The 56036-nt window shown below is 63.5% G+C and carries 54 protein-coding genes, 2 pseudogenes and 1 riboswitch (2 of these 57 cut by a window edge); of the genes and pseudogenes, 26 read left to right on the top strand and 30 right to left on the bottom strand.

All coding sequences use genetic code 11. The features are described 5' to 3' along the window. On the top strand, positions 1 to 364 hold the final stretch of the coding sequence (locus tag QME24_RS05585) for a helix-turn-helix domain-containing protein (protein WP_054905260.1). The gene continues 836 nt to the left of window position 1, outside the view; only the last 364 of its 1200 coding nucleotides appear in the window; its start codon lies beyond the left edge, outside the window; its stop codon occupies positions 362 to 364. Between the two features lie 46 nt (positions 365 to 410). On the opposite strand, the gene QME24_RS05580 is transcribed toward QME24_RS05585, so the two are convergent. Then, positions 411 to 788 (bottom strand): hypothetical protein, encoded by a 378-nt coding sequence (locus tag QME24_RS05580; RefSeq protein WP_281690792.1) that lies wholly within the window; start codon positions 786 to 788, stop codon positions 411 to 413. Between the two features lie 295 nt (positions 789 to 1083). Between QME24_RS05580 and QME24_RS05575 the strand changes: the two genes are divergently transcribed. Genes QME24_RS05575 through QME24_RS05565 form a run of 3 tightly spaced genes read left to right on the top strand, consistent with a single transcriptional unit; the run spans position 1084 to position 6761 of the window. After that, positions 1084 to 2217 carry a MexC family multidrug efflux RND transporter periplasmic adaptor subunit gene (locus tag QME24_RS05575; protein ID WP_054905258.1) on the top strand — a complete coding sequence of 378 codons (1134 nt, stop codon included), beginning with the start codon at positions 1084 to 1086 and terminating at the stop codon, positions 2215 to 2217. Between the two features lie 15 nt (positions 2218 to 2232). Beyond that, complete coding sequence (locus QME24_RS05570; RefSeq protein ID WP_192440029.1) at positions 2233 to 5358, top strand: efflux RND transporter permease subunit; 3126 nt, start codon at positions 2233 to 2235, stop codon at positions 5356 to 5358. Beyond that, on the top strand, positions 5358 to 6761 hold the full coding sequence (locus tag QME24_RS05565; protein ID WP_054905256.1) for an efflux transporter outer membrane subunit: 1404 nt from the start codon (positions 5358 to 5360) through the stop codon (positions 6759 to 6761). Before QME24_RS05570 ends, QME24_RS05565 begins: the two co-directional genes overlap by 1 nt. Before the next feature lie 85 nt (positions 6762 to 6846). Here the strand turns inward: QME24_RS05565 and QME24_RS05560 are convergent, their stop codons facing one another. The 5 genes and pseudogenes from QME24_RS05560 to QME24_RS05540 all read right to left on the bottom strand — a co-directional run bounded on the left by QME24_RS05560 (position 6847) and on the right by QME24_RS05540 (position 10087). After that, entirely contained in the window at positions 6847 to 7404 is a 558-nt protein-coding gene (locus QME24_RS05560; RefSeq protein ID WP_054905255.1) for a TetR/AcrR family transcriptional regulator, read from the bottom strand. Positions 7405 to 7687: 283 nt separating this feature from the next. Beyond that, positions 7688 to 7840: pseudogene (locus QME24_RS05555) on the bottom strand (TetR/AcrR family transcriptional regulator); the annotation flags it as partial. A gap of 274 nt (positions 7841 to 8114) precedes the next feature. Further along, entirely contained in the window at positions 8115 to 8405 is a 291-nt protein-coding gene (locus QME24_RS05550; protein ID WP_177331335.1) for a hypothetical protein, read from the bottom strand. Next, the gene (locus QME24_RS05545) at positions 8398 to 9180 is read right to left on the bottom strand and encodes a hypothetical protein (protein ID WP_280091173.1); all 783 of its coding nucleotides are present in this window, start codon (positions 9178 to 9180) and stop codon (positions 8398 to 8400) included. Before QME24_RS05545 ends, QME24_RS05550 begins: the two co-directional genes overlap by 8 nt. A gap of 364 nt (positions 9181 to 9544) precedes the next feature. Continuing rightward, on the bottom strand, positions 9545 to 10087 hold the full coding sequence (locus QME24_RS05540) for a hypothetical protein (protein WP_054904685.1): 543 nt from the start codon (positions 10085 to 10087) through the stop codon (positions 9545 to 9547). Between the two features lie 493 nt (positions 10088 to 10580). Here QME24_RS05540 and QME24_RS05535 point away from each other — a divergent pair, with 493 nt between their 5' ends. Genes QME24_RS05535 through QME24_RS05525 form a run of 3 tightly spaced genes read left to right on the top strand, consistent with a single transcriptional unit; the run spans position 10581 to position 14301 of the window. Then, entirely contained in the window at positions 10581 to 11108 is a 528-nt protein-coding gene (locus tag QME24_RS05535) for a (2Fe-2S)-binding protein (RefSeq protein ID WP_054904686.1), read from the top strand. Next, positions 11105 to 12100: a xanthine dehydrogenase family protein subunit M gene (locus tag QME24_RS05530; protein ID WP_054904687.1), complete on the top strand. Its 996-nt coding sequence runs from the start codon at positions 11105 to 11107 to the stop codon at positions 12098 to 12100. The genes QME24_RS05535 and QME24_RS05530 overlap by 4 nt, the downstream gene beginning before the upstream one ends. Positions 12101 to 12102: 2 nt before the next feature. Further along, the gene (locus QME24_RS05525) at positions 12103 to 14301 is read left to right on the top strand and encodes a xanthine dehydrogenase family protein molybdopterin-binding subunit (RefSeq protein ID WP_280091182.1); all 2199 of its coding nucleotides are present in this window, start codon (positions 12103 to 12105) and stop codon (positions 14299 to 14301) included. A 127-nt stretch (positions 14302 to 14428) separates the two neighbouring features. Here the strand turns inward: QME24_RS05525 and QME24_RS05520 are convergent, their stop codons facing one another. Both QME24_RS05520 and QME24_RS05515 read right to left on the bottom strand, forming a co-directional pair. After that, positions 14429 to 14698 (bottom strand): DUF6555 family protein, encoded by a 270-nt coding sequence (locus QME24_RS05520; protein WP_029886814.1) that lies wholly within the window; start codon positions 14696 to 14698, stop codon positions 14429 to 14431. A 141-nt stretch (positions 14699 to 14839) separates the two neighbouring features. Next, complete coding sequence (locus QME24_RS05515) at positions 14840 to 15046, bottom strand: general stress protein (protein ID WP_054904688.1); 207 nt, start codon at positions 15044 to 15046, stop codon at positions 14840 to 14842. 308 nt (positions 15047 to 15354) lie between these two features. On the opposite strand from QME24_RS05515, the gene QME24_RS05510 reads away from it, so the two are divergent. Continuing rightward, the gene (locus tag QME24_RS05510) at positions 15355 to 19134 is read left to right on the top strand and encodes a CheR family methyltransferase (protein WP_275000306.1); all 3780 of its coding nucleotides are present in this window, start codon (positions 15355 to 15357) and stop codon (positions 19132 to 19134) included. A 19-nt stretch (positions 19135 to 19153) separates the two neighbouring features. Here the strand turns inward: QME24_RS05510 and QME24_RS05505 are convergent, their stop codons facing one another. Continuing rightward, entirely contained in the window at positions 19154 to 19705 is a 552-nt protein-coding gene (locus QME24_RS05505) for an ATP-dependent Clp protease proteolytic subunit (RefSeq protein ID WP_280091172.1), read from the bottom strand. 195 nt (positions 19706 to 19900) lie between these two features. Between QME24_RS05505 and QME24_RS05500 the strand changes: the two genes are divergently transcribed. The 4 genes from QME24_RS05500 to QME24_RS05485 are packed head-to-tail and all read left to right on the top strand — an operon-like array spanning position 19901 to position 23755. Then, complete coding sequence (locus QME24_RS05500) at positions 19901 to 20818, top strand: DUF72 domain-containing protein (protein WP_054904691.1); 918 nt, start codon at positions 19901 to 19903, stop codon at positions 20816 to 20818. 8 nt (positions 20819 to 20826) lie between these two features. Next, a complete protein-coding gene (locus QME24_RS05495) occupies positions 20827 to 21600 on the top strand; it encodes an endonuclease/exonuclease/phosphatase family protein (protein WP_033691360.1) in 774 nt (257 codons plus the stop codon). Beyond that, positions 21597 to 22802 (top strand): cardiolipin synthase ClsB, encoded by a 1206-nt coding sequence (gene clsB, locus QME24_RS05490; RefSeq protein WP_235767710.1) that lies wholly within the window; start codon positions 21597 to 21599, stop codon positions 22800 to 22802. Before QME24_RS05495 ends, clsB begins: the two co-directional genes overlap by 4 nt. Further along, positions 22802 to 23755, top strand: coding sequence for a lysylphosphatidylglycerol synthase domain-containing protein (locus QME24_RS05485; RefSeq protein ID WP_197879207.1), 954 nt, complete (start codon positions 22802 to 22804; stop codon positions 23753 to 23755). The genes clsB and QME24_RS05485 overlap by 1 nt, the downstream gene beginning before the upstream one ends. Before the next feature lie 60 nt (positions 23756 to 23815). Here QME24_RS05485 and QME24_RS05480 read toward each other — a convergent pair whose 3' ends face one another. Both QME24_RS05480 and QME24_RS05475 read right to left on the bottom strand, forming a co-directional pair. Beyond that, positions 23816 to 24040: a metallothionein gene (locus QME24_RS05480; RefSeq protein ID WP_280091171.1), complete on the bottom strand. Its 225-nt coding sequence runs from the start codon at positions 24038 to 24040 to the stop codon at positions 23816 to 23818. Then, positions 24037 to 24501, bottom strand: coding sequence for a phosphotransferase system, HPr-related protein (locus QME24_RS05475; RefSeq protein WP_192440071.1), 465 nt, complete (start codon positions 24499 to 24501; stop codon positions 24037 to 24039). Before QME24_RS05475 ends, QME24_RS05480 begins: the two co-directional genes overlap by 4 nt. A 128-nt stretch (positions 24502 to 24629) precedes the next feature. Here QME24_RS05475 and ligD point away from each other — a divergent pair, with 128 nt between their 5' ends. From ligD to QME24_RS05450, 5 genes are read left to right on the top strand one after another with little or no spacing between them, the layout of a single operon-like run. Continuing rightward, positions 24630 to 27131 (top strand): DNA ligase D, encoded by a 2502-nt coding sequence (gene ligD / locus QME24_RS05470; protein ID WP_280091170.1) that lies wholly within the window; start codon positions 24630 to 24632, stop codon positions 27129 to 27131. A gap of 25 nt (positions 27132 to 27156) precedes the next feature. Then, positions 27157 to 28200 carry an acyl-CoA dehydrogenase family protein gene (locus QME24_RS05465; RefSeq protein ID WP_280091169.1) on the top strand — a complete coding sequence of 348 codons (1044 nt, stop codon included), beginning with the start codon at positions 27157 to 27159 and terminating at the stop codon, positions 28198 to 28200. Further along, positions 28197 to 28952 carry a PIG-L family deacetylase gene (locus tag QME24_RS05460; RefSeq protein WP_280091168.1) on the top strand — a complete coding sequence of 252 codons (756 nt, stop codon included), beginning with the start codon at positions 28197 to 28199 and terminating at the stop codon, positions 28950 to 28952. Before QME24_RS05465 ends, QME24_RS05460 begins: the two co-directional genes overlap by 4 nt. 11 nt (positions 28953 to 28963) lie before the next feature. Further along, a complete protein-coding gene (locus QME24_RS05455; protein ID WP_029886191.1) occupies positions 28964 to 29563 on the top strand; it encodes a class I SAM-dependent methyltransferase in 600 nt (199 codons plus the stop codon). Beyond that, on the top strand, positions 29560 to 30219 hold the full coding sequence (locus QME24_RS05450; RefSeq protein WP_280091167.1) for a glycosyltransferase: 660 nt from the start codon (positions 29560 to 29562) through the stop codon (positions 30217 to 30219). The genes QME24_RS05455 and QME24_RS05450 overlap by 4 nt, the downstream gene beginning before the upstream one ends. A gap of 23 nt (positions 30220 to 30242) precedes the next feature. On the opposite strand, the gene QME24_RS05445 is transcribed toward QME24_RS05450, so the two are convergent. The 9 genes from QME24_RS05445 to QME24_RS05405 all read right to left on the bottom strand — a co-directional run bounded on the left by QME24_RS05445 (position 30243) and on the right by QME24_RS05405 (position 37863). Next, positions 30243 to 31064 carry a Ku protein gene (locus QME24_RS05445; protein ID WP_009686897.1) on the bottom strand — a complete coding sequence of 274 codons (822 nt, stop codon included), beginning with the start codon at positions 31062 to 31064 and terminating at the stop codon, positions 30243 to 30245. 95 nt (positions 31065 to 31159) lie between these two features. Next, positions 31160 to 31747: a nucleosidase gene (locus QME24_RS05440; RefSeq protein WP_182365478.1), complete on the bottom strand. Its 588-nt coding sequence runs from the start codon at positions 31745 to 31747 to the stop codon at positions 31160 to 31162. A gap of 80 nt (positions 31748 to 31827) precedes the next feature. Then, on the bottom strand, positions 31828 to 32781 hold the full coding sequence (locus tag QME24_RS05435; RefSeq protein WP_280091166.1) for a class I SAM-dependent methyltransferase: 954 nt from the start codon (positions 32779 to 32781) through the stop codon (positions 31828 to 31830). Continuing rightward, positions 32781 to 34112 (bottom strand): iron-containing redox enzyme family protein, encoded by a 1332-nt coding sequence (locus QME24_RS05430; protein WP_192440074.1) that lies wholly within the window; start codon positions 34110 to 34112, stop codon positions 32781 to 32783. Before QME24_RS05430 ends, QME24_RS05435 begins: the two co-directional genes overlap by 1 nt. A 20-nt stretch (positions 34113 to 34132) precedes the next feature. Beyond that, positions 34133 to 34333: a hypothetical protein gene (locus QME24_RS05425; protein WP_009686901.1), complete on the bottom strand. Its 201-nt coding sequence runs from the start codon at positions 34331 to 34333 to the stop codon at positions 34133 to 34135. Positions 34334 to 34391: 58 nt separating this feature from the next. Next, positions 34392 to 34568: a KGG domain-containing protein gene (locus QME24_RS05420; protein WP_009686902.1), complete on the bottom strand. Its 177-nt coding sequence runs from the start codon at positions 34566 to 34568 to the stop codon at positions 34392 to 34394. 147 nt (positions 34569 to 34715) lie between these two features. Beyond that, positions 34716 to 35999, bottom strand: a complete 1284-nt coding sequence (locus tag QME24_RS05415) for an MFS transporter (protein ID WP_280091165.1) — start codon at positions 35997 to 35999, stop codon at positions 34716 to 34718. Between the two features lie 4 nt (positions 36000 to 36003). Next, positions 36004 to 36912, bottom strand: a complete 909-nt coding sequence (locus QME24_RS05410; protein WP_192440076.1) for an aldo/keto reductase — start codon at positions 36910 to 36912, stop codon at positions 36004 to 36006. 84 nt (positions 36913 to 36996) lie between these two features. After that, positions 36997 to 37863, bottom strand: a complete 867-nt coding sequence (locus QME24_RS05405) for a Dyp-type peroxidase (RefSeq protein WP_054904704.1) — start codon at positions 37861 to 37863, stop codon at positions 36997 to 36999. Between the two features lie 183 nt (positions 37864 to 38046). Here QME24_RS05405 and QME24_RS05400 point away from each other — a divergent pair, with 183 nt between their 5' ends. Beyond that, positions 38047 to 38940, top strand: coding sequence for a bile acid:sodium symporter family protein (locus QME24_RS05400; protein WP_154211342.1), 894 nt, complete (start codon positions 38047 to 38049; stop codon positions 38938 to 38940). Positions 38941 to 38951: 11 nt separating this feature from the next. Here QME24_RS05400 and QME24_RS05395 read toward each other — a convergent pair whose 3' ends face one another. After that, entirely contained in the window at positions 38952 to 39419 is a 468-nt protein-coding gene (locus QME24_RS05395; protein WP_009686908.1) for a sterol desaturase family protein, read from the bottom strand. 396 nt (positions 39420 to 39815) lie between these two features. Between QME24_RS05395 and QME24_RS05390 the strand changes: the two genes are divergently transcribed. The 3 genes from QME24_RS05390 to QME24_RS05380 all read left to right on the top strand — a co-directional run bounded on the left by QME24_RS05390 (position 39816) and on the right by QME24_RS05380 (position 41403). After that, on the top strand, positions 39816 to 40529 hold the full coding sequence (locus QME24_RS05390; protein ID WP_009686909.1) for an MgtC/SapB family protein: 714 nt from the start codon (positions 39816 to 39818) through the stop codon (positions 40527 to 40529). A gap of 107 nt (positions 40530 to 40636) precedes the next feature. Further along, positions 40637 to 41137 carry a DUF4142 domain-containing protein gene (locus tag QME24_RS05385; protein WP_280091164.1) on the top strand — a complete coding sequence of 167 codons (501 nt, stop codon included), beginning with the start codon at positions 40637 to 40639 and terminating at the stop codon, positions 41135 to 41137. Positions 41138 to 41151: 14 nt separating this feature from the next. Beyond that, entirely contained in the window at positions 41152 to 41403 is a 252-nt protein-coding gene (locus tag QME24_RS05380; RefSeq protein ID WP_280091163.1) for a hypothetical protein, read from the top strand. A gap of 98 nt (positions 41404 to 41501) precedes the next feature. Here the strand turns inward: QME24_RS05380 and QME24_RS05375 are convergent, their stop codons facing one another. Next, positions 41502 to 41663 carry a DUF6021 family protein gene (locus QME24_RS05375; RefSeq protein ID WP_167524213.1) on the bottom strand — a complete coding sequence of 54 codons (162 nt, stop codon included), beginning with the start codon at positions 41661 to 41663 and terminating at the stop codon, positions 41502 to 41504. Positions 41664 to 41718: 55 nt separating this feature from the next. Further along, positions 41719 to 42705 (bottom strand): DNA-binding protein, encoded by a 987-nt coding sequence (locus QME24_RS05370; RefSeq protein WP_212623928.1) that lies wholly within the window; start codon positions 42703 to 42705, stop codon positions 41719 to 41721. Between the two features lie 252 nt (positions 42706 to 42957). On the opposite strand from QME24_RS05370, the gene QME24_RS05365 reads away from it, so the two are divergent. Together QME24_RS05365 and QME24_RS05360 are read left to right on the top strand one after the other, a co-directional pair. After that, positions 42958 to 43566: a PAS domain-containing protein gene (locus QME24_RS05365; protein WP_192440080.1), complete on the top strand. Its 609-nt coding sequence runs from the start codon at positions 42958 to 42960 to the stop codon at positions 43564 to 43566. 117 nt (positions 43567 to 43683) lie between these two features. Continuing rightward, entirely contained in the window at positions 43684 to 44685 is a 1002-nt protein-coding gene (locus tag QME24_RS05360) for a threonine/serine dehydratase (RefSeq protein ID WP_235767718.1), read from the top strand. A 48-nt stretch (positions 44686 to 44733) separates the two neighbouring features. Here the strand turns inward: QME24_RS05360 and codA are convergent, their stop codons facing one another. The 5 genes from codA to QME24_RS05335 form a co-directional block, all read right to left on the bottom strand. Beyond that, positions 44734 to 45972: a cytosine deaminase gene (codA, locus tag QME24_RS05355; protein ID WP_280091162.1), complete on the bottom strand. Its 1239-nt coding sequence runs from the start codon at positions 45970 to 45972 to the stop codon at positions 44734 to 44736. A gap of 4 nt (positions 45973 to 45976) precedes the next feature. Further along, the gene (locus QME24_RS05350) at positions 45977 to 47194 is read right to left on the bottom strand and encodes a PucR family transcriptional regulator (protein WP_054904711.1); all 1218 of its coding nucleotides are present in this window, start codon (positions 47192 to 47194) and stop codon (positions 45977 to 45979) included. Continuing rightward, entirely contained in the window at positions 47191 to 48453 is a 1263-nt protein-coding gene (gene codB / locus QME24_RS05345; RefSeq protein WP_154211343.1) for a cytosine permease, read from the bottom strand. The genes QME24_RS05350 and codB overlap by 4 nt, the downstream gene beginning before the upstream one ends. A gap of 236 nt (positions 48454 to 48689) precedes the next feature. After that, on the bottom strand, positions 48690 to 49349 hold the full coding sequence (gene tenA, locus QME24_RS05340) for a thiaminase II (RefSeq protein WP_054904713.1): 660 nt from the start codon (positions 49347 to 49349) through the stop codon (positions 48690 to 48692). A gap of 2 nt (positions 49350 to 49351) precedes the next feature. After that, complete coding sequence (locus tag QME24_RS05335) at positions 49352 to 49999, bottom strand: TenA family protein (RefSeq protein WP_054904729.1); 648 nt, start codon at positions 49997 to 49999, stop codon at positions 49352 to 49354. An 89-nt stretch (positions 50000 to 50088) separates the two neighbouring features. Next, positions 50089 to 50203, bottom strand: a riboswitch (TPP riboswitch). Between the two features lie 106 nt (positions 50204 to 50309). On the opposite strand from QME24_RS05335, the gene QME24_RS05330 reads away from it, so the two are divergent. Continuing rightward, the gene (locus QME24_RS05330; RefSeq protein ID WP_280091699.1) at positions 50310 to 51260 is read left to right on the top strand and encodes a site-specific integrase; all 951 of its coding nucleotides are present in this window, start codon (positions 50310 to 50312) and stop codon (positions 51258 to 51260) included. Here QME24_RS05330 and QME24_RS05325 read toward each other — a convergent pair. Beyond that, positions 51250 to 52392, bottom strand: coding sequence for a glycerate kinase (locus QME24_RS05325; RefSeq protein ID WP_054904715.1), 1143 nt, complete (start codon positions 52390 to 52392; stop codon positions 51250 to 51252). The two genes, QME24_RS05330 and QME24_RS05325, sit on opposite strands and share 11 nt — an antisense overlap. Before the next feature lie 217 nt (positions 52393 to 52609). After that, the gene (locus tag QME24_RS05320) at positions 52610 to 53707 is read right to left on the bottom strand and encodes a sugar diacid recognition domain-containing protein (protein ID WP_054904716.1); all 1098 of its coding nucleotides are present in this window, start codon (positions 53705 to 53707) and stop codon (positions 52610 to 52612) included. A 163-nt stretch (positions 53708 to 53870) separates the two neighbouring features. Here QME24_RS05320 and QME24_RS05315 point away from each other — a divergent pair, with 163 nt between their 5' ends. Next, on the top strand, positions 53871 to 55199 hold the full coding sequence (locus tag QME24_RS05315; protein ID WP_029886214.1) for an MFS transporter: 1329 nt from the start codon (positions 53871 to 53873) through the stop codon (positions 55197 to 55199). 173 nt (positions 55200 to 55372) lie between these two features. Next, positions 55373 to 56036: pseudogene (locus QME24_RS05310) on the top strand (NAD(P)/FAD-dependent oxidoreductase) (it continues 669 nt past the right edge of the window).

Raw genomic sequence — 56036 nt, 5'->3', positions numbered from 1 at the left:
GACCACCCAGCGGGTGATGGGCCGCTTGGCGGGTTCACCCGCCGTTGCCACGATCGATCAGGTGAGGATGGTGTCGTTGATGACCCAGGATGCCCGCGCGGCCAGGCAGTTCGTCTTGAGCACCCTGGGGCGCCTGGCGACCGAACCCACGGTGCTTCAGCATTCGTTGCACGCCTTCCTGGCCAATGGCTGCAGCATCACCCAGACCGCCGAGGTGCTGGGTACCCATCGCAATACCTTGCTTCGCCGGCTGGAGCGCGCCCAGGACCTGCTGCCTGTCCCGCTTGCCGATCATCGCATCCAGATCGCCGCCGCTCTTGAGCTGGTGATCTGGAGTACGCCGCTCGATGGCGACGAGCAATAGCGGTTATCCCCTTCCTTTGGCGCAATGGCGCTTCACGGCTGTTGCCCTACGCGGGCGCCCAACAGGGTGCCCGCGTTGCAATGCCCTGCAAAAACGCGTTCTCCAGCATCTTTGCACGCTCGCTTGGCGCATGCCCTCGCTGGCGGGCATCGACCATGCCGTGCAACAGCGATAAGAACATCTCGGTCAGCAGCGCCGCGGTGACATCCGCTCGAAATACACCCTGTCGCTGGCCGCTGAAGAACAACGCATCGAGCCTTTCCAGATAAAACCGCAGCTCGTGCTGCACGCTCATGTGCACAGGGTAACGGGAAGCCAGGAAGGCGATCAGTTCGCCTTGGGCCAGGTGTTCGCGAATCAGCTGACGCAACGCGGCCAGGGGCTCTGTGGAAGCCAGCGCGCCGCTGTTGTCGAGGATCTGCATGAGCGTGTTTTTGGCGTGCTGTTCGAGCTGGCTATCGAGGTTTTCTCTCGTCCCGCAGTAACGGTGCAAGGTAGCCCGGCTGATGCCCGCCAACGCCGCCAGTTCACCCATGGACGCTCTGGGTCGCAAGGCGGCAGCGGCATAGAGGGCATTCACCAGCTTGGTGGAAAGCGATGAAGGAGGGAAGCCTGAAGTGGTCATGAGGAGTCTTGTTTGATTTTATTGAGACATAATTGACTCATATGGGTTTGGAAAGTAGCATTCGCCCCGTTTTCAATCAAGGCTCGGGTGAGTGATGGGCAAGACAGGTTCGATAAGAGTGGGCGTACTGGCCGTGGCGATTGCCTTGGCCGGGTGCGAGCCCGCAGCAGAGCAGGACGGCGCAGCCAATGCGAGCTACCCGGTGGAAATCGTGACGTTGGCCTCCGAGCAGGTGACCCTGGCCGCTGAGTTGCCGGGCCGGGTCGAGCCGATGCGGGTCGCAGAGGTAAGGGCGCGGGTGCCGGGTATCGTGTTGCACAAGCGCTTCGAGGAAGGGGCTGACGTCAAGGCGGGGGATGTGCTGTTCCAGATCGACCCGGCGCCGTTCAAGGCCGCCCTGGCCCGCGCCGAGGCGGACCTCGCCCGTGCCCAGGCCGTGCACCAGGAAGCCCAGGCGCGTGTGAAGCGCTATGAGCCGCTGGTCAAGATCGAGGCGGTCAGCCAGCAGGATTTCGACAGCGCCACTGCCGAGTTGCGCAGTGCCCGTGCGGCGATTCGTTCCGCGCAGGCCGATGTGCAGGCCGCACGCCTTAACCTGGGTTACGCCACCGTCACTGCGCCGATCTCCGGACGCATTGGCCGTGCGCTGGCCACCGAAGGCGCTTTGGTGGGGCAGGGGGAGGCGACGCTGATGGCGCGGATACAGCAACTCGACCCGATCTACATTGACTTCACGCAGTCAGCTGCTGACGCGCTGCGCCTGCGACAGGCGGTCAAGGACGGCGCACTCTCGGCCGACAGCCAGCGTCTGACCGCGCAAGTGGAAGGCACCGATTTCCAGCGTTCAGGCGAGCTGATGTTCACCGATGTGAGTGTGGACCGCGGTACCGGCCAGGTCGTCCTGCGTGGGCGTTTCGATAATGCCGACGGCACCCTCTTGCCGGGCATGTATGTGCGCGTGCGCGCACCTCAAGGTACCGACAACCACGCCATCCTGGTTCCTCAGCGTGCGGTCCAGCGAGGCAGCGATGGCCAGGCACGGGTCATGGTAGCCGCCAATGGCATCGCCGAGGCACGCGTCGTGCGAACCGGTGTGATGCAAGGCTCGCGTTGGCAAATCAACGAAGGGCTCGAGCCAGGTGATCAGGTGATCGTCGGTAGCCCGGCAGGGTTGGCACCCGGTATGCCGGTGGCGCCGGCACAGCAACAAACGGCTGCCGCCCAGTGACGCGAGGAACGTGAGATGTCCAGGTTTTTCATCCATCGCCCGAACTTTGCCTGGGTCGTGGCGTTGTTCATTTCACTGGCAGGATTGCTGGTGATTCCATCCTTGCCCGTGGCCCAGTACCCCAACGTGGCGCCACCGCAGATTTCCATCACTGCCTCCTACCCCGGCGCTTCGGCCAAGGTCATGGTGGAGTCGGTGACCAGCATCATCGAACAGTCGCTCAACGGCGCCAAGGGCCTGTTGTACTACGAGTCGACCAACAACTCCAACGGCGTGGCCGAAGTGATGGTGACCTTCGAGCCTGGCACCGATCCGGACATGGCGCAGGTCGATGTGCAGAACCGCTTGAAACAGGCCGAGGCGCGTATGCCTCAGGCGGTGCTGACCCAAGGGCTGAAAGTCGAGCAGGCCAGCTCCGGTTTCCTGCTGATCTACGCCCTGACCAGCACGGTCGGCAACCGTGGCGATACCACGGCCCTGGCCGACTATGCCGCGCGCAACATCAACAACGAACTGCTGCGCGTGCCCGGCGTGGGCAAGCTGCAGTTCTTCGCGTCCGAAGCGGCCATGCGGGTCTGGGTGGATCCGCAGAAGCTGGTGGGTTATGGCCTGTCCATCGACGATATCAACGCGGCGATTCGCGGCCAGAACGTCCAGGTGCCGGCCGGCAGCTTCGGCAGCACGCCGGGCGCCAGCGAGCAGGAGCTGACCGCGACCCTGGCCGTGCAGGGCACCCTCGACACGCCGGAGGCGTTCGCCGGCATCGTCCTGCGCGCCAACCCGGATGGCTCCAGCGTGCGTCTGGGTGATGTCGCGCGCATGGCCATCGGTAGCGAGAACTACAACCTGTCGGCACGTCTGAACGGCCACCTGGCGGTGGCCGGCGCGGTGCAGCTGGCGCCGGGCGCCAACGCCATCCAGACAGCGACGCAGGTCAGGGAGCGCCTGGCCGAGCTGTCGCAGTTCTTCCCCGAAGGGGTCGAGTATTCGGTGCCGTACGACACCTCGCGCTTCGTCGACGTGGCCATCGAGAAGGTCATCCACACCTTGATCGAAGCCATGGTGCTGGTGTTCCTGGTGATGTTCCTGTTCCTGCAGAACGTGCGCTACACCCTGGTGCCCTCGATCGTGGTGCCGGTGTGCCTGCTCGGGACGCTGATGATCATGAAACTGCTCGGCTTTTCGGTGAACATGATGACCATGTTCGGCATGGTGCTGGCCATCGGCATCCTGGTGGACGACGCCATCGTGGTGGTGGAGAATGTCGAGCGCTTGATGGCCGAGGAAGGCCTGTCGCCGGTGGAGGCGACCGTCAAGGCCATGGGGCAGGTTTCCGGAGCCATTATTGGTATCACCCTGGTGCTGGCGGCGGTATTCCTGCCTTTGGCGTTCATGTCCGGTTCGGTGGGGGTGATCTATCAGCAGTTCTCTGTGTCTCTGGCTGTCTCGATCCTGTTCTCCGGCTTCCTGGCCCTGACCTTCACGCCTGCGCTGTGCGCCACGCTGCTCAAGCCAGTGCCTCATGGCTATCATGAGAAGGGCGGTTTCTTCGGGGCATTCAACCGTGGCTTCGCCCGTATCACGGAGCGCTATTCGCTGCTCAGCAGTGAGCTGGTGGCGCGTGCCGGGCGCTGGATGCTGGCGTATGTCGGCATCCTGGTGGTGCTGGGCTATTCCTACCTGCGCCTGCCGGAGGCCTTCGTGCCGGCTGAAGATCTGGGCTACAGCGTCGTCGACGTACAGCTGCCGCCAGGTGCCAGCCGGGTACGTACCGACTACACCGCCGAGGCGTTGGAGAAATTCCTGATGTCTCGTGAGGCGGTGGCCAACTCGTTCATCGTCAGCGGCTTCAGTTTCTCGGGCCAGGGCGACAACGCCGCACTGGCGTTCCCCACCTTCAAGGACTGGTCGCAGCGTGACATGACGCAATCGGCGGAGGCGGAAACGGCAGCGATCAATGCACAATTCGCCACCAACGGTGACGGCACCATCACTGCGGTCATGCCACCGCCCATCGACGGCCTGGGCAACTCCGGTGGTTTCGCCCTGCGCCTGATGGACCGTGGCGGCCTTGGCCGTGAAGCACTGCTCGCCGCCCGTGACCAACTGCTGGCCCGTGCCAACGGCAATCCGGTGATTCTCTACGCGATGATGGAAGGCCTGGCCGAGGCGCCGCAGTTGCGCGTGCACATCGACCGGGAAAAAGCCCGAACGCTGGGGGTGAGCTTCGAGGCCATCAACAGCACCTTGGCCACTGCTTTTGGTTCGGCGGTGATCAACGACTTCACCAATGCCGGGCGCCAGCAGCGCGTGGTGGTGCAGGCTGAGCAAGGCGAACGCATGACCCCCGAAAGCGTACTGCGCCTCTATGCCCCGAATGCCAACGGCGAGCAGGTGCCGTTCAGCGCCTTCGTCACCATCCAGTGGGAAGAGGGGCCGGTGCAACTGGTGCGCTACAATGGCTACCCGTCCATCCGCATCGCCGGCGACGCTTCGCCGGGGCACAGTACTGGCCAGGCGATGGCCGAGATGGAGCGTCTGGTCAGCGAGCTGCCGCCGGGTATCGGCTACGCCTGGACGGGCCTTTCCTACCAGGAGAAGGTGTCCAGCGGCCAGGCGGCCAGCCTGTTCGCCCTGGCCATCCTGGTGGTGTTCCTGCTGCTGGTGGCGCTGTACGAAAGCTGGGCGATTCCGCTGACGGTCATGTTGATCGTGCCGATTGGTGCCTTGGGTGCGGTCTGGGCGGTGACGCTCACCGGCATGCCCAACGACGTGTATTTCAAGGTCGGCCTGATCACCATCATTGGCCTGGCGGCGAAGAACGCCATCCTGATCGTCGAGTTCGCCAAGGAACTGTGGGAGAAGGGCTACAGCCTGGGCGACGCCGCCATCGAGGCCGCGCGCCTGCGTTTCCGTCCGATCGTGATGACCTCCATGGCGTTCATCCTCGGCGTGGTGCCATTGGCCGTCGCCTCCGGCGCGGGGGCGGCAAGCCAGCGCGCCATCGGCACCGGCGTAATCGGCGGCATGCTCAGTGCCACCTTGTTGGGCGTGGTGTTCGTGCCGATCTGTTTCGTCTGGGTGTTGACGCTGCTCAAGCGCAAGCCCGTACCTGAGCAACCGGTCGAGGTTGCCAAGTGATGATCAAATTCAATCGTGTGCTTCCCTTGGTCCTGTCCTTGACCTTGACCGGTTGCTCCCTGGCGCCCACCTACCAGCGCCCAGAAGCACCGGTGGCGGCCGGATGGGGCGATGCTGCCGGTCATGCCGGCCCTTCGGTGGAGCAGATGCAGTGGCAGGCGTTCATTGTCGACCCGGTGCTGCGTCAGCTGATCGCCAGTGCGCTGGACAACAACCGCTCCTTGCGCCAGACCCTGCTCGACATCGAGCAGGCCCGCGCCCAGTACCGGATCCAGCGGGCCGACCGGGTGCCTGGGCTGAACGCCAGCGCCGCGGGCAATCGCCAGCACCTGCCTTCGGCACTTTCGAACGATGGCCGCGAAGGGGTCACCAGCACTTATCAGGTGGGCTTGTCATTGCCGGAATATGAGGTGGACCTGTTCGGACGGGTCAAAAACCTGAGCGATGCGGCCCTAGAGCAGTACCTGGCCACCGAGGAAGTCGGGCGTGCCGCACGCATCGCCCTGATCGCCGAGGTGAGCCAGGCCTACCTGGCCTTGGACGGTGCCGAGCGGCGCCAGGCGCTGACCCGCCAGACCCTGACCAGCCGCGAGGACTCTCTGGCGTTGGTCGGTCAGCGTCGCGCTGCCGGCACGGCAACGGCGCTGGACCATCAGGAGGCGTTGGGGCTGGTCGAGCAGTCTCGTGCCGAGCTCGAAGTCACCGTGCGCCAGCAGCGCCAGGCCTACAACGCGCTGTTGCTGTTGCTGGGCAGCGCCGAGGCGGCCAAGGCGATGCCCGTTGAGCGCCCGGATGAGCTGATGGTGCTCAATGACATTGCGCCGGGCGCGCCGTCGGCATTGATCGAGCGCCGTCCCGATATCCTCGCCGCCGAACACCGGCTGCGTGCGCGCAATGCCGATATCGGCGCGGCACGGGCCGCCTTTTTCCCGCGTATCAGCCTGACCGGCAGCTTTGGCACCGCCAGTACGCAGATGTCCGGGCTGTTCGACGGTGGCTCGCGTAGCTGGGGCTTCATGCCGCAGTTGTCACTGCCGTTGTTCGACGCCGGGCGCAACCGGGCCGGGCTCAGCCTGGCCGAGGCACGCAAGGACTCGGCCGTGGCCGCCTACGAAGGCGTGATCCAGGTCGCCTTCCGCGAAGTGTCTGATGCGCTGGCTGCCGCCGACACCCTGCGCCGCGAACAAACCGCGCGCCGGGCCCTGGTCGACACCAGCCGTGCGACGCTGGCGCTGGCCAAGGCGCGGTACGAGGGTGGGGTGGACAGCCATTTGCGTTACCTGGACGCGCAGCGCAACAGCTACGTGAACGAAGCAGCCTTCATCGAAGCCAGTACCCAGCGCCAGCTTGCGTTGGTCGACCTATTCCGCGCACTCGGTGGCGGCTGGCCGGGCAAGGGCTGAAACAGCCTCCTTTGGTTGGCATGTCCAGCCACTTGGCCCCAGAGATTGATGTCCTGGGGCCTTTTTTGGGGCTGGCGAAGGCAGGTCAGCGAGCAGGTGCCGCAGCGCCGTCGAGGAATAGCAGCTCCAGCGTCTGCACGGATGTGGCGCTGGCTGCTCTCCCGCGTCGTTCGGCATCGACGATGCCATACACCATGCTAAGGAACATTTCGGTGAAGATCGCCGCGCTGATATCGATACGGAAAGCGCCCGCTTGCTGGCCACGCAGGAAGAAGGCATCCAGGGCGTCGGCATAGGCCCGCCACGGGCGGTTCGCCTCGCTGTCGTCGAATGAGTCCGGGCGGTACTGAAAGAGCAGAAAGATCATCATTTCGCGATGCTTGAGGTGCTCGACGATGAGGCGATGCAGGGCTGCGCTGGGGTCGCTGCCGTGCAGGTCAGCGTTGCCGATGACCTGGGAGAGGACCTGGTTGCCATAGCGCTCCAGCATGTTCACCAGGTTGTCACGGGTTCCACAGAAACGGTGCAGGGTCGCCTTGCTCACGCCCGCCGCCTCGGCCAGCTCCTTCAATGTGGCTCGGGGGTGGACGACGATCGCGTCGGCCAGCGCTTTGAGCAGGCGCTCATCGGTAGGGAGGTGCATCAGAAGATTCCACACTGCATATCGTGCAAGCATTGTGAAGGAAAACGACTCATAGGACACCCATTTGAGTAAATAATGGCTCAACCAGGGCTTGCAGGTAGTAGACGTACGGGTGCTTGCTTGCACGTGTACCGGCACCGCCTCCTTCGGTGTGCCAGAACGAGGGAGGCGGCGAAGTTCAGGGGCAGAATGAAGCACTCCTGGGTGGCGCCGGGATTAGGGAAGGCGACTGAGGACTTGGCGATTTTGGATGAGGAAATCAGGACGATAAAAGCGTCAATCATTGGTGCCACTGCTCAATGAGCGACTTGATGTCGACATGATCGAGGTCGATGGCCAGTAGTGGGTCGACCTTGTCGAACAGGGTCTGCGCAATGGCGCTGACCATTTCTTCCTTGTTGGCAAAGTAGTAGGTCACCGCGCCTGTGGTGCAGCCGATGACCCGAGCTTCAAAGCTGTCGTAGCCGTCAAGCAGTGTGGAGATATCGTCATACCACCTCGCCCTTAATGCTGGATCCCGGAAGGTGAGTTCGCCGGACGCTTACACTGGTAAATGCCCGCAGCCATGCGCGTAGAGCTACCGCAGACGTCACACGTGACATCAGTAATGGCCTCAATCTCGACCCGCCCGGTAATTTTCACTCTTGGCTCCTAGAAAAAGGCTTCGATCCCTGTGGACGCCAGGCTGGAAATCGGCAGGCGATCCGAGCTCAACCGCGGTCGCGCATGCCGATGCGTTTAACCGAATGTGCGCGCTCCTGATCATGCGAGTGATAATAGGTGTTCTGGGTTGTACTGAGATTGCTGTGACGCAAGTCTTCCTGCAGGTCCTTAGGATTGCGCAGCGGCGCGTCAAAGGTGGCGGAGGTGTGACGCAGCCAGTGCGCGGACGCACAGCGCAGACTTTTCATCTCGTGGTTCGCGCGGCCTTCGCTGCGCATCTTCTCTACGGCTTTATCAAACACGGTTTGGAGGAGGGCGCGGATCTGTCGATCAGACAAAACCGGCGCGGCCGTTGAGGGTCGTGATCAGGGGCGTAGTTTCTCCTGGATGAGGTAACTCGGGAAGTCCCAGGAATCGCCGATAACGTCTCAAATAGCGCTCTACGTAGATATCCCGCACGGCAATCTTCGCCGCCTTGTTGCCTTTACCCACGGCGAAGTACCACCAATTACCTTCATCATCTAAGCGGAAGTCACCCATGGTGGATTTCCAGTTTTTGCGACCGGCGAGATCGGAAACCCCTAGGTACATGGCGAACAGCGTGGCAACAATAAATAATGTTCGCTCATGCCGCTCCGGTTCGGCGTTCGCCATTGCTTCAACGGTATCCAGGACAAAGTCCCACCGCAGCGGCGTAAGTTGCCGCGAAGAAGTAACTTCCAGCACTTGCGTGGAGAGTCGGTTGTCTTTTTTAAAGAGCCGAAAGGGATTCGTTTGAGCGAAGCCATCTTCCACAAGAAACTCATAGAAGCGACTGCAGACCGTATACACCTGGTTCAATGTGCCATTCGCAGCTTGATACTCCTGGGTGCTCGGAGTTTCTTCAGCGATCACCTTGCGGGACTTGGTATTAAACGGATGCCATTTGGGGTTGGGGATGTAGGCCTCCCGGGCATAGAGGGCGTGCTGGTTACTGACGAACCGGCTGCGGGTCACCGGACCCATCCAGTCATCTGGCGGGTTTCGACAGAAACTCAGATAGTCTTGGGCATCCTGGCGCTTGAGCTGGTTCAGTGGTTTACCCTGGATCAGCAGCGCCCACAGCAGTCTCAAAAAATAGGGTACTTTGGCTTTAGATAATTAAGCTGAGTTGCACAGATGTCGCTTTAATTCGCAGGGCATTGCCTTGGTTGTCAATTTATTCAATCAGATCAATGGGTTAAGCATGACTACTGGTGAGTCGCCTCATTTAGCGATAGCCTCAACAATGCGCAGAGATAGGGTTATGAATCGAACCAAAGCCTTTGAATTTCCGGGAAACGGGGTTTGTGGGGTTTTGACCGGAGGTATGTGGGATTGGACACATAACGCTTATGACGCAGCATCACATTTAACATAATATGCATTATGCGCAACTTCGTATGAAGCTGCCGGGGCCGTGGGTGGGCAGATATGAAGCCAGCCCCCCCGGCCTCGATCACTGCGCTGCAGATCGAGCTTGGACCTCAGCGATGTAACCCAGCACGAACGGATCCTGCGAGCCTCGCTCCTTGTAGTAGCCAACCGCGTTGGCCAAAGTCCACCTCAGCAACCTCATCAGCACCGGATCGGAAAATTTCCAACTGCTCGACTCATACGGATACCGGCTATTGGTGAACACATCGCGGTACCGCTCGAAGGAATCTTCCTGGCCGTCCAGGGCCAAGCTGCGACGAATCGCTTCGGGAATCGCATGGAACAACGTCAACAAGTCGTGCTTGTCAGGGGTTTTACGACTGGTTTTGTCAGCGCATTGCAGATGCTGATGAGCTGATGCCAACGCCGCGGCGTCGAGCTTGTAGGTCTCTCCGGATGTACCTTGATGCTGGTCAGGCACAGAAATGAAGCTCTTGAGCAGGATTTCCATCCCAATCGCCGCATTGACCTGGGCAACGTGCGGCAGGTTCTGTGCGTCCAAAACCTCAGCAGCTTTCAGATAATTGTGAGCGCTGTGAAGCATCCAGCTTGGAAAATGACCCATTGCATACTCCTTTGAATGGCCGTCGCAGATGGCTGGAGCCTTTGATTTATGGGGATTGTTACCGATTACACGTGCGGATTATGCGTGACCTCGAAAGATACCGTACAAATTTGGAAGATAGCGAACAAGGATGAGCTACCCATAGCTCAACAGATGAGCTACCCTGCCCCTATTATATGAATTCAAGGAATAACTACGCTAAATATCCATTTAGTTGAGTTAACGTTGTAGTTCGTAATATACCGGCCCTTCCCCGCAAATACGTCAGCCACGGTTCGTGCCCTCGCCCGCTCATCCCTTCTTGGCTACCGGCCAGCAGCCGTGAGCCTCGCTCTCAGTCCCGCGGTTCACCACCATAACGCCTGCACGCCGTCACGCCGTGCCCGCAACCACCTTTCCACGCCTGGCAAACCGGTGGAACGTTTTCGCAACCTCCCGGGTCGCACAACAAAGACGCAGCCAACTGCGTGAACCCTGACCGTGAGGACCTTCCATGAGCGCGCTCTCTTCCAATGGGGCTGCAGAACACCCCATCTGCCTGACCCTCAATGGTCAGCCCCGAACACTGGCAGTCCACCCGTGGACCACCCTGCTCGACCTGTTGCGTGAACAGCTGGACCTGGTAGGTACCAAAAAAGGCTGCGACCACGGCCAATGTGGCGCCTGCACGGTGTTGCGCGACGGCAAGCGCGTCAATGCTTGCCTGACCCTGGCCATCATGTGCGACGGCGCAGACTTGGTGACCATCGAGGGGCTGGCCAGCGGCGACGTGCTGCACCCTATGCAACGGGCTTTCATCACCCACGATGCGTTTCAGTGCGGGTACTGCACACCTGGGCAGATCTGCTCTGCCGTCGGGCTTGTGGGTGAAGGACGTGCCGACTGCCGCGAGGCCATTCGCGAGCAGATGAGCGGCAACCTTTGCCGCTGTGGCGCCTATGGCAACATCGTCGCAGCAATCGAAGAAGCCCAGCCGCTGATGGCACACCCGGATCAACCACAACGGGGGGCGAAGCCATGATGCCCTTCAGCTACCACAAGCCTGCGTCAGTCAGCGAAGCCGTGAGCCTGGCTGGCGACAGCGCGCGCTTTATTGCCGGGGGCACCAACCTGGTCGACCTGATGAAGGAAAACGTGGTCCGCCCCGAGCGCCTGATCGATATTTCAGGCTTGGCGCTGGATGGGCTGCACCCCACTGCCAACGGTGGCGTCATGATCGGTGCCCTGGTCAGCAATGCCGACCTGGCCTGGCACCCGATGATCGAGCAACAATACCCGTTGCTGTCACAGGCTATCCTGGCGGGCGCTTCACCGCAGTTGAGAAACATGGCCAGTACCGGCGGCAACTTGCTCCAGCGCACACGCTGTTACTACTTCTACGATACCGGCACCCCCTGCAACAAACGTGAACCCGGCAGCGGATGCCCTGCTCGTAGCGGCCGCAACCGCATACACGCCATTCTTGGCGCCAGTGAGGCCTGTGTGGCCACTCATCCGTCCGACATGTGCGTAGCACTGGCAGCACTCGAAGCCGTGGTGCACGTAGAGGGACCGGCTGGTAAACGCCAGATCCCGTTCGCAGATTTCCATCGCCTGCCGGAGAACAATCCGGAGCGTGATAACCAGCTGGCAGCCGATGAACTGGTAACGGCCGTAGAGCTGCCGCCACCGCTGTTCGAACAGCATTACCGCTACCTGAAAATTCGAGACCGAGCCTCCTACGCGTTTGCGCTGGTGTCGGTCGCTGCGGCCTTGCGCTTGGATGGCGATGTGATTCAGCACGCCCGCCTGGCGCTGGGCGGTGTAGCGCACAAACCATGGCGCGACCCGGCGGTGGAAAGCCTGCTGGTTGGCCAGGTGCCTTCCGAGGCGCTGTTCGATAACGCCGCACAGGCGCTGCTCCAGGGCGCACAGCCGCTGAGCCACAACGGTTTCAAAGTAACACTGGCGCAGCGTGCAATCGTGCGTGCATTGACTGACGCGGCGCACCGTGCCGCTGGTGTGGGGGCATGACCATGGTCAACAACAAATCGGTAGTCGGTACCCCTCTGGATCGCGTGGATGGCGTGGCTAAAGTCACCGGCCAGGCACGCTATGCGGGCGAATACCCAAAAGACGGCCTGCTCCATGGCAGCGTGGTGTCCAGTACCATCGCCCGCGGCCGTGTACTGCGCATCGACGCTACCGAGGCGCTGGGCGTACCCGGCGTTGTCGCGGTGCTCGACCATGGGCACCGTCCGCATATTTCCAGTTATGACGATGACTACAGCGACGCCGATGCAGCTGAGGGCGCGCCCTTTCGGCCCCTGTTCAACGATCGAGTGCTGTATAGCGGGCAACCCCTGGCGCTGGTGGTGGCGCACACCCTGGAGGTGGCCCGGTATGCAGGCTCATTGATCCGGATCGAATACGCCGAGGAACCTCACGAGACAGACCTGGGCGCTACCAAGGCGTCGCATGTGGCGCCGGCAGAAACACCGGCCCCGCGTGGCGACTTCGCTGGCAGTTTCGCTGGGGCACCCGTGCAGGTCGATGCTACCTACCTGACTGCCAACGAGCACCACAACCCGATGGAGCCCCACGCCTCCACCGTGCACTACAAGCCCGACGGCAGCCTGGAAATTCATGACAAGACCCAAGGCACGCAGAACTGCCAGGACTACCTGCACAAGGTGTTCGGCCTGCCCAAGGCCCAGATCCGTGTGCACGCAGCCTTCGTCGGCGGTGCCTTCGGCTCGGGCCTGCGCCCGCAGTACCAGCTGCCCCTGGCAGTGATGGCGGCGCTGCATCTTCGGCGCTCTGTGCGCGTCACCCTCACGCGCCAGCAAATGTTCACGTTCGGCTACCGGCCCCGCACCGAGCAGCGTTTGCGCCTGGGGGCAGCTGCAGATGGGCGCTTGCTGGCGGTCGGTCACGATGGGCTGGGGCAGACCTCGCGCTTCGAAGACTTCACCGAGCACCTGGTGGAATGGAGCGGCATGCTATACCAGTGCGACAACGTTGAACTCAACTACCGCCTGGCCTCGCTGGATGTGTACACGCCCCTTGACATGCGTGCCCCTGGGGCCGGTTCAGGCGTGGTCGCGCTTGAGTGCGCGATGGATGAGCTTGCCTGTGCCGCTGATATCGACCCGGTAGAGCTGCGCCGGCGTAATTTTGCCGCCAACAACGGGAACGAGGGCAAGCCCTACTCCAGCAAGGAACTGCTGGCGTGCTACCAGCAAGGCAGTGAGCGTTTCGGTTGGCAGCACCGCAACCCGCAACCGCGCAGCATGCGCACTGGCAACCAGTTGGTCGGTTGGGGAATGGCGGGCGGCGTCTGGGAGGCCATGCAAATGACGGCCAGCGCGAAAGCGCGCCTGGATGCCCAAGGCCACCTCACCGTCAGCAGCGCCACCACCGATATCGGCACCGGCACCTACACCGTCATGACCCAGATTGCAGCCGACGCTGCGGGCGTCAGCGTGGAAGATGTCACCTTCGTGCTAGGTGACTCGTCCCTGCCCACCGCGCCCCTGCAGGGCGGGTCGTTCACGGTATCGTCGGTTGGCTCGGCCGTGCGCCAGGCTTGCCAGGTGTTGCGTACCAAGGTGCTGGAGCATGCCCGCAAGGTGCATCCGCAAGTGGCGAGCGCAGCGCGGGAGGACATCGTCTTCGCGGATGGTTACCTGCACGCGGGTAGTTTTCGCGTGGCCTTGGCAGATATCGTCGCCAGTGCCCCTGGCGCGCAGTTCGAAGTGCAAATCGACGCTGAGCCTGGTGCAAGGCGCCAACCGTTTTCCACGGCGACCCACTCGGCGGTGTTCGTCGAAGTCCAGGTCGACGAAGACCTTGGCATGATCAAGGTCACCCGAGTGGTCAGCGCCGTGGCGGCGGGCCGCGTGGTCAACCCGAAAACGGCCCGCAGCCAGATCCTGGGCGGCGTGGTATGGGGTATCGGCATGGCACTGCACGAAGAGGCCTTGACCGACCATGGCCTGGGTCGCATCGTCAATCACAACCTTGCGGAGTACCACATCCCGGTGAACGCGGACTGTGGTGATATCGACGTGTTCTTTGTTGAAGAGCACGACGATGTCGTCAATGAGCTGGGGTCCAAGGGTGTGGGCGAAATCGGCGTGGTCGGCGTGGCTGCCGCAGTGGCGAACGCCATCTACCACGCAACCGGCAAACGCGTGAGGGAGTTCCCGATCACACTCGACAAGGTGCTGTAACGCGAAAGTTGTCAGAAGCATGCGAGGGGAGCGGCTGCAGGCCGCTCCCCTCATTTCTCAGCAAATCGGTACTCGGAACTGGGGCCATCTGGGGGCGGAGGGAACCGCAGCAGCCCCTGCGCTACCGCTAGACAATGGCCGCAGGGTCGCCCACCGACTGATTCGGTTTGCTCCCCGACAGGCGCCAGCTCACCGCAGTAATCCCATACCGTTCAGCCATCGGGCGGCTGACCTTCCTGATCTTTTCCCGCCCGAATTTGGGGATGATCCCAATGCCCGCATCGCAACTTGCCCAATGCCAGGCTTCGGCATTGTCCAGGCGGTCCAGGCGAATGATGAAACTGCGCGGCTGACCATGCAGTTGGTAATCGATGATGAACAGCTGTGGGGCAGGCATCGCAGGGGCCTCCTCTTCTCCGTGGATGACACCCTGATTGATCGGGGCAGCAGCAGAAGATTCAAAAAATATCGATCGACAGGCACCGGCGGCGCCCGAGCGGTGTACGCCTACAGGCACACTACCGCTCGCGCAGTACCTTCACTCGCTGCGTGTGCCGTGGCTGTTCCGGCCACCTTTGCGTCCGGCTTCCGATGCCCGCTGGCGATCATTGGCGAAGTTGCCGCCCGACGCCTGGCCGCCTTTGTGCCCAGCGCGCGATGCCCGCTCACGGTCGTTGGCGAAATTGCCCGGGTTGGTTTCTTTGGTTCCGCCGCGCTGGCGGGTACTTTCCTGATCTTGTGCCATGTAGTTTCTCCTTGCGATGAATAGGCGGTCGCACAACCTGTGCGTTCATACAGTGCACGCACCCCAGGTTGCCATGTTCAGATTCCGAACCTGTAATTGCCCGCTTGGCTCACACGTTTTGACGGCAGCTGACCGGTGGCCCGAAACACGTGCAGGCCAACTATTTGCGCCCCGTTTGCAGGCGGGGCGCACTTTATCGCTCATGCAGCAGTCACAACTGCAGGGTAGCGGCCTATAATCGCCCCACTATCCAGGTGTGACTGCACAGTCACGCACCGCCCGTAAGGCTCTTGTACAAGGCTCCGTCGATGAAGTCCTCGCCCAAGCAACCCGCCGCGCCGCAAAACCCTGCACTCAGCCCAAGCCACTTGGACTTTCCGGTGGTGGGCATCGGTGCCTCCGCGGGTGGCCTGGAGGCCATCTGCACGCTGTTCCGGCATATGCCAAGCGACTGCGGCATGGCGTTCGTGGTGGTGCTGCACTTGTCGCCGGATCATCAGAGCGTGGCCGACCGGATCATCCAGGCCACCACGCAGATGCCCGTGCGCCAAGTCACCGAGCCGGTGCCGATCGAGCGTAACCATGTGTATGTCATCTCCCCGGCCAATCGCCTCTCGACCAATGACGGCTACCTGCGCGTGACCCCCGCCAATCGCCGCCGTGGCGACCACGTGGCCATTGACCTGTTCTTCCGCGACCTGGCCGACGTGCACAAGGACCATGCATTCTGCGTGGTGTTGTCGGGCACCGGCGCCGACGGTGCCGTGGGGCTGTCGCGGATCAAGGAGCAAGGCGGCGTGACCCTGGTTCAGACCCCGGACGATGCCCAGTACGACAGCATGCCCCGGGCTGCCATCGAAACCGGCATGGTCGACCTGGTGCTGCCCGTGGCCGAGATGCCACAAAAGCTGCTGGAGCTGTGGCGTAACGCCCGCCAGGTCAGGTTGCCGGAAATCGAGGATGACACCCTGCCCCCGGCGCTGGGCACCCGCGTAGGCGACGCGCAGGCCAGCGAGCCGCTGCTGGAGGAGATCCTCCTGCAGTTGCGCAGCAACACGGGGCACGATTTCCAGCACTACAAGCGCGCCACCGTGCTGCGGCGCATTGAACGCCGCCTGCACGTGACCGGGCAAAGCAACCTCGCCGGCTACTTGCACTACCTCGAGCAGAACCCCGCCGAGTCCACGGCGTTGCTGGCAGACATGCTGATCGGCGTGACCAACTTCTTCCGCGACCGCGAAGCCTTCGAGGCCCTGGAGCGGCACGTGCTGCCCCAGCTGGCCAGCGAGCATGACCCCGTCGACGGCCATGACGAGATCCGCGTCTGGTCGGCCGGCTGCTCCACCGGCGAAGAGGCCTACAGCCTGGCCATGCTGATCTGTGAGCAACTTGCGCTGGAGCAGCGCAACCGCAAGGTCCAGGTGTTTGCCACCGACCTCGATGAGCGGGCCATCGGCATCGCCCGTACCGGCTTTTACTCCGAAGCGATCGTGACCGATGTGCCGCCCAGCCGGCTGCGCCAGTTCTTCGTCAAGGAAGACCAGCATTACCGGGTGCGCAAGGAAGTGCGCGAAAAAGTGTTGTTCGCGCGCCACAACCTGCTGTCGGACCCACCCTTTTCGCAAATTGACCTCATTGTCTGCCGCAACCTGCTGATCTACCTCGACCGCGAAGTGCAACGCGACATCCTGTTGATGTTCCACTTTGCCTTGCGCCCTGGCGGCCATCTGTTCCTGGGCTCGTCCGAGTCAGCCGACGTGGTGGGTGAACTGTTCGCGCCGGTGGACAAGCGTAACCGTATCTTCCGCGCCCGTGACGTCAGCAATGCCGGGCGCCGCGCCGAGCGGCAGGTGCCTGGCAGCACTGGCGCCAGCCTGCCATTGGACCCGTTGGCCAAGGTCAAGCCCGGGCGCAAGCCCTCCTATGCCGAACTGCACCACCGCGCGCTGGCCCTGCGCATGCCGGCCAGCCTGATCGCGGATGTGGACGGCAATATCCTGCACATGAGCGAGGGTGTCGGGCGCTTCCTGCAACTGGGCGGCGGCGAGCCCAGCCGCAATCTGCTCGGCCTGGTGCTGCCGAGCCTGCGCCTGGCGCTGCGCAGTACGCTGTTCCAGGCGCGCCAAGGCACCGAAGCGGTCACCTCCCGGCCGGTCGACCTGGGCGATGGCCAACAGCCGTTGCAGGTGGAAATCACCGTGCAGCCTTACAAGGACGACGTGCACAACGGCGATTGCCTGCTGGTGGTGTTCGAGCAGCGGGTGCCCGACCCTTCCCTGCCACTGCCGGGCGTCATCCGCCAGACCGACAGCATGGTCCTGCACAACCTGGAGCGTGAACTCCAGCGTACCCGCCTGCAGCTGCAGGAAACCATCGAGCAGTCGCAGGTATCCAGCGAGGAACTCACGGCCTCCAACGAAGAAATGCAGGCAATCAACGAAGAGCTGCGTTCGGCCAGCGAAGAGCTGGAAACCAGCAAGGAGGAGCTGCAGTCCATCAACGAGGAGTTGCTCACCGTCAACTACGAGTTGAAGAACAAGGTGGAAGAGACCGACAAGGTCAACGACTACCTGAGCAACCTGATCGCCTGCACCGAAATCGCCACCGTGTTCGTCGACCGCAACCTGCATATCCGCTGGTTCACGCCGCGCGCCGCCGACCTGTTCAACATTTTACCGGTCGATACCGGCCGCTCATTGCTCGACATCACGCACCGCCTGGACTACCCGGCCATGGCTGATGATGCCCGCGCCGTGGCCCAGGGTGAGGCCGTTATCGAGCGGGAAGTTGGCGGCCAGCGCGACCACTGGTACCTGGCACGTCTGCTGCCCTACCGCTCCAGCGAGCAGAAAATCGACGGCACCGTCCTGACCTTCATCGACATCAGCAGCAGCCACGCTGCCGAAGAGCATGTGCGCCTGGGCGAAGAACGCTTGAGCAAGCAACTGGCGGAATCGCAAACCACCAGCCACATGAAAGACGAGTTCTTCGCCATCATGTCGCATGAACTGAAGCACCCACTGAACCTGATTCAGCTGAATGCGGAAATGCTCCGCCGCCTGCCCTCGATCAAGCAGATCGGTAACGCCAGCAAGGCCGTTGCCACCATCTGCGAGGCGGTTGGCAGCCAGGCCAGGATCATCGATGACCTGCTGGATGTGGCACGCATCCGTACCGGCAAGCTCAAGCTCAAGACCGAGCCGGTAGACCTTGGCGCCATCCTGCGCGGCATCCACGCTGTGGTGGTGGCTGAGCAACACCCCTGTCTGGTGCGCCTGGAGCTGCCTGCCGACGGCTTGCCAGTGATGATCGAAGGCGATGTCACGCGCCTGGAGCAGATCATCTGGAACCTGCTGAACAATGCCCTGAAATTCAGCCCGGCAGGCAGTGAGATACGCCTGGTATTGAGCCGTGACGATCAACAGGCACGCCTGCAGGTGATTGACCAGGGCGTAGGCTTGAGCCCCGACAGCCTGGAGCACATCTTCGACCTGTTCAGCCAGGCTCCCCAGCTGGCCAATCAGAACCGTGAAGGCCTGGGCATCGGCCTTTCGTTGGTACGCCAGTTGGTCGAAGCCCAGGGCGGCACCGTGCAGGCCAGTTCGGCCGGCTTGGGCTTGGGCTGCACCTTCTCCGTTTGCCTGCCCCTGTGCAACGTGCAGTCGCCGCCTTGCGCCAATCCTGCAGAGCAGTCCCGGGAGGGCCGGCTGCACGGCGTGCGCGTGTTGCTGGTGGATGACTCGGTAGAGGTATTGGAGATCATGCAAGAGCTGCTGGAAATGGAAAACGCCAGCGTGCGCGCCTTCAGCCGCCCCCGCGAGGCGCTGGAGGTGGCCTCCGGTGAGGCGTTCGACATCATCCTCTCCGACATCGGCATGCCGGTGATGGATGGCCATGCCTTGATCAAGGCGCTGCGCAGCCACGCCCATCTGCGCCACACCCCGGCCATTGCCCTCACCGGCTACGGTGCCAGCGCAGACCAGCACAAGTCACGCCAGTCCGGCTTCGACCGGCACCTGAACAAGCCGGTCGGCTACGACGAACTGGTGGAGGCCATCGAAACCTTGATCGGCACGGTGCCTTACTGATGGTCGGCCGGCATGAACCTCAGGCGTGCACGCTCCACTGGTTCATGTCCAGCGTAATCGGCATCTCGTCGATGGCATGGATCACGCCGCTTTGCAGTGCTTCCTGCGGCCCCAGAATTCGCGGGTACGCCATGAGGTAGCGCGGCACGTCCAGCACCTCGGGCGCACCTACTGTGCGCTCCGCCACAATCTGCGCGTACAGCTGCAGGTCGTAATCCAGGCTCATCGCATATTCGGCCATGCGTGAATGGTCGACCGAGCCGTGCAAGGTCCAGTGGAACGGGTGGAACAGGAACTTGCTGTAGCTGCATGCCGTGCGCCACTCCCCGGCCAGGAACAGAATATTACCCATGGACTCGACGGTGCCCAGGTTGTGCGTATGCACCGGCACCGGCAGCGCCCGCAGGAAGTTGTACAAGGTAAAGCCGTAGCTGCACTCGCCGCCCATGGTAGCGATGTTCAGTTGCAGCACCTCGGCGCCCTGCTGCAATGCCTTTGAGCAGGTATTGATCAGGTTGCCACAGGTCGACGAATTGATCGGCCCGGTGAAATGAATGATGTGTCTGGCCATGCTTGCCTCCAGGGTTGGCAGGTCAATTCCTGGGCTCGCGCGCCTGGGGCGCTTACCCGGTGGAATCGTCTGCGCGGGCAAAGTTCAACCTGTCAGTGGCCGTTCCCGTTGATCACACGCGGTGAACCCTTGGCCCTCTGCGCCAGTCGCAATACCACAGTAACCGAACAAGGAACCGGTGATGAGGACGACGGCGTGAGCGATATCCGCATCGGCATTTCCGGGTGGCGCTATGGCCCCTGGCGCAAGGACTTCTACCCCAAGGGCCTGCGCCAGGACGATGAACTGGCGTTCGCCTCGCGGGCCGTGAACAGCATCGAGATAAACGGCTCGTTCTACAGCTTGCAAACCCCAGAGCGCTACCTGCGCTGGCGTGATGAAACGCCGGATGGCTTCGTTTTCGCGGTCAAGGGGCCACGTTACATCACCCATGTGCTCCGCCTGAAGGAGGTTGAAGAGCCAGTGGCCAACTTCTTCGCCTCTGGCCCGCTACTGCTAGGCGACAAGCTGGGGCCGTTCCTGTGGCAGTTCCCACCGAACATGAAGTTTGACGAAGAGCGTTTTGCCCGGTTCCTGCAGTTGCTGCCACGTGACCGCAAAGCTGCGCGCGCATGCGCACAGGGCTGTGCCGAACGCCTGCGGGACAGTGGCGGCCTTGCAATCACCGGTAATGTACGTTTGCGCCACGCGGTGGAGGTCCGCCACGAGAGTTTTCTTTGCGAGGCGTTCATCAAGCTGCTGCGCAAGCACCGTGTTGCGCTGGTGGTTGCGGACAGTGCCGGCAAGTGGCCGCATGCCGAAGATGTCACCGCAGACTTCGTGTACATGCGCCTGCACGGCGACGTGGAGCTCTATAGCAGTGGCTACACCGCGCGTGCGTTACGCCGCTGGAAACAGCGCATCCTGCACTGGAGCCAGGGCGGCCAGGCAGACGACGCGCGCCTGATCGTGCCGGGGCCGCCACCTCGGCGCGCGGCGCGTGACGTGTACTGTTACTTCGACAATGACCAGAAGGTCCATGCGCCCTACGACGCCCGCCGTTTGCTGCAGAAGCTGTCGCTGGACCACGAACTGATGACCGAACCGGGCGTGGTGCCGGAGGTGGCCTTGTGAACGAACCCATGACTGCTTTGCCGCGCAGCACCGATCAGTCCACCGCCGTGCGCCGCTTGAACGTACTCACGCTGAACGTGCACAAGGGGTTCACCTTCTTCAATCGCCGCTTCATCCTGCCTGAGCTGCGTGAAGCGGTCCGTGCCACCGGCGCAGACCTGGTGTTCCTGCAGGAAGTGCATGGCAGCCATCAGCAGCATGCCTTGCGCCACCCGGCCTGGCCTGATACCCCGCAATATGAATTCCTTGCCGACAGCATGTGGCCCCAGTTCGCTTACGGCCGCAATGCCGTGTACCCGCAGGGTGACCACGGCAACGCCTTGCTGTCCAAATTTCCCATCCAGCGCTTCAACAACCTCGATGTGTCGGTGCAAGGCAAGGAACAACGCGGCCTGCTGCATTGCCAACTCGAGGTGCCAGGGCACGACCAGGTGCACGCCATTTGTGTGCACCTGGGCCTGCGCGAAGCGCATCGGCAAAGCCAGATCCAACTCTTGCTCGACCTGCTGGCCAGCCTGCCGCCGCAAGCACCGGTCATCGTCGCCGGCGATTTCAACGACTGGCGCCTGAAGGCAGATGCCGTGTTGGGCGAGCACCTGGTAGAGGCCTTCGGCGAGCGCTTCGGCACTCCGGCACGCAGCTTCCCGGCGCGTCTGCCGCTGCTGCGCCTTGACCGCATCTACCTGCGCAACGCCATGCCGAGCGCTGCCCAGGTACTGTCGAATTACCCGTGGTCGCACCTTTCCGACCACGCACCATTGGCCGCGGAGATTCATCTGTGAACAGACCTTGGGTAGAGGGCAACAATATCAAGTTGCTGATCAACGGCGAGCAATATTACCCCTGTGTGTTCGAGGCCATGGCCCGTGCCCAGGAGGAAATCCTGCTGGAAACCTTCATCATTTTCGACGACAAGGTCGGCCGACAACTGCAGCAGGCGCTGATCGACGCGGCCCGCCGCGGCGTGCGTGTCGAAGTGGTGGTGGACGGCTACGGTACCGGCGACCTGCCCGCGCCGTTCATCGCGGCCATGACAGATGCCGGCGTGAGTTTCCACGCCTTCGACCCGCAGCCGCGCCTGGTGGGCATGCGTACCAACCTGTTCCGGCGCCTGCACCGCAAGATCGTGGTCATCGATGGCGAGCGGGCCTTCATTGGCGGCATCAACTACAGCGCCGATCACCTGGGCGACTTCGGCCCCATGGCCAAGCAGGACTATGCCGTCGAGGTAACCGGCCCAGTGGTGGCACAGGTGCATGCCGCCAGCAAGCGCCTGATGTCGCCGGTGCTGCAGGAACCAAGCGCCGTGCGGCCGTTGACCGAGCCCGCCGGGTCCACCACCGCCGTGCTGGTAGAGCGTGACAATGGCGTGCGCAGGACAGCCATCGAAAGCCAGTACCTGCAGGCGTTTCGCGGTGCCAAAGAACGTATCGTAGTGGCCAATGCCTACTTCTTCCCCGGCTACCGGCTGCTGCGCGAGTTGCGCAACGCTGCCCGCCGCGGGGTGGCTGTGCACCTGATCCTGCAGGGGCAGCCAGACATGCGCTGGGTCCGTGCACTGTCGCGGTTGCTGTACAACTACCTGCTGCGTGATGGCGTGGTCATTCATGAATACTGCAAGCGGCCCTTGCACGGCAAAGTGGCGCTGGTGGACGACGAGTGGGCGACCGTGGGTTCCAGCAACCTCGACCCGCTGAGCCTGTCGCTGAACCTGGAAGCCAACCTGTTCATCCGCGACCGCGCTTTCAACCAATTGCTCGGGGAGCACCTGCAGTCACTTGCGCACGAGCAGTGCAAGCCGGTGACTCTGGAACGCATGATCCGTGGCTACTGGTGGCGGGCACCGCTGATCTTCGCCTGCTTCCATGCGGCGCGCCTTTTCCCGCGCATCGCCGGCTGGTTGCCCGCACACCGCCAACGGCTGCGTTCGCTGCAGCCAGACGTCGAGGCCCCGGCCGGCGACCTGCACGAGGGCAATACCTGATGGCACGGACAACCTGGCAAACCTGGGCCAAGCGCGTATTGACGGTAGCGTTCCTGATCCTGATCCCTGTGCTGCTGTACCAATTGGCGCGCAACCTGGACTGGAACGAAGTGCGCCAGTCGCTGCTCGCCTACAAGCCTGGAACGCTGGTGATCGGCCTGGCAATTGCGGTGTGCAGTTACCTGACGTTCGCCAGCTACGACCTGCTGGCCCGCGCCTACACCGGTCATCAGCTGCCCGCCCGGCAAGTGCTGCCGGTCGCCTTCGTGTGCTACGCGTTCAACCTCAACTTCACCACCTGGGTCGGCGGGGTTGCCTTGCGCTACCGCCTGTATGGGCGCCTTGGGCTCGATACCCCCACCATCACGCGCATTCTCACGCTGGGCCTGCTCACCAACTGGATGGGCTATATGCTGCTGGCCGGCAGTGTGTTCGCCCTGGGTCTGGTCGAACTGCCGGGCAACTGGGCTGTGGGCACCACAGGGCTGCGCCTGATCGGCGTGCTGTTGCTGGCAATCACCGCGGCGTATCTGCTGGCCTGTGGCCTGGCCAAGAAGCGCACGTGGCGCTGGCGCGAGCACGAAGTCACTTTGCCAACCCTGCGCCTTGCGCTCTGCCAGGTAGCGCTGGGGGCCAGCAACTGGGCATTGATGGCGCTGCTGATTTACTGGTTGCTGCCGGGCGACGCCTTCTACCCCGCCATCCTCGGAATCCTGTTGATCAGTTGCGTGGCAGGCGTGGTTGCACATATCCCGGCGGGCCTGGGTGTGCTGGAAGCGGTGTTCCTCGCCCTGCTGCACGGGCAGATGGCGCAGGGCACGCTGGTAGCCGCGCTCTTGGGCTATCGCACCCTGTACTACCTGATACCGCTGGTGGTTGCGATCGTGACTTATCTGGTGCTTGAGAAGCGCGCCAAGGCCATGCGCCAGCGCGACAATTCGGTGCAAACCTGATGGTGCGGGGCAGGCGCGCTTAACGTCGGCGCGGCGTGGTGCCGCGCCAATAAGGCGAGCTCAAGGGGAAATCGGGGCGCTCGCCGGGAAGGTCTCATCCAGCGCATTGTCTACGGCATTTTCGTCCGGTTTTTCGCTGCAATGGCAGGCTTGCATCCTGCAGCCCTCGCCATGGCTATGGCCGTTGGCGCAGGCCTCACAGCAATAGGCCTTGCCGTCACGCTGCAAGGCATTGGCATCCACGGTGCAGGAACAGTCGGTACAGGCACAACGTTGCTGGTTCATGATCTGCTCTCCTCGTCATCGATCACATCATCGGTCCAGGGTTCCCCGTCAAGCGGTGCGGAACGTGCCAGCTCGGCTTCATCCAGCCCAAAGCCGCCACCAATTTCGTCGGCATCCACTTCGCGCAGGTCCATGTCAGCCGGGCCGACGCCGCCGCCGGGCTCGTGGGGGTCACGGGCGCCGGTTTCATCCAGCAGCGTATCCGGGCTCAGGTCGTCGTAGGTGACGTTGTCTTCATGCAGGCTGTCGCTCAGCGCTTCGCCACCCGTCATGCCGCTTTCGGCAACACGCTCTGGTGGAAATTCGCGCTCGATCTCGCTCGCCGGGCGCTCGTCCCCTACTCGCCCCTGGCGTTCGTCAAGGCGCTCATCGAAGTCCAGTTCGTGCACGCTGCCCATGCGGTCCTCGGTGTCGTCGATCTCGGTTGGGGTGTAGGGCTTAGGATCTTCTGTTCGGGCCATGTACGTTCTCCGTCAGTTGGCTGCATTCGGTCGACTGCATCGGGTGGCCGAAGATTCAGAGTTTTTTGAACTCCCTGCCTGCCCGGCGCCTCCCACCTCTACAGAGTGCGATTTGCCCGGAGCCGGATATGGCCAAGCCCCTGCAGGAATACGCGCGCAAGCGCGACTTCAACGCAACGCCCGAGCCCAGTGGCAAACGCAGCCGTGGCAAAAAAGCCCATGCGCTGCAGTTCTGCATTCAGAAACACGACGCCAGCCACCTGCATTATGATTTCCGCCTGGAGTTGGACGGTACGTTGAAGAGCTGGGCGATCCCCAAAGGCCCGTCGCTGGACCCGAACGTGCGCCGCCTGGCCGTGCACGTCGAGGACCACCCGCTGGACTATGCCGATTTCGAGGGCCACATCCCTGAAGGCCACTACGGGGCTGGCGATGTCATCGTCTGGGATCGCGGCATCTGGGAGCCGGAGGGCGACGCCCATGAGGGCTATGCCAAGGGCAAGCTCAAGTTTCGTTTGCAAGGCGAAAAACTGTCCGGGGTGTGGAACCTGTTCCGCACCCACCTGGCGGGCAAGAAAGAACAATGGATGCTGGTCAAATCCCACGATGCCCAGGCCCGTAGCGAAGCCGAGTACAGCATCGTCGACGCGCAGCCCGACAGTGTGCTCAGTGACCGCACCCTGATCCCCCGCAAGCCGGCAGCCAAGCAAGCCGCCACCAAGCCGCGGGCTACGCGCAAGCGCCCCGGCAAGGTTCGCCAAGCCGCATTGCCGAACCAGTTGCAGCCACAGCTGGCCACCTTGGTGGACACGCCGCCCCAGGGCGACTGGCGCTATGAGGTCAAGTTCGATGGCTATCGCATCCTGGCTCGTATCGACGGCGACGATGTGCGGCTATTCACCCGCAACGGCCATGACTGGAGCAGCAAGATGCCCCGCCAAGTCGCAGCATTGCGCGCCCTGGGCATCGATTCGGCCTGGCTGGATGGCGAAATGGTAGTGGCTGACGAAAATGGCGCAGCGGACTTCCAGGCGTTACAGAACGCCTTCGACACCGAGCAGGACGAGCACATCACTTACTACGTATTCGACCTGCCATTTCTGGGTGGCCAGGACCTGCGTCACGCACCGCTACAGGATCGCCGCGAAACGCTGAAAACCCTCCTCGATCACGACGCGTCAGACGTACTCAAATATTCCGCCGACTTCGACGAACCGGTCGACGCCCTGCTGGCCAGCGCCTGCCGCCTGGAACTCGAAGGGCTGATCGGTAAACGTGCAGACAGCCCCTACAGCGGCCGCCGCAGCGCGGACTGGATCAAGCTCAAATGCAAGCGCCGCCAGGAGTTCGTGCTGGTTGGCTACACCGACCCCAAAGGCAGCCGCAGCGGCTTCGGGGCCCTGCTGCTGGCCCTGCACGACCGGGACAATGGCGAGCTGCGCTATGCCGGCAAGGTCGGTACCGGCTTCACGGCTGCCACCCTGGCCAGCATCCATACGCGCCTGCAGCCACTTGAAATTGCCAAGCCCGCCGTGGCCCGCCCGCCCAGCGGCGCAGAAGCCCGCGGTGTGCACTGGCTGAAGCCGCAGCTGCTGGCTGAAGTGGCGTATGCCCAGATGACCCGGGACGGCATTGTGCGCCATTCGGTCTTCCATGGCCTGCGCGATGACAAGCCCGCCACCGCCATCGACCTGGAACGCCCCATGCCCACCAACACAACGCCCCGCCGCAAACGCGGCAAAGCAGCGCCACTTTCGGAGGACCTGCACCTTACCCACCCTGACCGGGTGATCGACGCTACCACGGGCGTGACCAAGCGCGATGTGGCCGAGTATTACGCCGCCGTCAGCCAGTGGTTGCTACCCCAGATCCAGCACCGCCCGGTGGCATTGGTGCGGGCACCCGATGGCCTGGCCGGTGAGCTTTTCTTCCAGAAGAACGCCAGCCAGCTGCACCTGCCCAATGTGCTCGAATACGACAAGGCCCAGGCCGGCCAGGCGGCCATGGTCATCAACCGCGCCGATACCCTGCTGGGCGCGGTGCAGATGAACATGCTCGAGCTGCACAGCTGGAATGCCACTGACAAGGACTTCGACAAGCCCGACCGCTTCGTGCTCGACCTCGACCCTGACCCCGCGCTGCCCTGGAAGGCCATGCTGGAAGCCACTCAACTCACCCTCACCCTGCTCGACGAGCTTGGCCTGAAAGTGTTCATCAAGACCAGCGGCGGCAAGGGCATACACTTGGTGGTACCGCTGACCCGCCGCGCGGGTTGGGACGAGGTCAAAGCCTTCAGCCATGCCATCGTCGAGTACCTGGCCAAGCTGTTTCCGGACCGCCTCAGCGCTGTTTCAGGGCCCAAGAACCGCATCGGGCGCATCTTCATCGACTATCTGCGCAACGCCAGGGGGGCAACAACCGCGTGTGCCTATTCCCTGCGTGCACGGGAAGGCCTGCCGGTGTCGGTGCCCATCTGGCGTGAGGAACTGACCGCGCTCAAAGCCGCCAACCAATGGAACATCGCCAACCTGCCCGCGCGCCTGGCAGAGGTCGACGACCCGTGGGCGGACCTGGGCAAGGTCCGCCAATCCATTACGGCGCGCATGCGCAAACAGCTGGGGCTTGCCTAGTGGCCACGCATCAGGAGACCCGCCCATGAGCATCGTCCAGGACTTCAACCTGACCCATTTCGACCGCCTACTGCGTACATTTGGTGATCGTCAACAGCCCCTCAACCTCGACACTCAGTTGCCTCAGCTGATGCAGGCGCTGCAGGCCGACCACCTGGACCTGCTGCCGTTGCCAGGCCAGGGCAATACCTTGCGCCGTTGGCAGACGTTGGCCCGCGTGGCGGGTTGCGACCTGGCCCTGGCCAAGCTGTATGAAGGGCACACCGATGCTTTGGCGATTCTGGCGGAGTGCGCAGCTGCACATCACGTGGCAGAGGGCATTTGGGGCGTGTGGGCCGCCGAGCCACCTGATGCCCGCGCGGTCATAACCTCCCTCGACGGCGACAGGGTACGTTTGCAAGGCACCAAAGCCTGGTGTTCCGGGGCGTTGCAGATCGACCGGGCATTGCTCACGGCCTGGGATGAGCAGGGTCAGCAGCAGTTGGTCGCCATCGAACTGTCGCAGCCTGACCAGGGGCTGAACATCGAGCATTGGCAAGCCGTGGGCATGGCTACCACGGCCAGCGTCGAGGTCACCTTCGACAACACCCCGGCGACGCTCATCGGCAAACCTGGCCAGTACCTGGCGCGCCCTGGTTTCTGGCACGGCGGCGGCGGTATCGCCGCGTGCTGGTATGGTGCGGCCGAGGCCCTGGCCGACTACTTGCGCGAATATTGCCGCAAGCCGCGGCCCGACCCGCATGCCGATGCCCACCTCGGGGCGGTGGACGCCGCTTTGTATGGTGCGCGTGCGGCGCTGCGTGAATGCGCCGCCTGGATCGACCGGCAGCCGGGTGCAGATGCCAGTTTTGAAGTGCGGCGCACCCGTGCCCAGGTCGAGCAGGCCGTGGACCAGGTCATCAGCCATGTCGGGCGGGCCTTGGGTGCCACACCGTTCTGCCGCAACAGCCACTTCGCCCGTTTGAGCGCCGATTTACCAGTGTATCTGCGCCAGAGCCACGCGGAGCGTGACCTGGCAGCGCTGGGCCAACAGCTGGCGCAGGTGCCGGCAGGAGCGTGGCAGCTATGAGTGAGAACTTGATCCAGTCCAGCAGCGGCACCCCTTGGGCCGACTGGCAGCAGGCGGCCCACCTCGCCCGGGCCACATGGCTCGACCCCGCCCGGCTCTGCCCTCCTGGGCGCCGCCTGGTGATGATTGCGCCCCACCCGGATGATGAAATCCTCATGGCAGGCGGCCTGCTGAGCAGCTTCAAAGGCCGTGAAGCCGACCTGGTGCTGATTTCCGCAACCGATGGTGAAGGCAGCCACCCTGGCTCAACCCAGTGGAGCGAGCATCGCCTGCGTCGCCAACGCCCCCAGGAAAGTCGCCTGGCATTGCAGCAGCTTGACCTGGACCCGAACCGCGTGGACTGGCGCCGGCTCAACCTCAAGGACGGCCAATTGCCGCGAGAGGAAGCGTTCCTCGTCAGCCATCTGACTCAATTGTTGCGCCCGGACGACCTGTTGATGGCTACCTGGCGCAATGACGGTCATTGCGACCACGAGGCCGTCGGGCGCGCCGCCGCCCACGCGGCATTGGCGCGGCAAGTGCAACTGGCCGAGGTCCCGGTCTGGGCCTGGCACTGGGCGCAACCCGACGACCCTCGCCTGCCCTGGCCCCGTGCCCACCGCCTGCAGCTGGATGAAGCCCGGTTGGCGCGCAAGCGCAAGGCCCTCGCCGCCCATGCCAGCCAGTTGCAGGCAGACGGTGAGCGGCCGCCGGTGCTACCGGCAAACCTGCTGGATTGCCTGCTGCAACCTTTCGAACTGGTGTTCCTTTGACTGGAGTTGTCATGAGCCTCGACCCACAGTATTTCGCCGACTTGTATGCGACCAATGAAGACCCGTGGGCTTTTCGCACCCGTTGGTACGAGAAGCGCAAGCGCGAGCTGGTCATGGCCAGCCTGCCCCGTCAATGCTACCAGCGGGTGTTCGAGCCAGCCTGCGCCAACGGCGAGTTAAGTGCACTGCTGGCCGAACGCAGCGGGGAACTGCTATGCCAGGACCTCGATCCCACCGCCGTGGGGCTGGCCCGCGAACGCTTGGCTCAGGTGCACAATGCGTCTGTGGAACTGGCGCGGCTCCCGGCAGACTGGCCTGGTGGGCGCTTCGACCTGATCGTGCTGAGCGAGGTGGGCTACTACCTGGACCCCACCGACTGGCTGCAAGTCATCGAACAAGCGGTCGCCAGCCTGTCTTACGACGGCGGCCTGCTGGCATGCCACTGGAAGCACCCCATTGTCGGTTGCCCGCAGGATGGGCGTGAAGTGCATCGCATGCTGGCCCGCCACCTGCCCCTGTACAAACAGTTCCAGCATGATGAAGCGGACTTCGTGCTCGAGTACTGGTCAGCCCAGCCCAGTGTGGTCGACCTTGACGAGACTTGCCCATGATCGCCGTCGTGATTCCGGCCCACAACGAAGCCCGCCGCCTCGGCCGTTGCCTGCGTGCGGTGCTGATTGCCGCCGTGCAGGCACAGCAGGCTGGCCATCGGGTCGAGGTGCTGGTCGTGCTCGACCGCTGCAGCGATGGCAGCGCCGCCGTGGCGCGGCGTTTTGGTGTACAGGTGCTGGAGGTGGAGGCTGGCAGTGTTGGCATGGCCCGGCGGGTGGGCGCGGCGCACATGGTCGACCGTGGTGCGCGGTGGCTGGCCTGTACCGATGCCGACAGCCGGGTACCGGGGCACTGGTTGTTGTCGCAGCTGGCCTGCAGTGCCGAGGTTGTCTGTGGCACGGTACACGTCGAATACTGGCAGCCGTGGCAGACGGCCGCCCTGCGCCAGCTCTATCAAAGCCGCTACGAACAGCGCGAGGACCACCGGCATATTCATGGCGCCAACCTGGGGGTGTGCGCCGACGCCTATGCGCGAGTCGGCGGCTTCCAGCCCTTGGCCGCCCATGAAGACGTGCAACTGGTCAGCGACCTGCAAGCCAGTGGCGCGCAGATCGTCTGGACGGCCAGGCACAGCGTGGCCACCAGCAGCCGCCGTGACAGCCGCGCCCGGGAAGGCTTTGGCGATTACCTGGCGGGGCTGCAGGCTCTGGTTTGATCGAAGCGCTTGCGGGGCTTCGCTCAGGAAGCCTTGCGCGGCTTCTTCGCCGGCTTCTTGCCGCCGAGGCTGCGTTTCAGCAGCTCGGTAAGGTCGAGGATGTCCGCACCTTTCTCGGCGCTGGCGGCCTTGCCTTTCTCAACTGTAGCGATCTTGCCTTTGCTGGCCTTTTCTTCCACCAGGTCCAGAATGGTCTGGCGGAAGGCGTCATGGTAGTCCTCGGGCTTCCACGGCCCGCTCATGTCTTCGACCAGCCGCTTGGCCATGTCCAGTTCGCGCTTGTCGACCTTGGTATCGGTCACACTGCTGTCCAGCTCCAGGGTCTCCAGCCCGCGTACTTCCTCGGGCCAGCGCAAAGTGATCATCACCAGCGCGTCATCCAGAGGGCGCAGCAGCGCCAGGTGCTGGCGGGTGTGCAGTACCACCGTGGCCAGCGCCACCTTGCCGGTTTTTTCCAGCGTCTCGCGCAGCAATGCATAGACTTTGCCGCCGCGCCGGTCGGGGGTGAGGTAATACGGGGTATCGAAGTGCTGCAGGGGTATTTCGCCAGCCTCGACAAACGAGAAGATATCGATCGTCTGGGTGGCTTCAGGGCGAGCCTTGCGGATTTCCTCCTCGCTGATCACCACATAGCGGCCCTTTTCATACTCCACGCCTTTGACGATGTTGTCCTTGTCGATTTCCTTGCCGGTGACCTTGTTCACGCGCTTGTAGCCCACAGGCTCCATGCTGCGCTTGTCCAGCCAGTCGAAGTCTACCCGCTCGGTGCGCACCGCAGTGTTGAGGGCCACGGGGATATGCACGAGCCCGAAGCTGATAGCGCCTTTCCAGATTGCCCGAGCCATGACACTGCTCCAAAGTTGGCTGCCGATACCAACAGTGACTGCGCTGGGTGACGAAGGTTTAATGGCATTGCCCCACGGCCACCAATGGCCGGCAATCAGACCGCGTTGAACAGCACACGCTTGAACGCTTCGGCCGCCAGGTGAACCTGTACGGCCCAGTCACCGGCAGCCTCGCTGCCCGCGTCATCGGAGATGTACTTCAGGCACACGAACGGAATACCTTCGCTGCGGGCGATCAAGGCCAGCACGTAGGCTTCCATGTCGACCACATCGTAAGGCGCATCGCCGTGGTTGGTTTCGAAGCTGTCGCCACTGCCACAGGTTTCCAGGGCCAGGCCGGGTATGGCCGCACCGTGTTCGAGTAGCACCGGGGTATTCGCCAGTGGCGTCTCGTAACGGGCGAAACCCAACGGCGTCACGTCCATGTCGCGCTGCACGAAACGGTTGCAGCACACGACAGCGCCTTTGCCGTGGCGCTGGCTGCCAGCAGAACCCAGGTTGACGATCAGCCTGGGGCGGCGCACAGCGATAGCCTTGGTCAGGGCGATAGCGGCATTGACCTTGCCGATACCGGTGAACACGGTGTTCATTTCGCGGAACACCTCGCCCGCTTCGGCTTCAAGGGCGAAGACGAACAAGGTGTCCTCCAGGGAGATATCGGGGAATTGCGTGGTCAGCATCATGGTGCGGGTGGTCCGTGTGGCGGCAAGGGGCGCGCCATTGTCGGGCAACCCCGGCCAATTGCAAGTGCGCCGTACCACTTCTACAGGCGGGTAACCGTCAGGGCTACGGCGGCTATCCGCTCCACGGCTTCATAACCCGGCTCAGCCAGCTGTTCTCCGAACACATCAGGGTCGATTTCCCGATACACCCAAGAGCACGTGGTGCCGGCCAGACGCAGGCGAACAGCCTCGAGCAAGGAATCATGGCCGTCCACAATCGCCACACCGGTATACAACAGCAACGAGCCGCCCGGGGTCAGCCGCTCACGAGCCTGCTCGACAATCCGCAACGACAACGCGGCCCCCAGGGCGCCACCGCCATGCCGGTAGGTCCGCTCGCCCACATCGAGCATGTAGGGCGGGTTGGCAACGATCAGGTCGAAGTTGCCGGGCACATCGTCCAGCAGGTCACTGTGCTTCACCGAAATATTGCTGACGTCAGCCAACGCTGCATTCACGGCGGTGTAGCGCAGGGCAAGCGGGTTGATATCCACCGCAGAAACCTGCGCATGGTGCGCCGCCCGCGCGATCAGCAAGGCGCCAATGCCGGTTCCACAGCCAATGTCTACGGCATGCTCAACCCTGTTGGGGGTGTGTCGCAGGTGGTCATGGATAACCTGGGCGAAGCGGTAGCTGTCTGGGCCGAAGAACACCGCGTCCGCGGCCTCGGTCGGGTACGCGGAGTGGACCAGTATCAGGTCATCCAGCGTGGACCAGCGTATGGTGCTACGCCACACATCACCAGAAGCAGCAGTGAGGACGCCCGCGTGCTCCAGCTGGGCCATTTGATCGCCACTGAGCAGTCCGGCGCTGAACGGCCTGCTCCAGCCGAACACATCCCGCAGCGTTCGTCCCTGCTCGCCTGCGCAGCGGGCCATGACCCGCGCGTGGGTGGCCGGTGTCACGCAGGTAAACCGATAGCCATCGGCGCGCAGGCGCCGGCCCAATTGCAATAATGCACCGTCACTGGCCAGGCGTTGAGGGTCGCTGACCATTAGCGCGGTGCCTCCTGGATCATCCCTGTGGCCTGCAGATAGGCACGGGTGGCCCGCAGCCCTTCAGGCGTGGCGTGGTGGTTGCCGGCCATGCGTGCGATCAGCGCATCAATATCATGCGCGTCGACATCCACGGCCGCATCATCGGCGCATGCCGGCAACTGCCAGCTTCCGGGTAGCACGCGACGAACCCGCGACTGCCAACCTGCTGCGATCCAGTCGTGCCACAACTGCTTTTCATAGGCGGTGAACACACCGTACATAGGTGCTGACGGCCCATCCACGAGTGCCCACCAGCGGCTTTGCGCGGGTTCTTCACCGCGGCGAATCCAGCCCTGCGCCTGCAGCGCCTGCAGAAAGTGCGGCATTGCGCCAGGTTCCGCCAGCCATTGGTTGATGGTGCGCCCCTGCAGCCGGCACCGGTCTGAATGCATGAACTGGCCAAACTGGCGCTTCTGTTCCAAGGCCTGCACCAATTCCGCTTCGAGGTCGAAAAGGCTGACCAGGGTGGGTGTATCCACGCCAAGGTCATTCAGGCGGTAGCCGTGCCGTACTCGCTGGTAGAACCCGGAGGGGTCACTGCGCGGGCTGAGTTGGCGCAAGGCCTGGATTGACAGGTGGGCGTGACCGCTGGCGGCGTTGTCGATCGTGACATGCAATTGGAAATACTGGCCGTCGATGCCCAATTCGGCGAGTTCATAGGTGGTAATGAGCAAATGCAGCGGTGGTTGTTCGTAGCCGAGGTTGTAACCGATCAGCTCAGGGAGGAAGTCCTCACCGTAGCGACCCAGTGCCAGCTGCAGTGCACCCTGCAAATAGCGTTCGTCTTCAAGTTGCAACGGTTCCAGGCAACCCAGGCGGCTCATCAGCCGCTGATAGATCGCCACATGGTTCCAGCGCACATCACCGCTGCCCAATTCTTCCAGGTAGGTCCGGATCAACCCGTGGTAGCGTGGGTCTGCCCAATGCCGCAAGGTACTGTGCAACCACGCACCATCCACCGCCTTGGTCGGTGCCACCTGTTGCAGGAACCATAGCGCTTGCGCGCGCGTGGCAAAATAGCGGCGTGGCCCACCTTGCTGGCGTTGTGCCAAGTAGGCGGCAAAACCTTGAGCTACTTGCCCGGCGTGGCGCGCGCCCCAGGCTTCAAGCTCCACGGGGTCGGCTGGCAGGTCATCCGGCAAGTGCCGGGCACGCTCCAGTTGCTCATTCAACCATTGCGCGCCAGCGTTATCAGTGCCTGCCAGCAAGGCTTCGTAACGCTGTTGCAGGCTGGTTGTGGCCAGTGAGGCCGGAACTGTCGCGGCGGTCTTGCGTGTCATGACCGTCATGCCGTTTTCCTCATGCGCGTTTATTGGCTGGGTTTCTGACCTGGCATCGGTTCAGGATCGGGCGCAGGTTGGGGGGCGGGCTTTTCACTGGGTTGTTGCATTTGCAGGGACGGCTTGGTGGTGTCGGCGTCGTCTTTGCCGGGGTGGCCATTGTCTCGGTCGAAACAGCCGCCAACCAGCAACAGGGCGCCCGACAGGGCCGCCACAGGTAACCATTGCATAACGACCTCCAGGGCTACTCGATGGCAGTGCCGGTTCCCCGGCACTGCAGGGCCTCGTTTACGAGCGGCCGCCTTTGCGGCCCGATTCACTGGTTTGGCCGCCGCTGGAATGCTGCCCGCCCTTGCGGCCTGCCTCGGAGGCTTTTTCGCGGTCATTGGCGAAGTTGCCCGAGTTCTTGTTACCGCCCTGGCTGCCTTGTTGGTTGCCGGTACGGCTATTGTCTTTAGTGGCCATGGTCTGAAACCTCATATGATTTCGGGATGCACGGCTTCAGCGCCGTACATGAATTCGGAGTACAGGCTCGGGTTGGGATTCGTTTCAATTGGCAGGCTTCGGACCGGTGGCGTTAAATAAGCGGCAAGTCCTTATTTGGCGCGCCTTTCAGTCGCGCGGCGGGTTATCCATATTGGCCTGACGGCGGCCAAGCCAAGCGCCGGTGGCCGCCCAGGCCACGGCCATTACTGCCCCAATCAGCATGGCCAGTTGCGGGTGTTCGCCCATCACGTCCAGGGCACGCTTGAGCCAGCCACTGAGGGCGTCGCCACCCCGGTACACCACGGTGTCGATGAAGTTCTTGGCCTTGTACTTGTCCTCGGCCGGCAACACGGTGAACAGCATCTCGCGCCCCGGTCGTACCAGCGCATACTCCCCTGCACGGCGCACCACCATGACCATTACGAACACCGCGAACACCGGTGCCAGCGCCAGCCACAAGAAGCCCACTGCCATCACCAGCGGCACGGCCATCAGCAATATGCCTACCCCCAGGCGACGTGCCAGCCGCCCGGTGAGGAAGACTTGCGTGAGGATGGCCAAGGCTTGCACAACGCTGTCGATCAAGCCGAACACCTGGGTTTGCCGGGTAGGGTCGGTGAAAGTCTGGCTGACGATGCGTGCCTGCTCGAAGTACAGGAAGGTACTGACACTTGCCAGTAACACCACGAACAGCGCAATGCCCAACAGATAAGGCGAGCGCAGTACCGCAGTGGCACCGGCCAGTGGGTTGCCGCCCAGCGGCCTTGCGGCGCTGCGCTCGGCATGCGCTGGCAACGGTTGCCGCTGTCGCCAGCCCTGTAGAAACAGGCTTGCCCCGACGCTGCCGAGCAGGAATCCCGCCGCCAGCAGCAGCAACCCGTCGTGGCCCAGCGGTGCCACCAGTAGCGTGCCCAGGATCGGCCCGCTGAGGCCACCCAGGCTGGCCCCGGCGGCCAACAGGCCGAACAGGCGCTTGCCTTGGGCCGTAGAAAACAGGTCGGCGAGCACGCTCCAGGCCAGCGAGATGGTCAGCAGGTTGAACACCGAAAGCCAGATGTAGAACGCCCTCGCCGCCCACAGGTTGTCTGGCGTGCGGGTAAACAACACGGCGAACAGCAGCAGGTTGCTGACAAAAAAACCATAGGTACAAGGCAGGATGAACCGGCGTTGCACGCAACTGGCCAGCCAGCCGAACACCGGCAGGCATGCCAAGCTGGCGATGAAGGTTCCGGTGAACAACCACTGCAGGTTGTCAACGCCACCGGCAACGCCCATGGTTTCGCGCACAGGGCGCAGCATGAAGTAACCGGTAAACAGGCAATAGAACAGCAGCAAGCCGGCGATAACCGCCGGGCCTTCGCCGGGCTGTATGTTCAGCCCTTGATCCAGGCGCCGCCGCCAGGCAGTCATACGCTCAGGTGAATTGCCTGATCAGCGCCTGTTGCTGCGCCTGGGTAAGCAGTGGGCCGTGGCCAGCCTTGAGCTGGTCGAGCTGGCGATCTGGCCGACCCGTGGCGGGAATTACCGTCGTCACCGCCGGGTGGCTGATGGCGAACTTGAGAAACAGCTGCGCCCAGCTGCCGATGCCCGCTTCAGCGGCCCAGCCGGGCAACGGCTGGTCTTTGACGCGGGTGAACAGGCGCCCATCGTCGAACGCGCGGTTGATCAGCACCGCCACACCCCGCTCCTGGCACAACGGCAGCAATTCACGGGCCGCCTGGGGGGCACTGACCGAGTAGTTGATCTGGATGAAATCCAGCGCCTCGCTGCGCACCAGCTCGGCGACCTCGGCGTGGCCACTGTTCAGGTAATGGGTGATCCCCACATAGCGGGTTTTGCCCTGCTGCTTGAGTTCGCGCGCGTAGGGCAGTTGGGTTCGCCAGTCACGCAGGTTGTGCACCTGCAACAGGTCGACCTTGTCGGTACGCAGCCGCTTCAGGCTGTCAGCCCATTGCGCTTGGGCTTCTGCGCGGCTGTCGGCGGCAATCTTGGTGGCAATGAAACAGCGTGAATGCCAACCCCCCTCCTCCAGCAATTGGCCAAGAATGCTGTCGGCGCCACCGTAATTGGGCGAGGTGTCGATCACCCGCCCGCCACCGTCGAAAAAGGCCTTGAGCACTGCCCGCAGTTGCTGGTAGGCAGCCGAACCGGCTTCAACCTCGAAACTGCCGGAAGTCCCGGCGCCAATGACCGGCAGCGCTTCACCGCTGGACGGTACGGCGCGGGTCAACATGCCTGCCGGCGTGGCCGCGTGCAACCAAGGGGCGCTGGCCAATAGGCCTAACGTAGCACCCGCGCGTAGGACATCACGACGTGCATACATGGAAAAGCTCCCGTCATGCCAGGGAAACTTGCAAGGCTAGTCGCTCTACCCGGCGCGCGTGGGCGTTTCTGTGTCCGGATGTTTTTACCTGCCCTGCAGCAGCGGGCTCAGGTCGACACCGGTGGCGCTGATTGGCGGGCACCAGTAGTAGCCGCCGCTCAGGGGCCGGCTGAAGCGGTACAGGCCGTCGATGATGCCGTCCTCCAGGCCACTCATGCGCCGCAGTTGCACTTCGAAGGCATCGAAGCTGCGGCCCAGGGCAACGAAGGCCAGGCCGGCGCCGCGCTGATCGGCCCAGGATACCGAGCGGCGCACCATGAAGGCCTCGGGCTCGTAGCTTTCCTGGGCAGTACGCTTGACGTGTGCCGACTCGGGCGCGTCGTCGAGTTCTTCGTTGTCACTGAGGCGGCGGCCCATGATGTTGTCCTGGTCGGCCTGGGGCAGCGACTTGAAGTACGCCAGGTCGTGCTTCCACAGCTGAAACGCAGCAAAGCTGGAACCATCGGCAGCGATCGCTGCCTGCACCGCATCCTCGTCCACCGGGTTCTCAGTGCCGTCTTCGTACCCGGTCAGGTCCAGCCCACCTCGGTGCAGGAAACCGTCAACGCTGTCGGCCAGGCGCAGGGCCGGCGCCAACGCCTGCTCCAGTGCCTGGGCCCGCAGCAGCAGGTCGCCCCGCTCATTGCCACGCAGCCACAGCCACAACGCATGCTGGGTGCTGGGGTTCTCTACCGCCGCATCCAGCAGCGGGAAAGGACGCAGGCCAGGTACTTCACGCCCCAGGGCTTTGGCCATGGGCGCGCCTACGCCCAGAATCACCTGCACGCCATCGACCTGCGGTAGCAAGGCATCGAGGGCGGCAGGCAACGCCTCGGGCGATTGCAGGGTGAAGAACAGGTGGCGGGCGTGGGCCGGCACCGGGGTGGCAAGCAGACCTTGCTGGAACGGCATGACAGGCTAATCCTCGAAAAAGGCGGCATGCTACTGCGCCTGCGGGCTTGCTGCAACGCGCCATACAGCGCCGATGAGGGATGTCTCTGGTAACAAATGGTTACCAAGAGCTGGCTCTTTGCAATTACCTATCCACACCGGCCCACCTAGACTGCTTCGGATCCTTCGCCCGAGAGACTACCGATGACCGCCTCGCCCCTGCTCACCGCCGTTCTGCCCCTGGCCCTGGGCATCATCATGCTGGGCCTTGGCCTGTCGTTGACCTTGGCCGACTTCGCACGGGTAGTGAAATACCCCAAGCCCGTGGTGGTGGGCCTGGCCTGCCAGATTCTGCTGTTACCGCTGGTGTGCTTCCTGATCGCCAACGGTTTTGGCCTGGAGTCGGCGCTGGCGGTGGGGTTGATGTTGCTGGCCGCTTCGCCGGGCGGCACCACGGCGAACCTGTTCAGCCACCTGGCACATGGCGATGTGGCGTTGAATATCACCCTCACAGCGGTCAACTCATTGATCGCGATTCTCACCATGCCGCTGCTGGTCAACCTGTCGTTGAGCTGGTTCATGGCGTCGGACCAGGCCATACCGCTGCAGTTCGCCAAGGTCATGCAGGTGTTCGCCATTGTTCTGCTGCCGGTGGCGCTGGGTATGCTGATTCGCCGCTTTGCCCCCGCGTTTGCCGCGGGCATGCAAAAGCCGATGAAGCTGGTGGCGGCATTGTTTCTGGCATTCACCATTGTCCTGGCGCTGGCCAAGGACTGGCAGACGGTGGTCGAGTACGCACCGGTCGTGGGCCTGGCGGCGCTGCTGTTCAACATCTTGAGCCTGGCGGTGGGCTACTGGGTGCCGCGCCTGCTCAACATCCCCAAGCGCCAGGCCATCGCCATCGGCATGGAAATCGGCATACACAACGGCACGTTGGCCATTGCCCTGGCGCTGAGCCCGTCGCTGCTGAACAACCCGACCATGGCAGTGCCGGCAGCACTGTACAGCCTGATCATGTTCTTCACCGCCGCCGGTTTCGGCTGGTGGGTGAGCCGTGGGCACGCCGTGGCGCAGCCTGAAGGCGGCACCGCCGGGTAACGGCCAGGCAGTCAGCGCCGGTTGCGCTTGCCCCGCAGTTGCTGTTTCAACACCTTCAACGGCGGCGCGTAGAAGAAACCGAACGACACCCCTCCGGTGCGCCCCTTCACTGCATGGTGCAGCCGGTGCGCCCGGTACAGGCGTTTGAGGTAGCGGTTGACCGGCCGTGGCCGGCGCGGCCAGTGCCGATGAAAGAAACCATCATGGGCCAGTACATAAAGTACGCCATAGCCCGCCACGCCACCGCCCACCCACTGCAGCGGCGCATGGCCGCCCTTGCCCAGGGCGATCAGGGCGGCGGCTATCAGCGCCAGCGCCAGCAGGTAGAGGTCATTGGTTTCGAGCATGCCCAGCTGTGGCTCATGGTGCGAGCGGTGCAAGCACCAGCCCCAGCCATGCATGATGTACTTGTGGGCCAGCGTGCCTACGCCCTCCATGGCCACCAGGGTGCCGAACAGCACGGTCAGATTGAGCAGCATGGAACGGTCCGGGTGATCGCATAGGGTGGCGCAAGGTTACCGGCTGATGGTTTTTTTTTCCATGTGGCAGGCGCTGCCGCAGGGCATGTGCCGATTAAGCCATTGTCATCTTTGCACCCTTGACCGGCTTTGCCGCGGGGCGTATGGTCCGCGTCGCAATTTAGCCATCCCAACAGGAGACCCGCTTTGGACAGTAGCCCCAGTCGCTTGCGACAGGCCCACGTGGCGCGCTAGCCCGGCAGTGTCCTCTACTGTCTGGCCAGCCTGGCAAGACGGTGGTTTCGTGTAACCCCCGCTTCACCTCCCTCCCCCCGTGGTCCTGCGCATCTTTCTGGTTTTTCAACCGCGCCCAGTGAAGGCGCTCATGCGGGCCTGTGCCCGTGGAAGAGGTGAGCTATGGATTGGAACGTTTTTCTGCTGCGCGTCAGTGTCGCGTTGCTGCTAGGGGCGCTGATCGGCGCCGAACGCCAGTTGCGCCAGCGCCTGACCGGGCTGCGCACCAATGCACTGGTCAGTACCGGGGCCTGCCTGTTCGTGCTGATGACCCAGGCAGTGCCCGGCATGGCCGCTGCCGATGCCTCACGCGTTGCCGCTTATGTGGTCTCGGGCATTGGTTTTCTCGGCGGCGGGGTGATCATGCGCGACGGCTTCAATGTGCGCGGCCTGAATACCGCCGCCACCCTGTGGTGCACGGCAGCGGTCGGTGTCTTGTGCAGCCTGGGGCTGTTGCTGGAGGCCGCGCTGGGCAGCCTGGTGGTGCTGTGCGCGAATATCCTGCTGCGCGACATCGCCCAACGCCTTGACCGCCAGGGCGTGGTGCCCGCCAGCGAGCACGAACAGCATTTCGAAGTGCGCATCGTCTGCCGCGCCGAGGACGAGATCCAAGTGCGCAGCCTGATGCTGCACAGCCTGGCCGAACCGCAGCTACGCCTGCAGTCGCTGCAAAGTGCCGACCTGGACAACCCGGCCAGGCTTGAGGTGCGTGCAGAGCTGTTGGGCACCGCCCAGGCACCGGCGCAGTTGGAGCGCCTGGTCAGCCGGGTCAGCCTGGAAAAGGGCGTGAGTTCGGTGCGTTGGCAACTCCAGCAACAGGTGCTGGCCGTGGATTGAGCGCCACCGGGTTAGCTGCCGGTGGTGAAAAAAATTAAACCTTTGCCCTGCCCCGCCCCTCAACCGTACGCGACACTGAGGTCGCGCCAAGGTTTAAGGAGTGAAGCATGAGCAGTCTTTTCATCAAGCGTGTCGGGTTATCGATGGTGCTGGGTCTGGTATCGGCCCACACGCTGGCAGCCAGCTCCAATGATTTCGTCGATGCAGCGGTCGAATCCGGCATCGCCGAAGTGGTTACCGGCAACCTGGCCCAGGAGAAAAGCCAGAACGCAGAGATCAAGAGCTTCGCCCAGCAAATGGTCACCGACCATACCCAGGCCAACCAGAAGCTCGGCGACATCGCCCGTAAACTGGATATTTCGGTACCCGACGACCCGGCGATGACCGACAAGGTCAAGAAGATGATCCTGGAATGGCGTGACGAGTCGTTCGACAAGTCTTACCTCAACAACCAGGTCGATGCGCACGAGAAAGCGGTCGAGCTGTTCAAGAAAGAAGCTGCGTCCTCCGACAAGGCTGAGCTGAAGGCCTTCGCCAGCGAAACCTTGCCCAAGCTGGAACAGCACCTGGAGCACGCCAAGGCACTACAGGCCAAACACGCTAAGTGAACGTGAGGTTCGACATGAGTAGCGATGCACTGAAAAGCGAAGTACTCACCCGCCTGCTGCATGCTCACCCACAGGGGCTGGGCAAGGAAGTGCTGGACAACTATCGTGGCGAGAAGGCCGTAGCAGGCATGCTCAAGACCCTGCAGGATGACGGCCTGATTCATGATGGCAGCGTGGTGGTCAGCAGTGACCACCAAATCAGCGTCCAGTACCCCATCAAGCTGTCAGCGGCCGGTGTGGACGCCGCCAGGCGGGCCGAGGGCTAAGCGCTGGCAAACCGGGGATTTGCGCCGCCTGGCCTCACAGCCCGGGCAAATCCCTCGGTAAACTCGCCAGCCCATTTCGCTGAGCTGGCGGGCATTCCCTATTTCTTCTCCACATCCCTGGGTGGTTTAGCGGGGCCCTGCGGGTCAACCTGCGGATCGTCGAGGTCCGGCGAATCCGGGTCGAAACCCAGGTCACTCTGCTTGTCCGCCTGCTCCGACGAGTGCGGCCCCTGTTTGTGCGGTGGTTGTTTATCAGGCATGGCGCTATCTCCTTGAGGTGTTTAGGGAAGAAAGCGCTGCCACGAAAAAGTTTGATTAACCTGCTGCTTCGGCCACCCGCGCCCGGCACTGCGCCAACGCCTCGTCACGCTCGCGCAGTTGTTCCTCGAAGTGTTTCAGCTGCCGTGCTTGCTCGGCACACAGCTCGCGCCGCTGTTCCAGGCTCTGTGCCTGGGTCTCCAATTGCCGGCGCATTTCCTCACTGGCGCCCTGCGCCTGCGCCAGGATCGTGCGCAAACCCTGGATCTGCGCATCACGTTGCTCCAGCAATTCCCCCTGCGCCCGGCATTCGCTGGCCACTTGGCGGTGCTCACCGAGCAAGCGCTCGTTATCGCGGTGCAGGCGGGTCAGTTCGTCCTGCTTGACGATCATGCCCTGCTGCAATTGGCGCACTTCCACCTGCAACTGCTGCAATTGCGCCTCGTGCCGGCGTTGTTCCTGCTCGCGCTGCTCACGGCTGGCGCTGCGGTAATGCTCGAGGGCGTCGCGGGCATGGCGGTGCTTGTCTTCCAGTGACTGGATCTGTTCGTCCTTGTCTGCCAGGCGCAGCTGCAGTTCGCCCAGCGACTGGTTGAGGCTCGCACTGCGTAGCTGTTCGGCCTGCAACGTGCTTTGCGTGGACAGCAGCCGCTCGGATTCGGCAGCCAGTGCCGCGGCATCGATCTGGTGCTGCTGATGCGCTGCGGCCAGGGCTTGCTGCGCGCTTTCGAGCTGCGCCTGCAGCTGTTCACGCTGCTGGGTAAACGTGCTTTCGGCCTGCTCGATGGTCAGATCGGCCTCGTCCTGCAACTGGGTCGCCAATTGCCCAACCATGCGGGCCAGCACCTCACTCAATGCAACGCCACCTTCCGCGGCAACCGGCTGCTGGCCGTTCAGCTCCTTGAGGTAGCGATGAATGGTGGTCTTCGAACCGGTATTGCCCAGTTCGATACGAATGGCATCGATGCTGGGGTTTTCGCCCCGGGCTATCAGCGCCTGGCGTGCCTGCTGCACCACCACCTTGTTTATGCCGCCCCGGGCCATGAGTGCTCCTACAATTTCGTACTGTGTTATGTAGCATGTAATTACGTACTGATTATGCCAATGACGGCCTTGGTCAGTAAAGGTTTTCTCACATGGAATAATCGCGGCTTATCGCATGTGAGGGGTGAATTTGTGTGTTTGGTAGTGCTGGCAGCGGTACGAGGCTCTGCAACCACCCGCCTTGTGTCCCAGTCGCTTTGCCGCCACCATGAAGGTCCGGTTCCTGCCCCTGCGAAAAAGCACCCGAAACAAATGACCCTGGATAACTACAAGGCAATTGCCGACAGCATCGCGCTGTTGCTGTACCCGCACGCGGAAGTCATCGTCCACGACCTGCGCAGCCAGACAGTGGTGCACATCGCCAACAACTTCTCCCAACGCACCTTGGGTGACGACTCGGCGATCGATCATGAACTGGGCGACTTGCTCCAGGGCACGAACCTTGGCCCTTACGAGAAACTCAACTGGAACGGCCAGAAGGTCCGTTCGATCAGCACCGTGCTGCGCAATGCCCAGGGCGAAGCCGAGCACCTGATGTGCATCAACCTGAACGTGTCGGTACTGGAGCAGGCCCGTGTTGCGCTGGATGCGTTTTTCCAGATGAGCCGGCTGGTGCCGCAACCGGACGCGTTGTTCCGCAATGACTGGCAGGAACGCATCAACACTTTCCTGCATGGCTGGCTGCAGGCGCGCAACCTGTCACTGCAAACGCTGCGCATGAAGGACAAGCGCAGCCTGGTGCAGGCGCTGCATGCCGAGGGCGCGTTCCAAGGCCGCAGTGGCGTGGACTATGTGGCCAACGTACTGAGCATGGGGCGCGCGACCGTGTACAAGTACCTGAAAGAGCTCAAGGCCCTTTAAACCCGCTATCGCCGGCTTGCTGGGATGAGCACCGCGACGCATGTGCACGCCTGCTTGTCTCGAATAGAATAAACGTCTACGGTAGACGAATATTCCATCTCTATGTAGGTTTACAGCATGGCAGCCACTCCCGCTCTTGCGCCCATTATCGATGCCACCCAGTTGGATGGGCTTTTTCGGTCCATAAAGGATGCCCATGCGGCACTGCGCCCTGCCGTCAGTGTGACGCCACTGACCCGCAGCGCCCGCCTCTCGGAGCAGACCGGTTGCGATGTGCTGCTTAAATGCGAACACCTGCAGCACACCGGTTCGTTCAAGTTTCGCGGCGCCAGCAACAAGATCCGCCTGCTGCCAACCCAACAGCGGGCTGCCGGGGTGATCGCCGCGTCTTCGGGCAACCACGGGCAGGCGTTGGCAATGGCCGGCAACGCCGCTGGGGTGCCGGTGACGGTGTACAGCGCCGCTTCAGCGTCGGCCTACAAGCTGGCAGCGATGCGTGCCTTGGGCGCCGAAGTCATCTGCCTGCCCACCGACCCATTGGGTGCAGAACTGGAGGCCGCCAGGCAAGCGCGGCTGCGGGGTGTGCCGTTCGTGTCGCCGTACAACGACCTGCAGGTCATCGCAGGCCAAGGCACCCTCGCAATGGAGTTGTTCGAGCAGGCACCCGACCTGGACGCGGTATTCGTCGCGGTGGGCGGCGGCGGGCTGATTGCCGGTATCGGCGCCGCCCTGCGCGTGCTCAAGCCGGGCACCGAAATCATTGGTTGCTGGCCCGAAAATGACCCCGCATTGGCGCGCTCGCTACAGGCGGGTGAGATCATCGAAGTACAGGCGCGCCAAACCCTTTCCGACGGCACCGCCGGTGGCATCGAGCCAGGTGCTGTCAGCTTCCCGCTGTGCCAGGCGCTGGTCACCGGGACGGTGCTGGTCAGCGAGGACGAAATCCGTGCAGCCATGCGCGACATCGCCCGCCACGAGCGCTGGATCATCGAAGGCGCTGCGGCAGTTGCCGTCGCCGGCATGCAGAAATTGGCCAGGCAGTACCAAGGCAAGCGGGTTGCGGTGGTCCTGTGTGGCCGCAACATTGTTCTGGACAAGTTCCTCGAAGCGGTCGGGTGACAGCTGACGCCAGGGCCCGACATAGCGCCGGGCCCCAACCTGAACCGCTCAGAGCAGGCGCTGCACCTGGGCTGGCGTGCGCTGCATCAGCACCTTGCCATGGCGCACCGAGACCAGCGCATGCCCCTGGCTGCGCACCATCTCGTAGTCATCGGGTGCCGACAGCAGCAGCAGGTTGGCTGGGCGCCCCACCTCGATGCCATAGTGCTCGCCAAGGTTCAGGGTGCGGGCGCTGTTGTCCGTGATCAGGTCCAGGCAACGCTGCAAGTCTTCGTAGCCGAGCATGTGGCAGATGTGCAGCCCGGCTTCGAGAATGCGCAGGATGTTGCCGTTGCCCAGCGGGTACCACGGGTCCACGATGGAGTCCTGGCCAAAGCACACGTTCATGCCGGCGCGGTCGATCTCGGCTACCCGGGTAACCCCACGGCGCTTGGGGTAGTTGTCGAAGCGCCCTTGCAAATGGATGCTTTCGGTTGGGCAAGACACGAAGTTGATGCCCGACAGCTTCAACAGGAGGAACAGCTTGTAGCAGTAAGCGTTGTCATACGAACCCATCGCCACGGTATGGCTGGCGGTGACCCGGGCGCCCATGCCACGTACCCGGGCTTCCTCGGCCAGAACTTCAAGAAAACGTGACTGCGGGTCGTCGGTTTCGTCGCAGTGCACGTCTACCAGGCAGCCGCTGCGCTCGGCCAGGTCCATCAGGAATTTTATCGACGACACGCCCTGGTCGCGGGTGTTCTCGAAATGCGGAATGCCCCCCACCACGTCGGCACCAATGGCCACCGCTTCGGTCATCAATGCCCTGCCGTTGGCATACGACTCGATGCCTTCCTGCGGAAACGCGACGATCTGCAGGTCGACCAGCCCGCGGACTTCGTCGCGTACCTCGACCATGGCCTTGAGCGCGGTAAGCGTCGGGTCGGTGACATCGACATGCGTGCGCACATGCTGGATACCGTGGTCCACCAGCATGCCAATGGTTTTCTTGGCGCGGGCCTTGATGTCATCGTGGGTGGTGAACTGCTTGCGCTCGGCCCAGCACTCGATGCCCTCGAACAGCGTACCGCTCATGTTCCACCTCGGCTCACCGGCCGTCAGCGTGGCGTCAAGGTGGATGTGCGGCTCGACAAAGGGCGCTACCACCAGGTTCTGTGCAGCGTCCAGGTCGCCGGGCGCCTGCGCCACCACGTTTGCCTGCGGCACGATTGCGCTGATGCGCTCGCCAGCAAGTTCAATGCGGAACAAGCCGGGTTTGCCGCGCAGCCGGGCGTTGATGATGTTCATGCGGTTACTCCTTGCCGTGGGCTTCGCTCATGCGCCATACCAACATGGCGACCGAAGCATTCATGCGAAAAAGCGGGTCGTCGATCGACTGCCCGCTCAGTTGTTCGATGCGCTGTATGCGCTGATTGACAGTGTTACGGTGCAGGCCCAGGCGCTGGGCGGCTTTGAGGCTGTTGCCATTTTCCATGAGCAAGGCGTCGAGGGTGTGGACCAATGCAGTGGCTTGCTTACGCCCTGGTGCCAGCAGCGGGCCAAGGGTACGGCTGACGAAATCGTCGATCAGCGAGCGGTCGACGATGCCCTGTAGCAAGCGCAGCACGCCCAGCTCACTGAAATTGCAGTAACCACTGGCCGGGCGCAGGTGCCGGGCCACATCCAGTGCCTGGCGCGCTTCATTCAAGGCCTGGCGGTAGTGTGCACAGTCTTCGGCAAGGCTGGAAAGCCCCATGTACAGGCTTAACTCGCCGGCCACCCCTTGCAATTGCCGGTACAACCCGGCCAATCGTTCCGGCAGGTCTTGGGTGTCGGCCAGCAACACCACGAACAGGTCACCGGGCAGGTGCGCCGTGACGCTGCCCGGCTGCTGCCGGCACCAGGCTTGCAGTTGGTCCTCCAGGGCCTGGCGGGTGTGCTGCCAGCGCCGCTCGCCGAGCGTCAGCCCCAACCGCTGGAACAGCTCATCGACCCCGGCCAGGCGCAAGGCCAGCAGTCGGCGCGGCTCATCCAGCGCCAATTGCAGGTGCGCAGCGCGCTGCCGGGCAATCGCCAGGCTTGGGTAATCGCCACTGAGCAGTTGGCCGAGGATGTCGTTGCGCGAGCGGCGAACCTGGGTCATCTGCACCAGCGCAGTACCGATCAAGTGGGTGACCACCACCATTTTCAGGGCGTAAGGCTGTTCGATCAGTGGCAAACCCAGCTGCTCGGCACGGGCAATCACTGCAGGCGCAATGTGCTGGATGAAACTGCCGCCGGTGAGGATTACCAGCCCGGCAATGCCGACGGCGTCGCCGTCTTCGACCAGCGCAAGCAGGTTGGCCTCACCCCGTGGGTGGTTGATGCCGGTGACGAACACCAGCTCGCCGCCCATCACCCATTCGGCGATACCTTCGTTTTCTGCCACATAAGGCCAGCGTACTCGCCGTTGCAGGTTGCGCGCCCCGGCGCGCACGCTCATCTCGTGCAGGCCGGGCAGCTGCAGGATTTCTTCCAGCGCCAGGCTCACGGTTCGACGCCCGCCTGGGCCGCTGCGCGGCGCCCGCCCAGCTCAAGCACGACGATGTAGCACAGCGCCGAGGCGCCGATACCCACCAGCGGTGCCACCCAAGGCGACGCGTAGGCCAGTACGGCGCCAACGGCGTAGGCCAACAGCCCGACCAGGTTGTAACGGGGCAGCGTTGCAGTGCCCAGCGCCGGGTATTTGCCACGGTGGCGGTACCAGAAATCGGCCATGATCACGCCACCCACCGGTGGAATGATCGAACCCAGCAGCACCAGGAACGGGATCAGCATCTCGTACATCCCACCCATGGCCAGCACGATACCCACAGCGGCCGCCAACAGGGTCGCCGTGCGCCGCCGCTCGCTGCGCAGCAGGTGGCACGCGGCAGCCGAAACGTTGTAGATGGTCGGCCCCTGGATGGTCCACAGGTTCAGGCACAGCATGACCACTGCGGCAAAGGACAAGCCCTGCAGCATCATCACCTCGACGATATCGGCCTGCTGGTAGACCATGGCGCACCAGGCGCCTGCCACCACCATCAGGCCGTTGCCCAGCAGGAACGCGACCACACTGGCGCTTACCGCTACCCGCCCGCTGCGCGACAGGCGTGTCCAGTTGGTCGCCTGGGTGGCGCCGCTGGCAAAGGTGCCGAACACCATGGTCACTGCCGCGGAAAACGTCATGGTCTCATGCGGTACCACCGCCGCCAGGCCGGCGAACCCACCGGCATCCCGGGTGGCGATGTACATCGACACCAACAGCAGCACGAACATCAGCGGCACCGAAACCCGGGCCAGCACATCCAGCCCCTTGAAACCGAGGATGGCGGTGATGCTGAAGCCCAGGCCGAACACCACCATCAACGGCAGGCTGAAACCCTCTGCCAGGCCAAGCAACTTGACCAGCACGATCGCCACCGTGGCGGTGCCCCAGGCGTACCAGCCCAGTTCGGCGAAGCCCAGCAGGAAGTCGGACAGCCGGCTGCCTGCCTCCCCGAAACAGAAACGCCCCATCAACACCGTGTTCAGGCCGCTACGCGAGGCAATGAAGGCCAACGCGGCGGCATACAGCGCAAGCAAGCTGTTACCGAGGGTGGCGACCCATAGCATGTCGGCGAAACTGAACGCCATGCCCAGTTTGCCGCCGGCAAACATGGTGCCGGTGAAGAAGGTGAAACTGAACAGGACCATGGTGATCGGCAGCAGGCCCTTGCGGGCTGATGGCGGCGCTTCGCTGAGTGGAAATTCGCTGGGTGAGCTCATTGCACGGGGCTCCAGGTTGTAGTTGGGAGCAGCTGGAGCAAGATGCGGGCCGCTTTTTGCGGCCGCCAAACAGCGAAAAAACCGGGCATGCAGCCCATTGGTGCATGTGCACAGTGACCAGTAAAGCCGGGTTTTAGCCCGGTGAAAGTGTGCGGCTCGACTTCTTTTGAGGCATTCATGCACCAAAGCGGTTCCGGGCTGAGTAGTAACCACCCAGCCCGACACCGCACGCAACGTTATGCCGCCCCGTCCAGCCCCATCTGCCAGAAATCCGCTTCCAGGCTGGAGGCCTGGGCGAAAATGGCTGCCAGTTCGGCAAAACGCTGCTCGGTCATGCTGCGTGCTGCCAGCTCGTCGAGGTGCCGGCGAGCTGCCGCAGCCACGCCCTGGTAGGCTGTACCCGCGTACTCGCCAATCCACTCGCGGTACGGGTGGCCGCTCAAGTCGCCAATCTGTTCGGCCAGGGCGCGGCCGATTTCGGCATAGCCGACCACGCAGGGGGCCAGTGCCACCTGCAGCTCCAGCAGGTCCCCGGCAGCGCCGCAGTCCAGCACGTAACGGGTGTAGGCCACGGTGGCCTGATGCTCGGGCGCCGCTTCAATGTCGGCCTGGCTCAACCCCCAGCGCGCGCATAGCCGCAGGTGCAGCTCGGTTTCATCGAGAATGGCCGCGAGCGTGGTCTGTGCGGCACGAATGTCCGCCGGGCGTCGGCTTTTGTAGGCAGCCAGCGCCCAGGCCCGGGCAAACTGGACCAGGAACAGGTAGTCCTGCACCAGGTAGGTACGAAACGCTTGCTCGCTCAACGTGCCCGCGCCCATCTGCTGCACGAAGTCGTGCGTGACATAGCGGGCCCAGGGGCGGTTGGCGGCGGTTTTCAGGCGCTCGAAGATATCCATGCTCACTGGCCCTCCGGGTAGATAGCATCGAAGAAGGCCAGCTCCAGTGCCACGGTGCGTTGGTAGAAGTCACTGGCCAGCGCCGCCGCCTGCGGGCCTACCCGGTCCAGTTCAGCCTGCAGGAAGGCAACGAAGTCCTGGAAGGCCGGATTGTCATGCAGCGTGATCCATTCGGCATGGACAAAGTTCTCCGGCAAAGGCTTTGGCGCTTTAAGCGCCCAGTCCAGATACAGGCCCTCGGCAACGTTGAGCACCGCCAGCGCCGCCGCGTAGGAGCGGGTGGCGGCCGCTTCGCGCATGATCGCCTTGAAACCGGCGGTGGGTGCGGTATCGGCGGGTTCGCGCCGTTGCGCCGGGCTGACATCCAGCGCCTCGAACGCGCGCAGGAAATAGGTGTTCTCGTCGCTGCAGATCATGCCGGCAAAGCGGCCGAAGCGCAGCCGGGCCTCGAAGGTATCGGCGGTGGCGATGGCGGCACCGAGCAAGGTCAGGAAGCTGTCGAGAAAGCGGTGGTCCTGCACCAGGTAGTCGATCATGACCGGCGCCGGCAGGCTGCCGTCGCACAGTTGGGTCACGAAACGGTGGCCAACGGCGGCCGACCAGGTCGGTTCGCTGTGGCGGCGCAGGGTCTGGCTGAAGCGTTCGGTCATGGTGCTGTCCTTGTGGGGGGATGGCAGCGAGACCTTGGCACTGGGCATGGACGAGCCTCGCATGTGAGGCCGGCAAAAAGGCAGGTAACGACACGTATCGAGCCCATCCCTTCGCCGGCATGATCCGGATCAGGTTCGAAGGGTCACCGCGCTGCGATGCTCAGCGGTTTCTCAGCCCGTTGCCGGGCTCCCCTTGGTCGCGCTCAGGTATACCGTAGCGTGCCGCTGCTGTACAGCGCGCCCGATCACACCCGGGACAGCCGGGTGATTTAGGTTTATCGTGTAGCCATCCTCCACCGCCGCTTGCACCATGACCGATATCGAACGCTACCTGCGCGCCGCCACCCGCGACAACACTCGGCGTAGCTATCAGGCTGCCGTCGAACACTTCGAAAGCCACTGGGGCGGCTTTCTGCCGGCCACCGCCGAGAGCATCGCCCGCTACCTGGCCGAGCATGCCGACCAGCATGCCGTGAGCACCCTGCGCCAACGGCTGGCCGCGCTGAGCCAGTGGCACGTTGCCCAAGGCTTTCCCGACCCCACCAAGGCCCCCCTGGTGCGCCAGGTGCTGCGCGGCATTCGTAGCTTGCACCCGGCCCCGCCCAAGCAGGCAGCGCCGCTGCTGCTGCAGCACCTGCAAACGGCGGTCGCCTGTTTCGAAGAGGAAGCCGGCCAGGCCCGTGAGAATCACGACCTGGCCGCCTTGCGCCGCGCACGGCGCGATAGCGCGCTGCTGTTGCTGGGCTTTTGGCGGGGTTTTCGTGGCGATGAGCTGGCGCGCCTGCGCGTGGAGCATGTCCAGGCCGAAGCGGGTGTCGGCATCACCCTGTTCCTGCCACGCAGCAAGGGTGATCGCGAAGCGCTGGGGGTGCAGCACCGCACCCCCGCGCTCAAGGCCCTGTGCCCGGTCACGGCCTACCTGCAATGGCTGGAGGTTGCCGGCATTGCCCACGGGCCGGTGTTTCGCAAGCTCGACCGTTGGGGCAACCTGGGCGACAGCGCGCTCAACAGCAACAGCCTGGTGGGGCTGCTAAGGCGCATGCTGGCACGCGCCGGGGTTCCGGCAGCCTTGTACACCGGCCACTCGCTGCGGCGCGGTTTCGCCACCTGGGCCACCGCCAATGGTTGGGAGTTGAAAGCGTTGATGAGCTATGTGGGCTGGAAAGACGCCAAGTCGGCGCTGCGCTACATCGATGCGGCACAACGCTTCGGCGAACTGGCCGCCCTACCGGCCGGCCATGAGCAGGTGCTCATTCCCTGACGGCTGCGCAGCGCCACAGGCGGGCGATGTCACAGGCCCGCGCCTGCAGCAGCTCAGCAGCATCGGCACATGCCTGCTCCAGGCTCATTGGCCCACTGCTCAGGGCAAAGGCCGCATCCACGCCGTGCGCATACAACTGCTGGTAGCCCTCACCCAAGGTCCCGGCCAGTACCACCACCGGTACCCCGTGGCGCTTGGCGACCCGGGCCACGCCCATTGGCGTCTTGCCGCGCAAGGTCTGTGCATCGAAGCGCCCCTCGCCCGTCACCACCAGATCAGCACCTTGCACCAGGGCATCGAGCCCGGCCAGTTCCGCCACCACCACTACCCCGGGGCGGAACTGCGCGCCCATGAATGCCCGCGCGGCGAAACCCATGCCACCGGCGGCGCCACAACCTGGGTAGTCACGCACATCCTGACCCAGCAACTGCGCACAGTGGTCGGCAAAATGCCCCAGCGCCTGGTCCAGCGCCTGCACCTGCTGCGGGTTGGCGCCCTTCTGCGGGCCGAAGATCGCCGATGCACCATTGGCCCCGCACAGCGGGTTGTCGACGTCGGCCGCTACCTCGAACTGTACCTCAGCCAGGCGTGGGTCGAGATCGCTGGCATCGATATGCGCCAACTGCGCCAAAGCCAGCCCCCCTTCCTCCAGCGCCTGCCCCTGGGCATCCAGCAGGCGCAGGCCCAACGCACGCAACATGCCGCTGCCGGCGTCATTGGTGGCACTGCCGCCAATGGCCAGCACCACGCGCTGTGCGCCGGCAGCCAACGCGGCGGCAATCAGCTCGCCGGTACCCCAGGTGCTGCTGCGGCAGGCATCGCGCTGCCCGGTTGGGACCAGCTGCAGGCCACTGGCCTGGGCCATTTCGATGATTGCCGTGCGGCTGTGCGGCAACCAGCCCCAGCCGGCTTCCACGCTCTGCCCCAGCGGCCCGCGCACGGTCTGGCGGCGCAGCTCGCCGTCGCTGGCGGCAAGGATCGCGTCCATGGTGCCTTCGCCACCATCGGCCATCGGGCATTCGACCACCTGCACACCCGGGCAACCCTCACGCAAGCCGGCAGCGATGGCGCGCGCAACCCCGGCAGCATCGAGGCTGTCCTTGAACGAGTCGGGGGCAATGACGATCTTCATGGGGATTCTCCTGTCCTGATGGCGGCATGCTGACAGCTGTGCGCCCAGGCGGCCTCGGTCAAATGCACAAAACCCCGGGTGGGTTGTTTGGGCGGATGCCTTTGGCCTGTGGCGGGCCTATCGCCGGCAAGCCGGCTCCCACAGCAATGAGTGCTCCCTCAGGCCTGTATCTGTGGGAGCCGGCTTGCCGGCGATAGGGCCGCAACAGAGAAATGCTTCAGTCTGCAGGCAACAGCTGCAACCCCAGGTACAAGCTCAGCATGCCTTCCATCCGCAGCGGGTCGACCTCGCCCAACTCGGCAATGCGCTCCAGCCGGTAGCGCAGGCTGTTGCGATGAATGCCCAAGGCATCGGCACAGGCCTGGCTCTGGCCGTCATGGGCACACCATGCCCGCAGGGTGGTCAGCAGCTGGCCGCTGCTGTCCTTGACGCGTATGCGCTGCAACGGTTCCAGCAGTTCATCCAGTGCGTCATCATTGCGGTGGCGCCACAGCAGTGCCGGCAGCCGGTAGCGCTGCAGGCTGAGTAGGCGTTCGCCAGGCAATACCTCACGGCCATAAGCCAGCAAGTCACGCACCCGACGGTAACCCCGGCGCAACTGCTCCAGGCTCTGCGCGGCGCTGCCCAGGGCTAGCCGTTCCACTTCCCAGCCATGCCGTTGCAGGCGTTCCAGCAGGCGCGGCTCATCCAGCGCGGCACCCGCCGGGCGGCACCACAGCAACGACTGCCGCGCCGGGCTGACACACCAGCTGTCGGGGTAACGGCTGGTCAACCACGCTGCCAGTGCCTCGGCGGCCGGCCCCGAGGCCAGTTCGAACAAGCACGGCACACGCGGCAGCTGTGGCTTCAGGCCCAGTTGCCGGGCTTCGTCGAGCAACCGCGGGGAATCACCGCTGCCGCCAAGCAGCAACGCCAGCAGGTCGTCACAGCGCTGCCGCCGCCACTGCTGGTCGGCCTGCAAATGGCGCTGGGCCAGCAGCATTTCGGCGGTCATGCGCACCAGTTCACCGTAGGTCCGCACGTGCTGCGGGTCGCCGGTCAGGCCCAGCACGCCCATCAACCTGCCGTCGAGCATCAACGGCAGGTTGACCCCAGGCTGCACGCCCTTCAGGCATTTGGCCGCGTCAGTGTCCAATTCGACGATCCGGCCGTTGGCAAGTACCAACTGGGCGCCTTCATGGCGGGTGTTGATGCGTTCCGGCTCGCCGCTGCCCAGGATCAACCCCTGGCTGTCCATGACATTGACGTTGCACGGCAGAATGGCCATCGCCCGGTCAACGATATCCTGTGCCAGGTCATGGTCGAGTTCGAACATTGCACGGTCCTTAGGGTGTTAGGCTTTTGGGCTCGGGCACAGCAGCCCGCGCCCGGCACTGTGCAAAAGCACAAAGACAGGCACGCCGCAGTCCCCGAGACTCGTCAGGGCGAGCGCCGGCACAGGCGACGCGGCGATAACCATAACAACAGAGAATCCGATCATGGCACACAGCCCAGCCCCTGACCAAGGCACGGACACCACCCGCAACGCGCTGTACCGGCGCGTCACCCTGCGGCTGATTCCGTTCATTTTCATCTGCTACCTGTTCAATTACCTGGACCGCGTCAACGTCGGCTTTGCCAAGCTGCAGATGCTCGACGCGCTGAAGTTCAGCGAAACCGTGTACGGCCTTGGCGCCGGCATCTTCTTCATCGGCTATGTATTGTGCGGCCTGCCCAGCAACCTGGCGCTCAACCGCTTCGGCCCTCGGCGCTGGATCGCGCTGATGATGATCGCCTGGGGCAGTTTGTCCACTTGTCTGCTGTTCGTCACCACCCCGACCGAGTTCTATACCTTGCGCCTGCTCACTGGGGCGGCCGAAGCCGGCTTCTTCCCGGGTGTGGTGTTGTACCTTTCGCGCTGGTTCCCGGCAGCCAGACGCGGGCGCATCATGGCCCTGTTCATGTCGGCTATCCCGGTTTCGGGCCTGCTGGGCGGGCCGTTCTCCGGCTGGATCCTCGAACACTTCGCCGCCGGCCAGCATGGCCTGGCCGGCTGGCAATGGATGTTCCTGATCCAGGGCCTGCCCACCGTGGCCCTGGGCATTCTGGCAGTGTTCCTGCTCAGTGACGGTTACCAGAAGGCTGCCTGGTTGAGCGCGGGCGAACGCCAGCTGATCGCCGCAGACCTGGCGGCCGACGCTGCCAGCAAGCCCGCCACTACCGGCGACAGTGTACTGGCGGTACTGACCAACCCGCTGATCTGGACCTTTGGTTTCGTTTATTTCTGTATCCAGAGCGGTGTCTACGCCATCAACTTCTGGTTGCCGTCGATCATCAAGGGCATGGGCTTCGACAACCCGCTGCTGATCGGCTGGCTGAGCGCCATTCCGTATCTGCTGGCCGGGGTGTTCATGATTCTGTGCGGCCGCTCGGCCGACTTGCGCAACGAACGCCGCTGGCATCTGGTGGTGCCGATGCTCATGGGCGCCATGGGCTTGCTGATCGCAGTCAACTTCGCCGCCAACCCGGCCATTGCCATCCTTGGCCTGTCCATCGCCACCATGGGCGCGCTCACCGGTCTGCCGATGTTCTGGCCGATGCCCACGGCGCTGCTCAGCGCCAGTGCCGCCGTGGCCGGCCTGGCGATCATCAACTCGGTCGGCCAGATGGCCGGCTTCCTCAGCCCGTACCTGGTGGGGTTCATCAAAGACCAGACCGGGTCCACCGATGCCGCCCTGTATTCGTTGGCGGCACTGATCGTGCTCGGTAGCCTGGTGGCGCTGCGCGTGACCAGGGCCGGTGCACTGAGTGCTGCCCGGGCCAATTGAGTCCAGCGGCGAGCCAGCCCGCTGCTAGACCACGCCAGCATAGTGATGCAACGGGGGTGTTCTAGTGGCAGCGGGCGTGGCCCGTTACCACCGGAACACCGGTCGTCAGCTCAACGCACCCCCTTCCCACCTCAGGCGTCAAATGGTTCCAAAGGCCCCTTTGGAGAACCCTCATGACCCAGTACGCCGTGGCCCGCCTGGCACAACTCGACGAGGACCGCCCGTTGCGCGTTCAGGCCGGCAGCGAAGAGATCATCCTCGTTCGCCAAGGCCAGCAGGGTAGATGACCAGCCCCTGGCTGCCGTCGAGCCGCCCAGGCACAGCGATGCCCGCTGCTTTGTGGTGGTGGGTGCCGGGGCCGCGGGCAGCGCTGCGGTGGCCGCCCTGCTCAGGCAAGGTTTTGCCGGCCGGCTGGTGTGGATAGACCAGGAGCGTCAGCCCGCCTATGACCGGACCTCGCTGAGCAAATTCGTGATCGCCGGGCAGATGCCCCCCGACGAAGTACCCGCCTTGCTCGACGCCGATGCCTTGCGCCAAGGCCAACTGAAGCGCAAGCATGGCAAGGTGCGCAGCGTTGACAGCCAGCACCGCCAAATCACTTTGGCTGACGGCCAGTCGATCGCGTATGACGCTTGCCTGCTTGCCACCGGCGGTAAGCCCGTGCGCCCGCAACTGGCCGGTATCGATCTGCCTGGGGTGTTCACCCTGCGTTCCCGCGACGATGCTGAGCGCGTGCTCGATGCGGCCGAGCCCGGCCAGCCGGTGGTCATTGTGGGCGACGGCTTCATCGGCCTGGAGGCCGCTTCGGCCCTGCAGGCGTACGGCGCGCGGGTGCAC

Origin of the sequence: Pseudomonas sp. PARCl1 (assembly GCF_947311875.1) — a bacterium.
GTDB classification, from domain to species: Bacteria; Pseudomonadota; Gammaproteobacteria; order Pseudomonadales; family Pseudomonadaceae; genus Aquipseudomonas; species Aquipseudomonas juntendi.
This window is presented reverse-complemented; position numbering and strand designations above follow the sequence as displayed.

Coding starts and splice junctions, on each gene's coding strand:
- QME24_RS05580 (WP_281690792.1), bottom strand. CDS start 788: ATGCAGATCCTCGACAACAGCGGCGCGCTGGCTTCCACAGAGCCCCTG.
- QME24_RS05575 (WP_054905258.1), top strand. CDS start 1,084: ATGGGCAAGACAGGTTCGATAAGAGTGGGCGTACTGGCCGTGGCGATT.
- QME24_RS05570 (WP_192440029.1), top strand. CDS start 2,233: ATGTCCAGGTTTTTCATCCATCGCCCGAACTTTGCCTGGGTCGTGGCG.
- QME24_RS05565 (WP_054905256.1), top strand. CDS start 5,358: ATGATCAAATTCAATCGTGTGCTTCCCTTGGTCCTGTCCTTGACCTTG.
- QME24_RS05560 (WP_054905255.1), bottom strand. CDS start 7,404: ATGCACCTCCCTACCGATGAGCGCCTGCTCAAAGCGCTGGCCGACGCG.
- QME24_RS05540 (WP_054904685.1), bottom strand. CDS start 10,087: ATGGGTCATTTTCCAAGCTGGATGCTTCACAGCGCTCACAATTATCTG.
- QME24_RS05535 (WP_054904686.1), top strand. CDS start 10,581: ATGAGCGCGCTCTCTTCCAATGGGGCTGCAGAACACCCCATCTGCCTG.
- QME24_RS05530 (WP_054904687.1), top strand. CDS start 11,105: ATGATGCCCTTCAGCTACCACAAGCCTGCGTCAGTCAGCGAAGCCGTG.
- QME24_RS05525 (WP_280091182.1), top strand. CDS start 12,103: ATGGTCAACAACAAATCGGTAGTCGGTACCCCTCTGGATCGCGTGGAT.
- QME24_RS05520 (WP_029886814.1), bottom strand. CDS start 14,698: ATGCCTGCCCCACAGCTGTTCATCATCGATTACCAACTGCATGGTCAG.
- QME24_RS05515 (WP_054904688.1), bottom strand. CDS start 15,046: ATGGCACAAGATCAGGAAAGTACCCGCCAGCGCGGCGGAACCAAAGAA.
- QME24_RS05510 (WP_275000306.1), top strand. CDS start 15,355: ATGAAGTCCTCGCCCAAGCAACCCGCCGCGCCGCAAAACCCTGCACTC.
- QME24_RS05505 (WP_280091172.1), bottom strand. CDS start 19,705: ATGGCCAGACACATCATTCATTTCACCGGGCCGATCAATTCGTCGACC.
- QME24_RS05495 (WP_033691360.1), top strand. CDS start 20,827: ATGACTGCTTTGCCGCGCAGCACCGATCAGTCCACCGCCGTGCGCCGC.
- QME24_RS05485 (WP_197879207.1), top strand. CDS start 22,802: ATGGCACGGACAACCTGGCAAACCTGGGCCAAGCGCGTATTGACGGTA.
- QME24_RS05480 (WP_280091171.1), bottom strand. CDS start 24,040: ATGAACCAGCAACGTTGTGCCTGTACCGACTGTTCCTGCACCGTGGAT.
- QME24_RS05475 (WP_192440071.1), bottom strand. CDS start 24,501: ATGGCCCGAACAGAAGATCCTAAGCCCTACACCCCAACCGAGATCGAC.
- ligD (WP_280091170.1), top strand. CDS start 24,630: ATGGCCAAGCCCCTGCAGGAATACGCGCGCAAGCGCGACTTCAACGCA.
- QME24_RS05465 (WP_280091169.1), top strand. CDS start 27,157: ATGAGCATCGTCCAGGACTTCAACCTGACCCATTTCGACCGCCTACTG.
- QME24_RS05460 (WP_280091168.1), top strand. CDS start 28,197: ATGAGTGAGAACTTGATCCAGTCCAGCAGCGGCACCCCTTGGGCCGAC.
- QME24_RS05455 (WP_029886191.1), top strand. CDS start 28,964: ATGAGCCTCGACCCACAGTATTTCGCCGACTTGTATGCGACCAATGAA.
- QME24_RS05450 (WP_280091167.1), top strand. CDS start 29,560: ATGATCGCCGTCGTGATTCCGGCCCACAACGAAGCCCGCCGCCTCGGC.
- QME24_RS05445 (WP_009686897.1), bottom strand. CDS start 31,064: ATGGCTCGGGCAATCTGGAAAGGCGCTATCAGCTTCGGGCTCGTGCAT.
- QME24_RS05440 (WP_182365478.1), bottom strand. CDS start 31,747: ATGATGCTGACCACGCAATTCCCCGATATCTCCCTGGAGGACACCTTG.
- QME24_RS05435 (WP_280091166.1), bottom strand. CDS start 32,781: ATGGTCAGCGACCCTCAACGCCTGGCCAGTGACGGTGCATTATTGCAA.
- QME24_RS05430 (WP_192440074.1), bottom strand. CDS start 34,112: ATGACGGTCATGACACGCAAGACCGCCGCGACAGTTCCGGCCTCACTG.
- QME24_RS05425 (WP_009686901.1), bottom strand. CDS start 34,333: ATGCAATGGTTACCTGTGGCGGCCCTGTCGGGCGCCCTGTTGCTGGTT.
- QME24_RS05420 (WP_009686902.1), bottom strand. CDS start 34,568: ATGGCCACTAAAGACAATAGCCGTACCGGCAACCAACAAGGCAGCCAG.
- QME24_RS05415 (WP_280091165.1), bottom strand. CDS start 35,999: ATGACTGCCTGGCGGCGGCGCCTGGATCAAGGGCTGAACATACAGCCC.
- QME24_RS05410 (WP_192440076.1), bottom strand. CDS start 36,912: ATGTATGCACGTCGTGATGTCCTACGCGCGGGTGCTACGTTAGGCCTA.
- QME24_RS05405 (WP_054904704.1), bottom strand. CDS start 37,863: ATGCCGTTCCAGCAAGGTCTGCTTGCCACCCCGGTGCCGGCCCACGCC.
- QME24_RS05400 (WP_154211342.1), top strand. CDS start 38,047: ATGACCGCCTCGCCCCTGCTCACCGCCGTTCTGCCCCTGGCCCTGGGC.
- QME24_RS05395 (WP_009686908.1), bottom strand. CDS start 39,419: ATGCTGCTCAATCTGACCGTGCTGTTCGGCACCCTGGTGGCCATGGAG.
- QME24_RS05390 (WP_009686909.1), top strand. CDS start 39,816: ATGGATTGGAACGTTTTTCTGCTGCGCGTCAGTGTCGCGTTGCTGCTA.
- QME24_RS05385 (WP_280091164.1), top strand. CDS start 40,637: ATGAGCAGTCTTTTCATCAAGCGTGTCGGGTTATCGATGGTGCTGGGT.
- QME24_RS05380 (WP_280091163.1), top strand. CDS start 41,152: ATGAGTAGCGATGCACTGAAAAGCGAAGTACTCACCCGCCTGCTGCAT.
- QME24_RS05375 (WP_167524213.1), bottom strand. CDS start 41,663: ATGCCTGATAAACAACCACCGCACAAACAGGGGCCGCACTCGTCGGAG.
- QME24_RS05370 (WP_212623928.1), bottom strand. CDS start 42,705: ATGGCCCGGGGCGGCATAAACAAGGTGGTGGTGCAGCAGGCACGCCAG.
- QME24_RS05365 (WP_192440080.1), top strand. CDS start 42,958: ATGACCCTGGATAACTACAAGGCAATTGCCGACAGCATCGCGCTGTTG.
- QME24_RS05360 (WP_235767718.1), top strand. CDS start 43,684: ATGGCAGCCACTCCCGCTCTTGCGCCCATTATCGATGCCACCCAGTTG.
- codA (WP_280091162.1), bottom strand. CDS start 45,972: ATGAACATCATCAACGCCCGGCTGCGCGGCAAACCCGGCTTGTTCCGC.
- codB (WP_154211343.1), bottom strand. CDS start 48,453: ATGAGCTCACCCAGCGAATTTCCACTCAGCGAAGCGCCGCCATCAGCC.
- tenA (WP_054904713.1), bottom strand. CDS start 49,349: ATGGATATCTTCGAGCGCCTGAAAACCGCCGCCAACCGCCCCTGGGCC.
- QME24_RS05335 (WP_054904729.1), bottom strand. CDS start 49,999: ATGACCGAACGCTTCAGCCAGACCCTGCGCCGCCACAGCGAACCGACC.
- QME24_RS05330 (WP_280091699.1), top strand. CDS start 50,310: ATGACCGATATCGAACGCTACCTGCGCGCCGCCACCCGCGACAACACT.
- QME24_RS05325 (WP_054904715.1), bottom strand. CDS start 52,392: ATGAAGATCGTCATTGCCCCCGACTCGTTCAAGGACAGCCTCGATGCT.
- QME24_RS05320 (WP_054904716.1), bottom strand. CDS start 53,707: ATGTTCGAACTCGACCATGACCTGGCACAGGATATCGTTGACCGGGCG.
- QME24_RS05315 (WP_029886214.1), top strand. CDS start 53,871: ATGGCACACAGCCCAGCCCCTGACCAAGGCACGGACACCACCCGCAAC.